The sequence below is a fragment of the Methylobacterium sp. HJ2 genome (assembly GCF_056431005.1).
This window is the reverse complement of record NZ_JBWJYM010000007.1, coordinates 227,248-282,910: the sequence shown is the minus strand read 5'-3', so window position 1 is coordinate 282,910 and position 55,663 is coordinate 227,248. Positions and strand designations below refer to the sequence as shown.

At 64.2% G+C, this 55,663-nt stretch carries 53 protein-coding genes, 1 tRNA gene and 3 pseudogenes (2 of these 57 running past the window's edge); 23 read left to right on the top strand and 34 right to left on the bottom strand.

Annotated elements, in window-relative coordinates; all coding sequences use genetic code 11:
• The 4 genes in view from ACS5RC_RS18440 to ACS5RC_RS18425 are tightly spaced (at most 38 nt apart) and all read right to left on the bottom strand, a layout consistent with a single transcriptional unit that may run on beyond the window.
• Positions 1-344: the start of an ABC transporter substrate-binding protein gene (locus ACS5RC_RS18440; protein ID WP_478345349.1), read on the bottom strand. The gene continues 772 nt to the left of window position 1, outside the view; only the first 344 of its 1,116 coding nucleotides appear in the window; it begins with the start codon at positions 342-344; its stop codon lies beyond the left edge, outside the window.
• Positions 345-382: 38 nt separating this feature from the next.
• Positions 383-1,171, bottom strand: a complete 789-nt coding sequence (locus ACS5RC_RS18435) for an ABC transporter ATP-binding protein (RefSeq protein WP_478345348.1) — start codon at positions 1,169-1,171, stop codon at positions 383-385.
• 10 nt (positions 1,172-1,181) lie between these two features.
• Positions 1,182-1,973 (bottom strand): ABC transporter permease, encoded by a 792-nt coding sequence (locus tag ACS5RC_RS18430; RefSeq protein WP_478345347.1) that lies wholly within the window; start codon positions 1,971-1,973, stop codon positions 1,182-1,184.
• Complete coding sequence (locus ACS5RC_RS18425; RefSeq protein WP_478345346.1) at positions 1,970-2,749, bottom strand: ABC transporter permease; 780 nt, start codon at positions 2,747-2,749, stop codon at positions 1,970-1,972. Before ACS5RC_RS18425 ends, ACS5RC_RS18430 begins: the two co-directional genes overlap by 4 nt.
• A 236-nt stretch (positions 2,750-2,985) precedes the next feature.
• On the opposite strand from ACS5RC_RS18425, the gene ACS5RC_RS18420 reads away from it, so the two are divergent.
• Entirely contained in the window at positions 2,986-4,032 is a 1,047-nt protein-coding gene (locus ACS5RC_RS18420) for a LacI family DNA-binding transcriptional regulator (RefSeq protein WP_478345345.1), read from the top strand.
• A gap of 259 nt (positions 4,033-4,291) precedes the next feature.
• Here ACS5RC_RS18420 and ACS5RC_RS18415 read toward each other — a convergent pair whose 3' ends face one another.
• Positions 4,292-4,546 (bottom strand): PilZ domain-containing protein, encoded by a 255-nt coding sequence (locus ACS5RC_RS18415; RefSeq protein ID WP_478345344.1) that lies wholly within the window; start codon positions 4,544-4,546, stop codon positions 4,292-4,294.
• A 454-nt stretch (positions 4,547-5,000) separates the two neighbouring features.
• Here ACS5RC_RS18415 and ACS5RC_RS18410 point away from each other — a divergent pair, with 454 nt between their 5' ends.
• From ACS5RC_RS18410 to ACS5RC_RS18400, 3 genes are all read left to right on the top strand, one after another.
• A complete protein-coding gene (locus ACS5RC_RS18410; protein WP_478345343.1) occupies positions 5,001-6,173 on the top strand; it encodes a tyrosine-type recombinase/integrase in 1,173 nt (390 codons plus the stop codon).
• Between the two features lie 513 nt (positions 6,174-6,686).
• Positions 6,687-7,802: a helix-turn-helix domain-containing protein gene (locus ACS5RC_RS18405; RefSeq protein ID WP_478345342.1), complete on the top strand. Its 1,116-nt coding sequence runs from the start codon at positions 6,687-6,689 to the stop codon at positions 7,800-7,802.
• Between the two features lie 367 nt (positions 7,803-8,169).
• Positions 8,170-8,955, top strand: a complete 786-nt coding sequence (locus ACS5RC_RS18400; protein ID WP_478345341.1) for a hypothetical protein — start codon at positions 8,170-8,172, stop codon at positions 8,953-8,955.
• Positions 8,956-9,035: 80 nt separating this feature from the next.
• Here ACS5RC_RS18400 and ACS5RC_RS18395 read toward each other — a convergent pair whose 3' ends face one another.
• The 5 genes from ACS5RC_RS18395 to ACS5RC_RS18375 form a co-directional block, all read right to left on the bottom strand.
• Positions 9,036-9,587, bottom strand: a complete 552-nt coding sequence (locus ACS5RC_RS18395; RefSeq protein ID WP_478345340.1) for a hypothetical protein — start codon at positions 9,585-9,587, stop codon at positions 9,036-9,038.
• Between the two features lie 340 nt (positions 9,588-9,927).
• Entirely contained in the window at positions 9,928-10,350 is a 423-nt protein-coding gene (locus tag ACS5RC_RS18390) for a hypothetical protein (protein WP_478345339.1), read from the bottom strand.
• A gap of 428 nt (positions 10,351-10,778) precedes the next feature.
• Positions 10,779-10,991: a hypothetical protein gene (locus tag ACS5RC_RS18385; RefSeq protein WP_478345338.1), complete on the bottom strand. Its 213-nt coding sequence runs from the start codon at positions 10,989-10,991 to the stop codon at positions 10,779-10,781.
• Between the two features lie 193 nt (positions 10,992-11,184).
• Positions 11,185-11,667 carry an Hcp family type VI secretion system effector gene (locus tag ACS5RC_RS18380; protein ID WP_478345337.1) on the bottom strand — a complete coding sequence of 161 codons (483 nt, stop codon included), beginning with the start codon at positions 11,665-11,667 and terminating at the stop codon, positions 11,185-11,187.
• A 146-nt stretch (positions 11,668-11,813) separates the two neighbouring features.
• Entirely contained in the window at positions 11,814-12,581 is a 768-nt protein-coding gene (locus tag ACS5RC_RS18375; RefSeq protein ID WP_478345336.1) for a winged helix-turn-helix transcriptional regulator, read from the bottom strand.
• A 157-nt stretch (positions 12,582-12,738) separates the two neighbouring features.
• Between ACS5RC_RS18375 and ACS5RC_RS18370 the strand changes: the two genes are divergently transcribed.
• A complete protein-coding gene (locus ACS5RC_RS18370) occupies positions 12,739-13,839 on the top strand; it encodes an OmpA family protein (RefSeq protein ID WP_478345335.1) in 1,101 nt (366 codons plus the stop codon).
• 29 nt (positions 13,840-13,868) lie between these two features.
• Here the strand turns inward: ACS5RC_RS18370 and ACS5RC_RS18365 are convergent.
• The 4 genes and pseudogenes from ACS5RC_RS18365 to ACS5RC_RS18350 form a co-directional block, all read right to left on the bottom strand.
• Positions 13,869-14,039: pseudogene (locus ACS5RC_RS18365) on the bottom strand (sigma factor-like helix-turn-helix DNA-binding protein); the annotation flags it as partial.
• Positions 14,038-14,259 (bottom strand): annotated as a pseudogene (locus ACS5RC_RS18360) (MmgE/PrpD family protein); the annotation flags it as partial. The pseudogenes ACS5RC_RS18360 and ACS5RC_RS18365, both read right to left, overlap by 2 nt.
• Positions 14,260-14,459: 200 nt before the next feature.
• On the bottom strand, positions 14,460-15,119 hold the full coding sequence (locus tag ACS5RC_RS18355; protein WP_478345334.1) for a DUF1345 domain-containing protein: 660 nt from the start codon (positions 15,117-15,119) through the stop codon (positions 14,460-14,462).
• A 137-nt stretch (positions 15,120-15,256) separates the two neighbouring features.
• The gene (locus tag ACS5RC_RS18350) at positions 15,257-16,252 is read right to left on the bottom strand and encodes a hypothetical protein (RefSeq protein ID WP_478345333.1); all 996 of its coding nucleotides are present in this window, start codon (positions 16,250-16,252) and stop codon (positions 15,257-15,259) included.
• 868 nt (positions 16,253-17,120) lie between these two features.
• Between ACS5RC_RS18350 and ACS5RC_RS18345 the strand changes: the two genes are divergently transcribed.
• Both ACS5RC_RS18345 and ACS5RC_RS18340 read left to right on the top strand, forming a co-directional pair.
• Complete coding sequence (locus tag ACS5RC_RS18345) at positions 17,121-17,483, top strand: hypothetical protein (protein WP_478345332.1); 363 nt, start codon at positions 17,121-17,123, stop codon at positions 17,481-17,483.
• 112 nt (positions 17,484-17,595) lie between these two features.
• Positions 17,596-18,567: an alpha/beta fold hydrolase gene (locus ACS5RC_RS18340; RefSeq protein WP_478345331.1), complete on the top strand. Its 972-nt coding sequence runs from the start codon at positions 17,596-17,598 to the stop codon at positions 18,565-18,567.
• A 347-nt stretch (positions 18,568-18,914) separates the two neighbouring features.
• Here the strand turns inward: ACS5RC_RS18340 and ACS5RC_RS18335 are convergent, their stop codons facing one another.
• Entirely contained in the window at positions 18,915-19,175 is a 261-nt protein-coding gene (locus ACS5RC_RS18335) for a DUF6894 family protein (RefSeq protein WP_478345330.1), read from the bottom strand.
• A gap of 229 nt (positions 19,176-19,404) precedes the next feature.
• On the opposite strand from ACS5RC_RS18335, the gene ACS5RC_RS18330 reads away from it, so the two are divergent.
• On the top strand, positions 19,405-20,232 hold the full coding sequence (locus tag ACS5RC_RS18330; RefSeq protein ID WP_478345329.1) for a Crp/Fnr family transcriptional regulator: 828 nt from the start codon (positions 19,405-19,407) through the stop codon (positions 20,230-20,232).
• 541 nt (positions 20,233-20,773) lie between these two features.
• Here the strand turns inward: ACS5RC_RS18330 and ACS5RC_RS18325 are convergent.
• Positions 20,774-21,394 carry a tyrosine-type recombinase/integrase gene (locus tag ACS5RC_RS18325; protein WP_478345328.1) on the bottom strand — a complete coding sequence of 207 codons (621 nt, stop codon included), beginning with the start codon at positions 21,392-21,394 and terminating at the stop codon, positions 20,774-20,776.
• 154 nt (positions 21,395-21,548) lie between these two features.
• Between ACS5RC_RS18325 and ACS5RC_RS18320 the strand changes: the two genes are divergently transcribed.
• The 4 genes from ACS5RC_RS18320 (at position 21,549) to ACS5RC_RS18305 (ending at position 26,215) form a co-directional block, all read left to right on the top strand.
• The gene (locus tag ACS5RC_RS18320; RefSeq protein ID WP_478345327.1) at positions 21,549-22,184 is read left to right on the top strand and encodes a DUF938 domain-containing protein; all 636 of its coding nucleotides are present in this window, start codon (positions 21,549-21,551) and stop codon (positions 22,182-22,184) included.
• Entirely contained in the window at positions 22,181-22,909 is a 729-nt protein-coding gene (locus ACS5RC_RS18315; protein ID WP_478345326.1) for an SDR family NAD(P)-dependent oxidoreductase, read from the top strand. Before ACS5RC_RS18320 ends, ACS5RC_RS18315 begins: the two co-directional genes overlap by 4 nt.
• Before the next feature lie 648 nt (positions 22,910-23,557).
• A complete protein-coding gene (locus tag ACS5RC_RS18310; protein ID WP_478345325.1) occupies positions 23,558-24,364 on the top strand; it encodes a GAF domain-containing protein in 807 nt (268 codons plus the stop codon).
• A 153-nt stretch (positions 24,365-24,517) separates the two neighbouring features.
• Complete coding sequence (locus ACS5RC_RS18305; protein ID WP_478345324.1) at positions 24,518-26,215, top strand: methyl-accepting chemotaxis protein; 1,698 nt, start codon at positions 24,518-24,520, stop codon at positions 26,213-26,215.
• 488 nt (positions 26,216-26,703) lie between these two features.
• Here ACS5RC_RS18305 and ACS5RC_RS18300 read toward each other — a convergent pair whose 3' ends face one another.
• Complete coding sequence (locus ACS5RC_RS18300; RefSeq protein WP_478345323.1) at positions 26,704-27,021, bottom strand: hypothetical protein; 318 nt, start codon at positions 27,019-27,021, stop codon at positions 26,704-26,706.
• A 185-nt stretch (positions 27,022-27,206) separates the two neighbouring features.
• On the opposite strand from ACS5RC_RS18300, the gene ACS5RC_RS18295 reads away from it, so the two are divergent.
• The gene (locus ACS5RC_RS18295) at positions 27,207-28,346 is read left to right on the top strand and encodes an HPP family protein (protein WP_478345322.1); all 1,140 of its coding nucleotides are present in this window, start codon (positions 27,207-27,209) and stop codon (positions 28,344-28,346) included.
• A 332-nt stretch (positions 28,347-28,678) separates the two neighbouring features.
• Here the strand turns inward: ACS5RC_RS18295 and ACS5RC_RS18290 are convergent.
• Positions 28,679-28,819 (bottom strand): annotated as a pseudogene (locus ACS5RC_RS18290) (IS5/IS1182 family transposase); the annotation flags it as partial.
• 88 nt (positions 28,820-28,907) lie between these two features.
• Positions 28,908-29,354 (bottom strand): MarR family winged helix-turn-helix transcriptional regulator, encoded by a 447-nt coding sequence (locus tag ACS5RC_RS18285; protein WP_478345321.1) that lies wholly within the window; start codon positions 29,352-29,354, stop codon positions 28,908-28,910.
• 77 nt (positions 29,355-29,431) lie between these two features.
• On the opposite strand from ACS5RC_RS18285, the gene ACS5RC_RS18280 reads away from it, so the two are divergent.
• Together ACS5RC_RS18280 and ACS5RC_RS18275 are read left to right on the top strand one after the other, a co-directional pair.
• A complete protein-coding gene (locus ACS5RC_RS18280) occupies positions 29,432-31,309 on the top strand; it encodes a chloride channel protein (RefSeq protein ID WP_478345320.1) in 1,878 nt (625 codons plus the stop codon).
• Between the two features lie 12 nt (positions 31,310-31,321).
• Entirely contained in the window at positions 31,322-31,603 is a 282-nt protein-coding gene (locus ACS5RC_RS18275; protein ID WP_478345319.1) for a hypothetical protein, read from the top strand.
• Between the two features lie 693 nt (positions 31,604-32,296).
• Here ACS5RC_RS18275 and ACS5RC_RS18270 read toward each other — a convergent pair.
• Positions 32,297-32,695 (bottom strand): group III truncated hemoglobin, encoded by a 399-nt coding sequence (locus ACS5RC_RS18270; RefSeq protein WP_478345318.1) that lies wholly within the window; start codon positions 32,693-32,695, stop codon positions 32,297-32,299.
• A gap of 312 nt (positions 32,696-33,007) precedes the next feature.
• Between ACS5RC_RS18270 and ACS5RC_RS18265 the strand changes: the two genes are divergently transcribed.
• A complete protein-coding gene (locus tag ACS5RC_RS18265) occupies positions 33,008-33,217 on the top strand; it encodes a hypothetical protein (RefSeq protein ID WP_478345317.1) in 210 nt (69 codons plus the stop codon).
• A gap of 294 nt (positions 33,218-33,511) precedes the next feature.
• Here the strand turns inward: ACS5RC_RS18265 and ACS5RC_RS18260 are convergent, their stop codons facing one another.
• From ACS5RC_RS18260 to ACS5RC_RS18245, 4 genes are all read right to left on the bottom strand, one after another.
• Complete coding sequence (locus ACS5RC_RS18260) at positions 33,512-34,015, bottom strand: DUF2243 domain-containing protein (RefSeq protein WP_478345316.1); 504 nt, start codon at positions 34,013-34,015, stop codon at positions 33,512-33,514.
• Positions 34,016-34,216: 201 nt separating this feature from the next.
• Positions 34,217-34,639: a DUF3618 domain-containing protein gene (locus ACS5RC_RS18255; protein WP_478345315.1), complete on the bottom strand. Its 423-nt coding sequence runs from the start codon at positions 34,637-34,639 to the stop codon at positions 34,217-34,219.
• Positions 34,636-35,031 carry a phage holin family protein gene (locus tag ACS5RC_RS18250; RefSeq protein ID WP_478345314.1) on the bottom strand — a complete coding sequence of 132 codons (396 nt, stop codon included), beginning with the start codon at positions 35,029-35,031 and terminating at the stop codon, positions 34,636-34,638. Before ACS5RC_RS18250 ends, ACS5RC_RS18255 begins: the two co-directional genes overlap by 4 nt.
• Positions 35,028-35,483, bottom strand: coding sequence for a hypothetical protein (locus tag ACS5RC_RS18245; protein ID WP_478345313.1), 456 nt, complete (start codon positions 35,481-35,483; stop codon positions 35,028-35,030). The genes ACS5RC_RS18250 and ACS5RC_RS18245 overlap by 4 nt, the downstream gene beginning before the upstream one ends.
• A 436-nt stretch (positions 35,484-35,919) precedes the next feature.
• Here ACS5RC_RS18245 and ACS5RC_RS18240 point away from each other — a divergent pair, with 436 nt between their 5' ends.
• From ACS5RC_RS18240 to ACS5RC_RS18230, 3 genes are all read left to right on the top strand, one after another.
• Entirely contained in the window at positions 35,920-36,606 is a 687-nt protein-coding gene (locus ACS5RC_RS18240) for a hypothetical protein (protein ID WP_478345312.1), read from the top strand.
• Positions 36,603-36,971: a DUF3768 domain-containing protein gene (locus ACS5RC_RS18235; protein ID WP_478345311.1), complete on the top strand. Its 369-nt coding sequence runs from the start codon at positions 36,603-36,605 to the stop codon at positions 36,969-36,971. The genes ACS5RC_RS18240 and ACS5RC_RS18235 overlap by 4 nt, the downstream gene beginning before the upstream one ends.
• A 164-nt stretch (positions 36,972-37,135) precedes the next feature.
• Positions 37,136-39,127 (top strand): hypothetical protein, encoded by a 1,992-nt coding sequence (locus ACS5RC_RS18230; protein ID WP_478345310.1) that lies wholly within the window; start codon positions 37,136-37,138, stop codon positions 39,125-39,127.
• A 131-nt stretch (positions 39,128-39,258) separates the two neighbouring features.
• Here the strand turns inward: ACS5RC_RS18230 and ACS5RC_RS18225 are convergent, their stop codons facing one another.
• From ACS5RC_RS18225 to ACS5RC_RS18205, 5 genes are all read right to left on the bottom strand, one after another.
• On the bottom strand, positions 39,259-39,519 hold the full coding sequence (locus tag ACS5RC_RS18225) for a hypothetical protein (protein ID WP_478345309.1): 261 nt from the start codon (positions 39,517-39,519) through the stop codon (positions 39,259-39,261).
• 129 nt (positions 39,520-39,648) lie between these two features.
• Positions 39,649-40,524 carry an ImmA/IrrE family metallo-endopeptidase gene (locus ACS5RC_RS18220; RefSeq protein ID WP_478345308.1) on the bottom strand — a complete coding sequence of 292 codons (876 nt, stop codon included), beginning with the start codon at positions 40,522-40,524 and terminating at the stop codon, positions 39,649-39,651.
• Positions 40,525-40,938: 414 nt separating this feature from the next.
• Positions 40,939-41,030, bottom strand: a tRNA-Ser gene (locus ACS5RC_RS18215).
• Positions 41,031-41,043: 13 nt separating this feature from the next.
• Positions 41,044-41,865: a glycosyltransferase family 2 protein gene (locus ACS5RC_RS18210; protein WP_478345405.1), complete on the bottom strand. Its 822-nt coding sequence runs from the start codon at positions 41,863-41,865 to the stop codon at positions 41,044-41,046.
• 69 nt (positions 41,866-41,934) lie between these two features.
• Positions 41,935-43,467, bottom strand: a complete 1,533-nt coding sequence (locus ACS5RC_RS18205; protein WP_478345307.1) for a class I adenylate-forming enzyme family protein — start codon at positions 43,465-43,467, stop codon at positions 41,935-41,937.
• Positions 43,468-43,759: 292 nt separating this feature from the next.
• Between ACS5RC_RS18205 and ACS5RC_RS18200 the strand changes: the two genes are divergently transcribed.
• The 3 genes from ACS5RC_RS18200 (at position 43,760) to chrA (ending at position 47,777) form a co-directional block, all read left to right on the top strand.
• Complete coding sequence (locus ACS5RC_RS18200; protein WP_478345306.1) at positions 43,760-44,917, top strand: hypothetical protein; 1,158 nt, start codon at positions 43,760-43,762, stop codon at positions 44,915-44,917.
• Positions 44,918-45,544: 627 nt separating this feature from the next.
• Positions 45,545-46,375, top strand: a complete 831-nt coding sequence (locus ACS5RC_RS18195; protein ID WP_478345305.1) for a chromate resistance protein ChrB domain-containing protein — start codon at positions 45,545-45,547, stop codon at positions 46,373-46,375.
• Between the two features lies 1 nt (position 46,376).
• Positions 46,377-47,777: a chromate efflux transporter gene (gene chrA, locus ACS5RC_RS18190; protein ID WP_478345304.1), complete on the top strand. Its 1,401-nt coding sequence runs from the start codon at positions 46,377-46,379 to the stop codon at positions 47,775-47,777.
• A 100-nt stretch (positions 47,778-47,877) separates the two neighbouring features.
• Here chrA and ACS5RC_RS18185 read toward each other — a convergent pair whose 3' ends face one another.
• The 5 genes from ACS5RC_RS18185 to ACS5RC_RS18165 all read right to left on the bottom strand — a co-directional run bounded on the left by ACS5RC_RS18185 (position 47,878) and on the right by ACS5RC_RS18165 (position 54,430).
• Positions 47,878-49,500, bottom strand: coding sequence for an ABC-F family ATP-binding cassette domain-containing protein (locus tag ACS5RC_RS18185; protein WP_478345303.1), 1,623 nt, complete (start codon positions 49,498-49,500; stop codon positions 47,878-47,880).
• Positions 49,501-49,622: 122 nt separating this feature from the next.
• On the bottom strand, positions 49,623-51,848 hold the full coding sequence (locus tag ACS5RC_RS18180; protein ID WP_478345302.1) for a molybdopterin cofactor-binding domain-containing protein: 2,226 nt from the start codon (positions 51,846-51,848) through the stop codon (positions 49,623-49,625).
• Between the two features lie 40 nt (positions 51,849-51,888).
• Positions 51,889-52,863 carry an FAD binding domain-containing protein gene (locus ACS5RC_RS18175; RefSeq protein ID WP_478345301.1) on the bottom strand — a complete coding sequence of 325 codons (975 nt, stop codon included), beginning with the start codon at positions 52,861-52,863 and terminating at the stop codon, positions 51,889-51,891.
• Between the two features lie 10 nt (positions 52,864-52,873).
• Positions 52,874-53,527, bottom strand: a complete 654-nt coding sequence (paoA, locus tag ACS5RC_RS18170; RefSeq protein WP_478345300.1) for an aldehyde dehydrogenase iron-sulfur subunit PaoA — start codon at positions 53,525-53,527, stop codon at positions 52,874-52,876.
• A 156-nt stretch (positions 53,528-53,683) separates the two neighbouring features.
• Positions 53,684-54,430 carry a sigma-70 family RNA polymerase sigma factor gene (locus tag ACS5RC_RS18165; protein ID WP_478345299.1) on the bottom strand — a complete coding sequence of 249 codons (747 nt, stop codon included), beginning with the start codon at positions 54,428-54,430 and terminating at the stop codon, positions 53,684-53,686.
• Positions 54,431-54,798: 368 nt separating this feature from the next.
• Here ACS5RC_RS18165 and nadA point away from each other — a divergent pair, with 368 nt between their 5' ends.
• Positions 54,799-55,663, top strand: partial view of a quinolinate synthase NadA gene (gene nadA, locus ACS5RC_RS18160; protein WP_478345298.1) — the 5' portion only. Its footprint extends 194 nt past the window's final position; the window shows 865 of its 1,059 coding nt (coding positions 1-865); it begins with the start codon at positions 54,799-54,801; the stop codon falls past the right edge of the window.

The following is a 55,663-nucleotide window of genomic DNA, read 5'->3' as shown; positions in this document are numbered from 1 at the left end:
AGGCCGAAGCGGGCCGCGCCGAGGATCGCCGGCACCGAGCCGGTGCCTCCGACATCCCAGGAGCCGGCCTGAGCCGCCGCGACCTGGGGCGCGCCCGCGGGGAAGACCGCGAAGCTCGGGTCGAGCCCGACCTGCTTCCACCAGCCCTTCTGACTGGCGACGTAGTAGGGCAGCGCCCAGTAGAGGGAGGGCTGGTAGGAGACGCCGATCTTCTGCGGACCGGCGGCCTCCTGCGCGGCGGCCGGCAGCGGCGCGAGCGCGAGCGCGCCGGCGAGCGCGACGCCTGCCAGCCTGTGGGCCGGGCGCCTGCGTGGCGCGGTGCCCCCGAACGGCGTTCTGGCCATGATGCATCTCCCTCTGTTTGCAGGATGCGCGGGCCGGCTCAGTGGCCGACCCCGCCCTTCTCCTCGCGCAGCGACTTCCAGATGTGCGTCCGCAGGTGGACGAAGGATTCGAGGTCCATCACGTCCTCGATCCGGGCGTGGTCCTCCCAGCGCTCCGCCTCGCGGATCGCCTTGACGTCGACGATCTCCTTGATGCGGCCCGGGCGCCGGGTCATCACGGCGACCCGGTCGGCGAGGTAGACCGCCTCCTCGACGCCGTGGGTGATGAACAGGACGGTGCGCGGGTTCTTCCGCGCGAGGCGGACGAGTTCCTCCTGCATCACCACCCGGGTCTGCGCGTCGAGGGCGCCGAAGGGCTCGTCCATCAGCAGCACCTCGGGCTCCAGCACGTAGGCGCGGGCGATCGCCACGCGCTGCTGCATGCCGCCCGACAGCTGGTGCGGGTAGGCATCGGCATAGGCCGAGAGCCCGATCATCCCGATCGCGGCCGCGACGCGCTCCGCGCGCTCGGAGGCCGGCATCCCCTGGTTGCGCAGCCCGAAGGCGATGTTCTGCGCCACGGTCTTCCAGGGGAACAGCGCGAATTGCTGGAACACCACCGCCCGGTCGGGCCCGGGCGCGGTGACAACCTTGCCCCCGACCGTGACGCGCCCACCGGTCGGCGCCTCGAAACCGGCGGCGAGCCGGAGACAGGTGGTCTTGCCGCACCCGGACGCGCCCACGATGGCGACGAACTCGCGGTCGGCCACCGTGAGGTCGATCCCGTCGAGGGCCTTCACCGCCCCGCCGAAAGTCTTGTCGACCCGCTCGAACCGGATGCAGCTCATCGCTCGTCCCTCACGCCTGTCCGAGATGCGCGCGGATGCGGGCCTCGACGAACCGCAATCCCAGATCGATGGCGAGGCCGACGAGGCCGATGGCCGCCATCCCGACCATCACCGTCGTGGTCGAGACCGCCCCTTGAGCCTGCACCATCATGTAGCCGACCCCCGTGGAGGCCACGATCAGCTCGGCGCCGACGAGGGATTGCCAGCCGAGGCCGGCGCTGATGCGAAGGCCCGCCACGATCGACGGGAGGGCGGCCGGCAGCATCACCTCGGCGATCACCCGGTGGCCCGGCGTCCCGAGCATCGCCGCGGCCTCGAGGAGCCGGCGATCGACGTAGCGGGCGCCCCGGTAGGCGTTGATCAGGCAGGGCGGGAAGGCGCCAGCGAAGATGATCAGGAGCGGGCCGCCGACGCCGGTGCCGAACCACAGGGCGGCGAAGGGCACCCAGGCGATCGGCGCGATGAAGCGGAGCGCATCGAAGATCGGCGTGACGATGTCGTCGAGCAGCCGCGACCAGCCCATCATCAGGCCGAGCGGGATGCCGACGAACGCGGCCAGCAGGAAGCCGCCGAGAAAGCGCTGCAGGCTGGAGGCCAGATGGGCGGGGAGCGTGCCGCCGGCGAACGGCGTCGTCACGAGGCGGACGAAGCGCTCGGCCACCTCGAGCGGGCCCGGCAGGAACAGGTGCGGCACGAGGCCCGAGCGCGCGAGGCCGTCCCAGAGGCCGAGGAACGCCAGGGTGCCGACCGCCCCGAGAAGCAGGGAGCGGCCGAGCGGCAGGGGCTGGCGGTAGGCGATCATGCCGTCGCGTCCCGAGCCCAAACCACCGCGCGCCGCTCGGCGAGGCCGAGGAGCGCGGTGGTCCCGGCCCCGAGCACGCCGACCGCGGCCATGCCGACGAGGATCATGCCGGGATAGAGATCCTGCTGGGCGACGTTCAGGACGTAGCCGAGCCCGGCCAGCGAGCCGACGAGCTCGGCCGCCACCAGGGTGGTCCAGCTCGCCTGCAGGGACAGGCGCAGGCCCGTGAAGATCATCGGTGCCGCCGCCGGCGCCAGCACCTCGAGGACGAAGCGCAGGCGCGGCGTACCGAGCATCTGCGCCGCCTCGACCACGGGGGGCAGCACCGCGCGCACCCCGGCATGGGTGCTGATCACCGCGGGCGGGAAGGCGGCGAGGAAGATCACCAGCACCTTCGCCTCGTCACCGAGGCCGAGCCAGAGGATCGCCAGCGGGATCCAGGCGAGCGGCGGGATCGGGCGCAGAACCAGGAAGACCGGGTTGATCAAGGCCTCGGCGATCCGGTTCCAGCCCATGAGCAGGCCGAGCGGCACGCCGAGCGCCACGGAGACGACGAAGCCGATGGCGACGAGCTTCAGCGAGTGCAGGATGTGGATGAGGAGGGTCGCGTCCGGATAGCCGCGACCGAAGGCCTGGATCGCGGCGGCCTCGACATCGCCCGGCGCGGGGAAACGGCCCGCCGAGACGAGACCGAGACCGCTCGTGGCGACGTACCAGAGAAGCGCGAGGACGAGCAGCGTCGTCGCGCCGACATAGGTTCGGCGGCTGAGCCTCACGAGGTTTCCTCTCCCGTCGGCGGCTGCTTTGGTGCGGCTCGCCATGCCTCATTGTACATGAAAGCGCTTTCATTAGAATTCCGACTTCGAGCGCTGTCAAGAGCGGCTCCGCCCGCGCCGGCCCTTGTTTGTCAGAGCGGAATTCGGCTAGATTCCCGTTGATCAGGGCGCCTCGGCATGTCGTGAATGCGCATTCGAAAATTTTTATGGATGCAGGCGACCGAGGTTCGCGGCCCGTGAAACGGATCACACGCCCGACCCTGCAGGCGGTCGCGTCGCGCGCCGGCGTCTCGCCGGCGACGGCCTCGCGCGCCATGGCCGGCTCGCGGGCGGTGCATCCCGAGACGGTGGAGCGTGTGCGTGCCGCTGCGGCGGCGCTCGGCTACCTGCCGGGGGGGCCGGCCCAGGCCCTGGCATCCGGGCGCACCCGCACGATCGGCGCGATCATCCCGACGCTCGATCACGCGATCTTCGCCCGGGCCGTCCAGGCCCTGCAGACGAACCTCGCACGGCACGGCTACCAGCTGCTGATCGCGGCCCACGAGTACAGCGCGGCGCAGGAGGCGGCCTCCGTCCGCTCGATGCTCGGGCGGGGGGTCGACGCATTGACGGTGGTGGGGGCCGATCATCTGCCCGAGACCTGGGCGCTGCTCACCGAGGCGCCGATCCCGGTGGTTCTGAGCTGGTCGTTCGACGAACGCCTCGACGCGATCGGCTTCGACAACGCCCGGGCCGGCTACCTCGCCGCGCGCCACCTCGTCGAGCTCGGGCACGGGCGCTTCGGCATGGTCTCCGGCTTCACCGAATCGAACGACCGCGCGCGCCTGCGCATCGCGGGTGCGCGGCGCGCCCTGGCGGAGGCCGGGATCGACCTGCCGAATGCCCGGATCGCGCAGGCGCCCTTCACGCTCGCCGGCGGTCGGGCCGGTCTGTCCCAGCTCCTCGGCCTCGCCGAGCCGCCGACCGCGGTGATCTGCGGCAACGACCTCCTGGCGGTCGGCGTCCTCCTGGAGGCGGAGCAGCGGGGCCTGCGCGTCCCACTGGACCTCTCCGTCGTGGGCATCGACAATCTTGAGATCGCGAGCCACATCGCGCCGCCGCTGACGACGGTTCACCTGCCGACGGCCGAACTCGGGCGGGAGATCGCGGACCATCTGCTCGCGCGGCTCCGGGGCGAGGCGCGTCCGCGTTGCATCGAGATGGCGATCGAACTGGTCGAGCGCCGCTCCTCCGGACCGCCGAAGGCCGAGGCCGACAGGCGTCTTCCGATCTCGCGGGCCTAGGGCGGATTCCCGCGACGAACCGGCGGATCTCGCATCGGACTGCTCGCCCGGTCCCCGGTCCCGGGCCGGGGTGCGACGGATCGAGCCTGACGCGCAGGGGCTCTGTCGCCCGGGATCGCCCGGGATCGGCCGTCGCGCGCATCGGGCGCACACAGGATCTTGAGACGGCTGCCGTTCGCTCCTCATCGCCGAGCGGGAAGCCGGGGCTCGCCCGTTTCGCTCTCCTCCGGTCCGACCGTCTCAGGACCGGGCCGACGACCTACCACGCCCCGAGGCGCGTCAGGCGGCAGCCGATCGACTCGTCGGTCCGCCACGCGACCTCGCAGATGCCCGAACCGTAGCCGGAGGCGTGCAGCAGGAAGGTGTTGGGCACCCGCTCGGTCGCCATCATGGTCAGGCGGACGCCGGTCTCCGACAGGTCGTGGATCACGCAGGGCATCGTGCTGTGCTCATCGATGCTGATCACCCCGGCCTCGACGACGCGGGTGCGGGCCTCACTGCGCCGCTCTTCCATGGGCCTACACTCCGGGCAACGCTTGCGACGATCAGTATGCAACCGAAGATTGGAAGGCTGGGTGTAGCCGATCACTCAAATGCAAGCGGCTTCACGAGACCGTCATGCGTGCCGACCTGCCCGCCGCCGCGGCGATCCCACTGAGCGAAGCGTCGGCGCTAGAGCGCACTAGACGCTGAGCCGCACATCCCTGCGTGGGCAACGCGGCCGAGGCGCGCTAAGTGCATGCTCCCGTTGCAAACTTTGGAGCCGAATGGCGGAGACGGAGTCCGCCCAACCCGATTGTCCAGCAAGATGCCGCGGCCGCCGAGGAAGGCCGAAACGTCAGCATCGTCAGCCTCATAGAACCTAGGTTGGGGAACGGCTGGGCTCCGAGAAGATCCATTGCAATCCGCGGGCAGCCAGCCTGTAATGTGGTAGAAAATGTGGGTGGCCGAGTTCGGTGGACCGATCGATGGGAGGCAAGGGCAAGCATCCTGAAAAGGCACTCAGCACCGTTCAAGTTCGCGCCCTCAAAGAGTCGGGTCGCTACGCGGATGGAGGCGGTCTGTACCTCGTCGTGGAGCTAACAGGCTCGAAGCGGTGGCTGCTCCGCACAGTCGTTCAGGGCCGGCGCCGAGATATCGGCCTCGGCGGGTTGAGCCTCGTCAGCCTCGCCGAAGCCCGCGAAAAAGCCCTCGCCATTCGGAAGGTTGCGAGGGAGGGCGGAGATCCCCTCGCAGATCGGCGCAAGGTCCAGGTCGCGATTCCGACTTTTGCTGACGCAGCTGAGCAGGTCCATGGCGAGCACAAAGCCTCCTGGGCCAATGCCAAGCATGGAGCGCAATGGATCAACACTCTCCGAACCTACGCCTTTCCGCATTTCGGGAGCCGTCGGGTTGACCAAGTCGGTACCCCTGACGTTCTGCGTGCGCTCGCTCCGATTTGGCTGACGAAACCCGAGACAGCGCGACGCGTACAGCAGCGGATCAGGACGGTGCTCGACTGGGCAAAAGCAGCTGGGCACCGAACCGGCGAGAACCCGGTTGCTGGCGTTGCGAAGGGTCTACCGAAGCAGAGTGAGCGGGTACAGCATCACGCTGCGCTACCCTATGCTGAAGTGCCGGCGTTCGTTGCGCGGCTCCGATCCTCTCCAAAGCGGGCAGAGTTAGGCTGCTTGGCGTTCGAGTTCCTGATCCTGACAGCGGCTCGAACGGGCGAGGTGCGGCGCGCAGAGTGGGCTGAGATCGACGAGCCTAACGCGCTCTGGATCGTGCCCGCCGGCCGCATGAAGGCAAAGCGCGAGCACCGTGTCCCGCTCAGCAAACGCGCACTTGCCATTCTGGCGCAAGCCCGAGCTCTGACGAGCGACAGCAGCCTCATTTTTCCTGGACGCTCGGGGAACAAGCCGATGTCGGACATGGCCTTCGAGATGACCCTGCGCCGCATGGGGGTGTCTGTCACCACGCACGGCTTCCGATCGTCGTTTCGCGACTGGGCTGCTGAGGCTACAAGCTTTCCGCGAGAGGTCGCCGAGATGGCACTAGCGCACGCAGTAGAGAGCAAGGTTGAGGCTGCCTACCGGCGCGGCGACCTCCTCGCAAAGCGTAGAGAGATGATGGAACAGTGGGCTGAATTTTGCGCCTAATTCGCGCGCTGTGACCGATAAGCAAGATCTAATTAGTCGTCAGACTTGAACAATTCGGGGACAGGTTCACGAGTGTACTTGACCTGCTTGGCTGCCTTTGACCCAGGGTAAATCCATGCTTCAAGGGTTTGATGAAGCCGTTCTTTCACGAGAGTGGAAGGATGCGGCTCGAGAGTAGATACAGCATGGGAGCGCCACTACGACGGTGGAAGTCCGCAGGCGGTACAGCTTAGCCAAGCGAGCCTGAGAGCAGCGGCGGCCCTTCACGGCGTCAGCTTGAAGATCGTTGCAAAGTGCAAGAAGGGGTTCTCGGTGTCTGAACGAAAGGCAGGATTAACGAAAGCCCGAGCCTTATTGCTGTAGTCCGAGGGCGGGGCGGTTCCGCCCGCATCCATTATTGGGTGACCTCCTGCACGCGCCTACCATCTGCCCGGATCCAGCCTTCCGTCTACGTCCGTTGTCGAGGAACGGACGCTGGGTTGGGTCACAAACTTATCAAATGCTCGAAGCGAAGTGGCGGGTTACAAAAAAAACCTGGATCGATTCCCGTCTCGGATCGGCAATGACTCACGCAGCGGTCTGAACGACATGGCCACAATCAAAAATCAGCCAACTCGGAAGCGCATCGTGCGCAGACGCCCCGGAATACGTCCAACCGTCGAGCAGAAGGCCGGGTACATCAATCTGATTTTACGCGACTCCCTCGCTGGCCTGAGCATGCCAGAAATTGCCGAAAAGCACGGACTTTCAACAGCGTCTGTTTACCGATGGACTCGCGGTAAGGAAGAGGAAAACGTACAGCATGCACTCAATATAAAAGCGGCGAAAAATGTGTTAGACGTTGAACAGTCTATCGCCATACTAACTGGATCTGAGTCTTCTACGGATGTTACATATCGTGATGCGCTGTTTCAATACCTCACATGGCTGCACTGGCCAGCGGAACTTGAATATCATATCGCGGCGATGATCCAATGTACAACATCATATTTGATGCAAACGCATAAGATCAATAATATTGGCTTATTAAGCCAGGAGGAGAGTTCTAGTCTTTTTAGATACCTAACCCTCGATGTGGCCCATAGATTCAGCTCAATACACGCAGCGTTCAACCCGGACTTCGAAATTGTTACAAATGGGACGAACAGATATGATGACCGCCAATTTTATGCGCAAATTACAAATTACTTGCTAAGCGAGGGTATCGAAGTTTCGAACAAGATACATAAGCCGAACCTCGCCAGCTTACATTTATTGATTGAGGCCGGAGTTTTCAATCCGAATTGGGCAATGTCCGAACGCACATTCGAGAAATATTGGAGAGCGAGAGCCGCCTCACTTCCTTTCATATACGTTGAGCATTATCATTCGGCTTTGGATTGGTCGCTAAATCCGCAGGATACTGAATTTGCAAAAGCGGTTGACGAATGCATGTATAATAGAAGTACCCTCCGACGTTATTTTGGTGAGGTGAAATGGGTTATGCAAAAGCTCAATGACATCCTCGACTCACGGGCGAGGGCGCGCATAAAGTTTCCTCGAATGCCGAAGGACATTAAAGCCATTGCAGTCGAAATTCCGGTCCTGCCCGAGGCATTGCAAGCGAAAATGGTAGAGGTGATCAGATGAGTTAACTCACTGATTTGTATGGATTTTTGTGGCGCAGCAATCAACCAGCCTGTTTAGGAGGCTTCTCGCGGATCATTATTTACCTGTCAACCAAAGCAATCCAGCTAAGAGTTGATAGGAGAAAATCAGTGCATACAGCAAAAACTACCGTTCAAGCCGAGCCATTTGTGCTCCGGGAAGGCGGATATCTTCGTCTGAGCCAGATCCTATACCCTGGTGGACCTCTACCAATCAGCCGATCGTCTTGGTGGGAGGGCGTTCGCATCCGTCGCTATCCGCAACCAGTGAAGTTAGGTCCGCGGATGACTGCATGGCGCTGTGAGGACATCGCCGCCCTCGTTCGTGCGATCAACGACGGGAGGGCACAATGATGAGCAAGGGAGAGAGAACCTCAAAAGATTCACGATCGAATCGTCAGTCGCTTAAAGCGACTGACCTCCAGCCTCAGCTCACTGTGGTGGAAGCAGTCGGAAGTGTTCGTGAATATCTGAAGACGTTGTCTTCCAATTACCGGAAAGGGTTGAACTGGGCACTCGTCGATGCAGCTCGTATTGCTCTCCGCCTCCAGCAGAATCGACAAGAATGGGAGAAGTTCACCACTAATTCTGAGTTGGCGAAGCGGCTGCGGGGCACAAAACCTGACCCTAAAGCCCCCCTCCGCAGCGTCCTGCATTGCGTCGTCGGGGGAAAGCGAAAGGCTCGAACTAAGACCGTGAGTAAGTACAATCGGGCGATCGGTCCGCTTCTGGCGGAGGGTATATCGATTAATAGACTGGCCAACGAAATCAAGGACCGCGGCGGCATTGAAGCTCTTTGCAGAGCCCACGCTAAGCCGTCGGCGAGGGCTGCAAGACGCGATGAACAGCCATCCAAGATGAGCTCGGAAGCGTTCCCGACTGACGATCTGATGGGCGAAAATCGAGAGGAGCAAGACGTTGATCTTGAGGGCTGCTCGCCTGCGGAAAAAAGTCCAGCCGTTTCGAAGCCTCAAGCGGACGTTGCAAAGAAGCCGAGGACGGTTACCGTCGAGGTCACAGAGAAGCAGTTCCCTAAACTGATGGGCCTCAAGGTCGGTGAAAGCGCGAAACTACGGATAGAGCGTATTGAGGGTCCTGGAGCCTGGAAGCGCTTCAAGCTCAAACCGATCCGCTGAAAGTAAGGGCAGGCACCCCCAGAACCAAGGTTAGATTGAGGGGCCCGAATGAAACTCGGGCCCCTTCGTTTTGTCGGGCCTTACGAAGTCAATTCGGTCCGAGAGCGCGGGAGAACATGCAATTTGTCCGAGCCAAGCTGTAGCCGCCTGAGGCCCTTCAAGGCGTAATCGACAACTGCATCGATGTGATCATTGATCGGCTCGACGTGAATCCGAAATAACGGTCGATCTCGATCGGTATATAGTCTCTGTCTTTCATGAAAATGCTGATCAATTGATGTCGTCAATCTCGTCTTATGACGATAGAGGCCGACTGCATGGAGGTGCAAACCGTGATTTACGTTGCTAGTTGAGCTGCCGTCTTTTTCGCGTTTTAGGACCGGCAGGTCCGGGCTGACGATCCAGATAGGCAATCTGCGGTGATCGTGCTCGCCGCGGGGGTTGCGCACCACGCGAGTAGCATGGAGAGCATAAACCCGATCTACTTCCCTGAACATGATCGCAAGCGTGGCGGCAGGGCTCTTGCCGAGTTCACTGAAAATGAAAGTCATCAGGTATGGGGTCATTCCGTTGGTAACTTGATTGGCTACCCATTGTTGCCAGGCAGCGATGAGTGATATATTCTTAATCATTGACTAGTACCTCAGTAATGGTCTAGCAGCACATGACTGTCCATATACACCCCGCGTTTTTCCAGCAGGGCGCATTGAAGCGTCTGACGGCAACCTACGACGCGCTGGCAAGTCCAGTCGCCTCGATGTGGTCGCGTTTGTAATTGGCTTTTACGCGGTGCAAGTGATCGCCGTGGTGGCGTTATTTCTGATCCACGATTTACGTTTGCGCGATCTTCGCCGATACTCTCAAGTTTCCGTGTCTCTAGAGGGCTAGAACAGCCTGTTGGCTGGATACCTATCAAAAACACCGTCGTTCGACGGGTTTCCGGTGTGATGACGTAGGCGACAGACGCCGGCTTTAGTCGTATCCGTTCACTACATCGTCAACGACATTCAATACAGTTTCGCGGAGTTGGCTTGCCCCATATCGCGAGATCTGCTTTGCGAGCAAGCGCAATACTTTCGCCGTGCGAATGTCATGGATTTCCTCGACTAGCTTTGCGATGGCACAGAGGAGGAGCATGCCCATGGCGTCGGCCTCGTAGACACAAGTCCCATCGCTAGAGCTGGCGAGGATCCGCTCGATCGTAGCTCGATCGAAAGCTTTGCCGACCTCGCACTCAAACTGCAGTCCACGGAGGTCGCGAACAACGTCTTGGTCCATGTTGCGAATGTACCGTCCCTCTGCCGATTTCGAAGAAAATGGAGCGCCGGTTTCATTCACGGTCGCGATGAGGCGCAGTAGGCGGCGCTCGTCCGTTCTGGAGGGTACGATTGTCATAGGGGGCTCCATAAGCTCTATTAGCATCAGCAGCGATGCCGATAGCTTTTACGGAGCAGGCCATTTTGACTGCGGTGTTCGTGCGCGTCGTCGGCAGGCGTGCGGCATAGTGCGGACAGCAATACGACAGAGCGGACGTCGCCGCCGCGCCCGCTCTCGACCCTTCTCGAGCGTTCGGAAGGTCTGCTTACCCGCCGTCTGATCGGTCCTGAACGACCGGGGCTGGCCGATAGCGGCTCGTCCGCTTCGGAGAAGGAGCATAGGAAAAGCGGACGGGCTCGTAGCGACCCAACGCCGTCGTTCATGCTCGGTCGTGCGGCGCCCGAAAGCGGACGTATGTTGCGCCGCTATTGTCGAACACATCTGGCAGCAATCAGGGCTGCGGGTCTGCACAGCAGCCCATTCGAGACCGAAAATGGTAACGGCGTTCAGGGACCGACAAGCTTCCTCAGCCGGTCGAGGTTGGCGAGTTGCTGTAGGGCGTTGTCGCGATCGGCGGCGAGACCGAGGGTCACCGCTTCCAGAGCGATCAGCGTAGTGGCGTGTAGCGCGACTTGGTTGGCGCGTCCGCGCCGAGCTAGCAATACGACCGCGGCTTGTCGGGCGATGGCGCTGTCCTGCGTGTCGGTCCCCAAGACCACCCGCTGCTCGGAAACGGACATTCCAGAGGTTTGCATTGGGTGGCAACCGGACCCTGGCTCTTTATCCCGAAGCGGACGTTCCGCCTCCGACCCAAAATCTTCGTGGATGTCAGCCGGCGCTGGCGAACCTGCGCCGCCTGTCCGCTACGGCATGCCCCAGCGGACAGGCGACTCCGGACAGGATCTGACCTGCTCACCCGGCGATGTTCTTGGCAATGTGCCACTTGTGCTCGGTCTCGGCGCCCTTGCTGCCATCGGCGTTCTGCACGGCGTATTTCACGTGGAAGGTGCCAAAGTTTAGTGTGACCTGCTCCGTGAGCTTGTCCTCGCCGTGCGAGCCGCCCACCGAGACGTGCGCGACGATGATGTCCTCGAGATCGACGGTGAGGTACTCGAGCGGCTTGTCGCCGGCCTTGCGGATGATGAGCTTGCCCTTCTTGATATGCTTGCCGCTGCAGCAATGCTGGAACAGCGTCGGACTTGACTTGTCGATGTACTTCGTAAGACTCAAGTCCTGAACACTGACTTTGCCCGCGCCGCCGCCGCCACCCGTATGCGCGTTGCCGGATTGCGAGGCGCCCCACGACCAGGAGAGCACGTCGATCTCGTCCTTGTACTTGTGGTCCTGCACTTCGCCCTTGATCCCATCGAGCTTCAGAAAAATATCAACGGCCATGCGCTCCTCCTCAAAGTTGTTTGCCGAAATTTACGCTAAGCAATAGCGCAATATATGAAGGTGCGGGGACGCACCGCTCATAATTAGAGAACTGAAGCAGAATATAAGTAGCGATTTTTAATGCACATCGCCGGTGGGGATGTACGTTAGGTCCGGTTTGATGCGAACACTCCATAGCCTGCTTGGACACCAGCATTCTGGCCCGAGGCGGGGAGCGGAACCGGAGGAAAGTCGTGGCCCACAACTTGATCAAGCCGGATCCAAGCAGGAACTTCCCTAGCCAATGCTGGATCTCCGTCTATCGCAATAACGCCGTTCTCGAGGTCTTTCCAGCGAACGTGTCCGAGGTAGATACTGACGAAATCGGCGACATTCCCGCGGATGACCAGATCGGTCTCGAAGCCCGGGTCCTTGGCGCAAACCTCAGCCCCAGAACGCTGTAAGACAAGCCAAAGAATACGATAACGGGTACGTGAGGCCGGTACGCCGGAAAACTCGAATCGGATAAGTACGCGGCGATCGGGGAGGCAGTCGAGACGTGCACGCTTGCGAAAGCCCCAAAGTAAGAGCGTGGGATCGAGGTCAGCCGGTTTGATGCGGTCGCGCGCATAGACGAGCCCCCAGTGGCCCAACTCGCAAACAACTTCGCGCAGGGCTTCGCCTGCCGGTGTTAGCCAATATTCCTGCGTGGTCCCGTCGGGCCGTGGCCGACGTTCGATGATGTCCTCGGTCTCCAGCTCACGTAGGCGAGCGACGAGCATCGCTCGGGAGATAAGCGGGATGCCGCGCTGAATATCTCCGAAAGTGTGAACGCCGGTCATCAACTCGCGCAGAATCAAGGGCGTCCAGCGTGTTGCCACGACCTCCGAAGCTTTTGCAATCGCACAGAACTGATTGTAGCCGCTCGCGCTCATGTCCAGAGCAAATCACATCCTTGTCGGACGGGCCAGTTCAAAAAACAGACTAGCTCGCAGAGGCATCTTGGGAGCAGCCTTCGAGAGGCTCGTGGGCTGTGAAAGCAATCCAAAACACTAGCCAGATCTCCGTCGCGTTCTGCAAGGGGAAGCCAGTATGTACAGAGCTAGATTATCTAAATGGAAGATCAACGCCATCAACGGCACAGGTGCAGGCTATGGCATTGGCTCGGGAGAGGGCGGGGTAATGCTGTTAGCCTCTCCGGAGAAAGCCGAATTTCGCTTCAACTACGCACAAATCGGAGCTGGAGCGAGCCTTGGTGCCAAATTCAATGTGACCTGGCCCCAAGACAACCTTCCGGTCGAGGATGGAGTGAAGAAGGTTTACATGCTCGATACATTTTTAAATGGCGAACTGAGTGTGCAGGATTTTGAAGGCGGGTTTATTTTCGGCAATGCGGGAGCAGGCGCTGGGTTTGGCGCTTCTGCCACTGCTATCTACTTCGGGATACCTACCCATCTGCTCAAGAAGGAGGTGGCAATCTTCCTTGTAGCGCATGGAATGGCCCAGGGCGCCGGGAGTTGGGCATCCGATCTAGCAATGAATGAGGGGAAGGTCAGCCTGGTCGAGGGCTTGGGCGTGTTGATCGGCGGAGCTGGCGGCGATGAGGTGCGCAGGAACAAAGTGGGGTTGGCTAGTCTGTTTCAGAGCCATGCGAAGGGCGTATTGGCCGTCGCCGGCATGAACTTCGGGATGCAGCTGACGGCTGGCGTTACGGGTGGGATCGGGCTGATTTGGAAAGGCGAGGTGCCTTCTGTCGACGCTCCGCTCATGCCGGATGTAGCCCCCCAGCAAGCTAATGAATTGATCAGGGTGACTGCACATGATAGCTCGAACGTCCTCGTGCTGCCGAGCGATGTATTGTTTGGATTCGATCGGTTCGACCTGAGCCCCAAGGCCGACGGTATCCTTCAGCAGGCCGCAATGACCATCAAGGCAAGAAGACCGCGCCGCGCGATTGTGAGGGGCTACACGGACTCGAGTGGGACGGCGCGCTATAATCTCGGTCTCTCAAAGCGGCGAGCGGATTCCGTCGCGTCCTGGTTGATACAAAGAGGGGGAGTCGAGCGCCGCATCGTCGAGGCCCTCGGCATGGGGGAGACCGACCCAGTCGTGCCCAACCAGTTCCCGAGCGGATCTGACAACCCCGCGGGACGCGCGCGAAACCGGCGTGTTGAAATCGTGCTCGTCTCTTAGGTAGGGGTCCCGGAGCGAAGCTGCACCGGTCACGAGGCGACAACCTCGGGCGCAATCGGCGTGGAGAAGACCGTCAGCTTGGAAAGACGTGCCACGGCTACGTCGAGCGAACTCGCCAGGAGGTTGCGCGCGCGGCTGGCCCGGCTCTTCACGGTTCCGACCTGGCAGCCGAGAAGCTCGGCGGCGTCCTCGTAGGTCAGTCTGGTGCTTGCGGAGCGTCAGCACGGCGTCGAGCGGCGACTGGATCGGGTAGCCGACCGAGAAGCTCTTGATCGCGGTCTCGGTGACGAAGAAGCGGCTTCCGAGGCCATCTACCATTGCCTCGGGCTTCGGATCGGTCGAGAGCGCGATGAACATGTTGTGCGTGCCGTCGAGGACGCCGGCGACGCCGGCCTGGACCATGGAGACAGCGGTGACCCCGCGACTGAGCGCCCGGGATGAGCGCGCCGACGCCTATCTAATTCAAAGCTTCTCGACGGCGAAGCCGAAAGGCCGAACGCGCGGATCTCAGTACCCTCTAGCAGCACGAGTACACCCTCGATAGCACCGCCAAATGACGAACCGTACTCCCAATCTTGGTATGGTCTAACAATACATCTAAAGAACAAGGATTGCTGGCTTCAATGCTGAGCAAGGCCAGCCGCCATGTTCACTGCTAACGCAAGGAGGCTCGTGTTGAAGAAGTAAGCGTACAGCGTCTGCAAAGTTGCGATCCTGCGCATATGCTTTGCAGCAATGTCAGTGTCAGATGTCTGCGACGTTGCCCCGATCGTTACGGAGAAGTAGAAGAAGTCCCAAAAATCGGGGCTATCGTCGCCGTTAAAATCCAGACCACAACGAGACTTGCCACCTTCTTCGCCATAGTAGATGTGCGCATAGTGGGTGGTAAAGACCACCTGCACGAAGACCCATGCGCAGATCAGCGTAAGGGCAGCGAGGGTGATATGAGGGATCCGATATGCATCCTGCTCTTGCTGGCCGAACAGCAACATCGCCACAGCCCCACAGCTCGCAGCAGCGGCAAGAACTGCAAACAAGGAGATCATGAACGCACTATCGTCGAGACGGGAAGCCTCGCGGCGAAGTGCTTCACTCGAGCCGCGCGTCAGCTGAAAGATGACTAGCGCTACATAGGTAATGACGCCTGCGCACCAGCCGATAAGGAGCCTCGTCCACACAGACGGTATGGGCAGGACCAGGCTTAGCGCCAAGCAAAGCGCCGCCGAGCCGAGAAGCCGCGGCCTGAGCCAAAATGCTTGAGCCGTTCTGCGGAGATGCATTTCTCGAACTCGACCCTGAAGAGTGCGCTGCCAGTCAGGCGCGACCGATCTGGATCTTACAGCGTTTGTCCTTCACAGTGGTGCCAGCTGTGGCAACCGTTCACAGCGGTTCGGCTGTTCGAGGCGACTTGTTTTGCTCAGAATTCCATGCCGAGCTTCACACGCAGATTGTGGCGCTCGAACTGGTTCAAGCCTAGCCCGCGCCGAGCATAAGATGGATCGGTGTCGCGCCCCCAGATTTGGCCTGCGTAGGCCACCGTCAGCCAGATCTTCTCGGTGAAGCGTCGATGCAGGACTGGCCCGACGAGCACCGCCTCGCTCTCCAGCCGATTGAGAAAGACCCCGTCATAGCCGCGCAGGTAGCGCACCTCCGAACCTATGAAGGTACCATCCGCAATCTGCCCGACCACGGCGTTTGACCAGAGAAAGGTCGAGGAGCGGTAACCCTGGCCGGCAAAGCCCCGTTGGCGCCCAGCCGCTGGCTCGAAGCTGATGTTGCTGCCGTACCAGATCTTGCCGGGCACGAGTTGCACGTCGAGCTGGATGAGGCTCTCCATGTCGAACACGTTGGCCCCGTTGCCCTCGATAGGCAGAACCCGGGTGAAGCGGGGGCGCAGCTCGACGGCGATCCCCAATGGTTGCTCGGCTGATCCTTTCAGAAACTGATACTTCAATTCCACCGAGGCGCCATCGAAGGTACCGAAGGATTTATCGTCGAGGTCTGCGATGTTGCGCTGTCGACGCAAGTTGCCGAAGGCGCTGAGCTCAATGCTGAACCGATCGGCCGGGTTGAACTGGTAGGAGAGCCGTGTGTCGAGCACGCGGTAGGTGGAGGGGCCGGGGCCGTCACGGCGCTTGCTGAAGCGAGAGATCGTGTCGACGAGCACTTCCTGCTCGCCCTTCTCACCGGCGTCAGACCCTTCGGTGAAGCCGAATAGGTGCTCGGTATCGACCTCCTTCTGCTTGTCTGACTTGTCGCTCTTACCCTCAGAGCCACCGCTGCCCGACGAGGATTTCGCCTTGTCGTTCGCCTGTTCCTCGGCAAACCCAGGGACGACGGCGAGACCCAAGGTCAGCAATAGGGCCAAGGCGAGTTGCGAGATGGGTCTCGCCAACGAAGCTTGCCCGATCATGATCCTGTGCCGTCCCCTGTGCGATGCGCACAACCGTGAGTAGACGCATGACGAGTGCGTGCCTGTTGCGCGGGTGCAACGCTGCATCTGAACTTGGCGCTAGTGGGATGATAGAACCGGTTGCGGCGTACGTTCGCATAGCGCTGGAAGCGAGTATGCACAGCACCAAGACTGGGCGCAGCCCTCTGACGAGCTGTAACGAGGTCACCGAGCCCCGCTGAGGAGCACTGAGAACCGGCTCCTAACTTATCTGGGGTCAGTCACCCGGTGTGAGGCGACGACTGCTTTGGAGGTGTTGGCGAAGGCTACGAACGGCCGAAATGGGCGCCAAGCCGAACGTCGGCTTTCGGGCGACAACTCAATGACAGCTCACCACCCCGAGCCAAAGTCGGCTAACGGCCGACGACTGGCCTCTTTCGGGCAGCGCCAGAATTCGTCCGCGCGGCTGCTATGGGCGGTTCAGTGACATTCCGCTTTCAGGTCATCTGCTGGTTGTAGTGGACATCGTGGCCCGACCAGTGATGACCTTATCAAGCTGGGTTGCCCTCTATGTGCTTCAGCGATGCTCCTCGCTGTCGTTCGTAGCAACCCAGGAAAAACTCAGGACGCGTTCATAGCTGCAGTCCAGCCTGACGGCAGACCCGCGACGCAGACTTCGCTGCCCCGGACGCCGGGTGCAGACGCCCTAATCCGGATCTTTCCTCGACCGCTAGGGATCGTTCGCGACATCCGAGGGTTCTCTTGTTGCACCGCAACCAACCCCGCGATCATCCGTCGGCCGCGCGAGTATCCCGCTGCCGCTCGGATCGTGCGGCCTGCCGCTCTGGGAAAGCCTGGATCAACGGCTCGCGGTACAAAGGACCCCTTCATGCGTCTCGAACTCTCTCTGGCGGCTTCAGCCCTTCTGCTCGGTCTCACGCAGCTCCCGGCTCGGGCCAGCTCCTGCGCCGAGCAGATCGGCACGATCGAACGTCGTCTCGACAGCGCCGGCGCTGTTCACGTGGTCGGTCTCCAGGACGGCCATGCGATCCGCAGCAGCCATTCGCCGAAAGCTCTCGCAGCGGCTCCGACTGGCGAACCCAGCGACGCCACGATGATCCCCACGTCGGCGCACGTCGCTGACGCGCGTCGGCTTCTGAGCCGAGCCGTCGAAGAGGATCGCCAGGGTCATCAGCGGGCGTGCGAGGACACGATGACCCAAGCCAAGGGCATGATCGGCGCGCTGCCGTAGAGCGGCGCAGGAACTCCCGGCTCGGCGTTCAATCCGCGCCGACTGTACCGCATGCCTTCAGAGCGATCCGATTGATCGAGGAGCATGTCCCGCAATCTACCAGGATCACCTCATGACACGCCATTCCTCTACCGGCCGTTGGCTTGGACCGACGCTACTCGGATCCGCCGCAGCGCTCGCCGCATCGGCGCTCTACGCTGCCTCGAAGACGCGGGATGCCGAGCGCCAAACACCACCTATCGGCCAGTTCCTAACCGTCGACGGGGTGCGACTGCACTATGTCGAGCGGGGCCGCGGCGAGCCGCTGGTGCTAATCCACGGCAATGGCATGATGATCCAGGATTTTCTGGTCAGCGGCATCGTCGACGATCTGGCCAAGCGCTACCGCGTCATCATCATCGATCGGCCCGGTTACGGCTACAGCGATCGCCCGCGCGGCCTCTGGACGCCACGCGCCCACGCCACGCTGTTCCAGAAGGCGCTTCAGCGGCTCGGCGTCACGCAAGCCGTCGTGCTCGGGCACTCCTGGGGGGCACTGGTCGCGGTCGCCCTCGGGCTTCAGGCTCCGCAACTCGTCCGTAGCCTCGTCCTAGCCTCCGGGTACTACTATCCGACCTTGCGGGCCGATGTGGTTCTGTTCTCCCCGCCTGCCATCCCGGTGCTCGGGGATGTGATGCGCTACACGATCTCGCCCGTGCTCGGGCGTATTCTGCAGCCTGCCCTGATCAAGTCCATGTTCGCGCCGGCCGCCGTCACAGAGCGGTTCGACCGCCAGTTTCCGAAAGCCATGATGCTGCGGCCGTTACAGCTACGGGCATCGGCGGAGGACGCCGCGCTCATGACGCCGGTGACGATCGAGCTTCAAAAGCACTACCGCGACCTGAAGCTCCCGGTGGTAATCATCGTAGGCGGGGACGATCAGATCGCCGACGTCGACCGGCAGTCGAAGCGCCTGCACAGTGAGCTACCCAACAGTGACCTCATCGTCGTCCCCGGCATGGGCCACATGATCCAGCATCTGGCACCGAGAGAGGTCATCGCGGCGATCGACCAAGCATCAGAGCTAGTTCGCGAAGCTGCCTGACGAGCAGACGGTGCGGATCCCCGTGGCGCAATCGTGCGGTCCGAGTATGAGGACGCGCCTGTTCGTCGACGAGGTCGCGTCAGCGATCAAGGCGGGGTGGGCATAGTTGGGTGCTTACGACTGCTGCACCCCGAACGTCTGCTTCTGGGAAAGGCGCCAACAGATTTCTACGATGCAATTGGGTCGGGGGTGGAACGTTCGCGTCGAGGCGGAAGGACAAGGCCCGGTTGCCACCCATTGTAGAAGCTGGGAAAGTCAGCGCTTGAGCCTGGCGCTGGCGAGGATGAAGCCGACTTTGATGCCGCGTTGAAGCGGATCGCGAAGCCCAACAATCCTGTTGCCTGATCCTAGCTATCTGCAGGCTTCAGAAAAGAAGTGCTTAGAGATGGGGTAACGAAGAAGTCCAGTCTAAACAGGATTGCTCCTGTATCATCTGTGACTTCCATTCGCCATTCTGAGCCAAGGCTTTCTAGCCTAGCCCCTTCTTCAAGTAGCACACCCGCATAGCGGATAGCTTCTCGCCTCGCGAACATGATCTCAGGCAGCTCGACGCCCTTTTTGTCTAGCAGCACGACGCCGTCATAGACGTTGAAGTGATAACGCGGCATGCGTTCCCCGGCCGTTGTAAGGCGGGAGCGCGCGCATCTCTCAGTCACCGGCGCCTTGATAGCGTGGCCGGTGATCAGCGATCGTACCAGACAGGGGGGTTCGGCACAAACGACGGCTTATGCCGTCGTATGTGCGAAGGGTATAATCGCCTTTTCACTACAATTGCAGGTCAATCCCTGTGCGATCTTGATCCATGACATTTGTTGAGGTCAGCAGTTGATGTAGGTTGTGAAAATCGTCAGCCGTTCCGACACAGGTGCTGATGCCTGGGAGAGCCGTGCGCTTCCGCCTGCAATGGAAGGCGAAGCCACCATGGCCTCGATGACAGCCCACCTCTTACAACCGATGATCGTCAAGCTGGAGAGCGTCTCTACCCTCACGGATGAGGAGCGCTATGCCGTCGAAAGCCTGCCCGCCAGAGTGCAGACCCTTCGTGCCCGCCAAGACATCGTGCGCGATGGAGATCGAGCCACGCAGTGCTGCCTCATCCTCGAAGGCTGGGCCTATCGCTACAAGATGATGGGCGAAGGCAAGCGTCAGATCTTCTCGTTCCACATCGCTGGTGACATCCCGGATCTCCAGAGCCTGCACATACCGCTGATGGATCACACCCTCGCGACCATGACCTCTGCCACCGTGGCCTTCATTCCCCACGAAGCGATGCGGGATCTCACTTATCGGTTCCCACGCCTCGGCGCCGTGCTCTGGCGCGACACGCTGGTGGATGCAGGGATCTTCCGCGAGTGGATGATGTGCATGGGCCAGCGCTCGGCCTACGACCACCTCGCCCACCTCTTCTGCGAGTTGTACCTCAAGCAGGAGGCCGTGGACCTAGCGGGCGAGCACCGTTGTCCCTTGCCGATGACGCAAGTTGATCTGGCGGATGCCACGGGCATGTCGAACGTGCACGTCAATCGCACTCTACGAGAGATGCGTGGCAACAGCCTCATCACCTTGCTTGGCAATACCTTGGTCATCGAAGCCTGGGATGAACTTATCCGCGCAGCTGAGTTTGACGATACGTACCTCCACTTACGAAAGCGCCCCATTGGATGAGCTTGCACCTCCAGCCGGTCCAGGTTGCCACCGGCAGCGCTGACAGCGACAGCCAGCTTGTCTTCTCTGAAGGCTTCCTCGTGGCGGTCTTGGTTCACCTCTCAGATCAGCACGAGGAGGAAGCTGGGATGTGGTACTTGGAGGCTGGGTTCGGACCAATCGCTAGCCCTGAGGAGCCGCCCTTCGTGAATTTGGATGCGGCACAAGCCTGGATCTCCTCACGTCTCGCCACGAGGCCGCCGCGCGCACTGGGTAGGACGAAAACCATCTGCCGGTCAGGTCTGTCTTCCATCCACCGCTGAAGCGCCTCTGAGGAACCTCTGCTTCCGGATAGAGCGCCAAAGCCTGCTCTCCACCCCGACCCGAAATTGTCGGCGGTCCGACGAACGACCGCTTTGGAGGAACGCAAACGGCACTGCCGGCGACTGGGTTGGGCGCAAGGCGGAATGTCCGCTTCTGGGCGTCGGGCCAACTTCCGCTCCCCACCCTTGTCGGACGAAGAGGATAGGAGCGACGGCCCCTGGGACCGCCGCGGTGAATGTCAGATGTCGGTCTGCTCCGACATTACCAGCGCGTCGTCTGCTTCGATGCCGAGGTAGCGTACGGTGCTCTCAAGCTTGGTATGGCCGAGCAGTAGCTGGCAGGCTCGTAGGTTGCCGGTCCGCCGGTATATCAGCGCGACTTTCGTCCGGCGCAGGCTGTGCGTGCCGTACCCTGCAGGGTCGAGACCAATCAGTGCCACCCACTCATCGACGAGCCGGCCATATTGGCGCGTCGTGAGGTGCTCGCCCGGGCTGCTTCGGCTTGGGAACAGCCAGTCACCGGCCCGCAGCCCTCGTAGCTGCAGCCAGGCCGCGAGCGTCTCGCGGGTGGTCTCGGTCAGCTCGAAGGGTACGGGTCGGCCGGTCTTCTGCTGGACGATGGTAGTGCGCAGGCGGACGCCGTCGCCAAGGTGGACGTCGGCCACGCGCAGGCGGACGAGGTCACAGCCACGCAGTTTGCTGTCGATGGCGGTGTTGAACAGGGCGAGGTCGCGAGTGCGGCCCTCGTGCTGCAGGCGGGTGCGGATCGCCCAGATGTGCTTCGGCTTAAACGGCGGCTTGGGGCCGATGATGCGGCCGAGGTTCCACGGTCGGCGGGTGGCGTCGTTGGTCAAAGGCATGATGAAACACCGTTTCGGAAGCCATCAGCATCTCACCGCGATCCACCCGCCCCGTGGCTGCGCGCCGTGAACTGAAACCGCGTCATTGCCTCGGAGCAGGCGTTCGGCCACGAAAAGGCATGCACATGGCATCGGCTGCCCTTAGTAGTGCCCTATGCCCGACGCCCTGTTCTCGCCGGCCGCGGCCCGCAACGCTGCTCCGATCGCCGAAGTCCTCAAGCGCGTTCTCCCGTCCAGCGGCCTCGTCCTCGAGATCGCGAGCGGGTCGGGCGAGCACGCCACACACTTCGCGCGTGCGCTACCCGCACTCATTTGGCAGCCGAGCGATCCTGATGACGCGGCCCGTCGCAGCATCGTCGCCCATGCCCGCGCCGCCGGACTGGCCAACATCCGCTCGCCACTGATGATCGACGCGACCCGTCAGCCGTGGCCGGTGACGCGGGTGGACGCGGTTGTCGCGATCAACATGATCCACATCGCACCCTGGGAGGCGACCGTCGGGTTGATGGCTGGCGCGGAAGCGACGCTGGCTGAGGGTGGTGTGCTCTACCTCTACGGTCCTTTCCGGGAGGATGGTACGCACACCGCACCGAGCAACGCCGCGTTCGACGACAGCCTGCGCGCTAGGAATGCCGCCTGGGGGATCCGCGACATCGAGGCGGTCACGGCAACCGGCCGATCGCACGATCTTCATCTGGCCGAGCGCGTCGCGATGCCGGCCAACAACCTCAGTCTGATCTTTCACCGAGGGCGCCGAGGCTCCGCCGTTGATCGGATGTCCACGCCTTGAGCGCCTCGCGCCCGACCAGCGCGGTCATCGTCGGTGCGTCCGGCGGCATAGGCGGGGCCTTGATCCGCGCGCTTGCCGAGGCTGCGGCCTACGCGCCAATCTTCGCGCTCTCCCGATCGGAAACGTCAGTCCCGCAGGGCATCCGACCCCTCACGATCGACCTCAACGACGAGGCGACGATTGCGGCGGCGGCGGCCAGGGTCGGCGAAGCCGGACCGGTCGGCCTGGTCATCGTCGCCACCGGCCTTCTTCACCAGACAGGCGTCTTACCCGAGAAGACGGTCAGGGCGCTCGAGCCCACCGCGATGGCCACCGTCTTCGCAATCAACACGATCGGCCCTGCGCTCGTCGCCAAGCATTTCGTGCCCCTGCTGGTGCGACAGGAGCGATGTGTGTTCGCGGCCTTGTCGGCGCGGGTCGGATCGATCGGCGACAACCGACTTGGCGGCTGGTACGCCTACCGCGCTTCGAAGTCGGCGCTGAACCAGATCCTGCGAACGCTCGCGATCGAGGTCGCCCGCAGCCGACCGGAGGCGATCGTCGTGGGTCTGCATCCCGGCACGGTCGCCTCCGGCCTGTCGCGGCCCTTTCGGCCGGACCCGACGGCCGACGGCGTCTTCTCGCCCGAGGAGAGCGCGGCGCATCTGCTGCGCGTGCTGAATGGCCTCAGCGCGGACGACACCGGCGGCGTTTTCGCCTGGGACGGCTCGCTGATCACCGCCTAAGCGCTGTCTCGGCTCATGCAGATGCCCTGGTGCGACGCCATGCGATCATTCGGAGCTGGGATGGCTTACGACATGCGCCATAAGCGGACATCAGCTGACCGCCCGGTAGCGGACATTCAGTTTCAGGCGACCGTCCGTCCGGTGTCGACCCTTTGCAGATGCTGGGAACGTCCGCTTGCGGGCTGCGCCGTGAGGCAGAGCTCGACGACTAGGTTCGGTGGCTTCCTGCCGGTCTGCTTCCGGGCTGCAGATGCAGTGAAGCAGACATAGCCGCAGGTGTCCGCTTCCGGATAAGGGCCTGTCTCGGGCACGTACCGCAACGTTCAGGCTTGTATCACCTGAGCCGATGATCGGAACGTAGGGCCGTTGAGCCCTGCGTTCGGACAGGCCCTATCACGCGTCGCATGGGACCCGTGGCTTGGCATAGAGGCGGTAATCGAGTCGACCCGGCCGCGGCCTGACCCTGCATCCCTGCCATGCAGCCGTAGCCTTCCCTTGCCCAAGCTGGTAAACCTAGAATGGATGAACGGCACATCGTGTGGCAGAGGGCAGATGCTCAATGGCCTGGGCGCCGCATCCCTTTTTCGCGCTTGATCGGTGGCTTATAGCACGGAGCCCTCGCTAAGGGCGGAGCGGTCGATCCGGATCATGACATCAGCCCGATTTGCCTCTCTTCCGCCGCAGCGAAACGAGTGCCACCGAGCAGCGGCGCTCGACCGGCTGCAGATCATGGACACGCCGTCTGAGCCTATCTTTGACCGCGTCGTGCAAGCGGCTCAGAAGCTCTTCAAGGCTCCAATCGCCTTGATCTCCCTGCTCGATGATGAGCGGCAATGGTTTAAGGCGAGGTGCGGCTTGGATGCACAAAGCACGCCGCGTCGACAGGCGTTTTGCAACTATACGGTTTTGCACGACAGCGTGTTCGTCGTGCCCGACGCACGCGCCGATGCGGCGTTCGCATCCAATCCCCTCGTCACAGGTCAGCCCTTCATCCGCTTCTATGCGGGGGCACCGCTCACGGTCTCACCAGGAGTGAGGCTGGGCTCTCTGTGCATCATCGACACAAAGCCACGCACGTTCAGTGCGGAAGAGGGACAACTTCTCACGCAGTTGGCGCAGGTTGTCGTCAACGAGTTCTGGCTGCGCGAACTCATCGGCACGCCGCAGCGCTCCTCGACGGGCGCAATCAGTTCGGAGCGCGTCACCGCTCCACAGTCCCTGATCACGGGGGTACAGGTTCGCGCCGCGCGAGCCTTATTGGGTTGGTCGGTCGGCAAGCTTGCCGCCGAAGCGGGCCTGTCTCCGAATACGATCAAACGGTTCGAGGCAGAAGCTCAACGCCTTCCGAGCAGGGAAGCTACCGTATCGACCCTGAAATCTGCTCTTGAGGCGCATAATGTAATCTTCGTCGGCCAGGATGTTGCTGCTCCCGGGGTCCAATTGCTAAGAAGATAAAGCAACCTACATTAGCAATTTGCATGTTATAAGATTTTTAAGAGCTGATTGGCCATTATGCGCAACAGCGGACCGCCAGGCGGCAGTGCGGCGCTCCGGTCCCGACGCTTCGGGGACACGGTTTCAAGGGCAACGCCGTCCTCGGGAAGATCCATGTCGCTGTTCTCTCGCGAAGATCGCGCCGTGCGCGATGCCATGAAGCGCGTTCAAGCCTTTGCTGAACTCGGACCCGCGGGCAACTTTCTAAACGCCAACACTCGCTACCTCGACCTGCTTGGCTATACGATGGACGAGCTGCAACGCCTTCCAGCTTGTGGCGCTCTGCTCCCTGAGGATCGTGCCAGTCAGGAGCATCATGAACTCTGGGCAGCCGTGATGCGCGGCGAGGATCGGGAGGTCTGTGCCCGACACCTCACCAAGCAGGGCACCCCGGTGTGGTTGCAAGTCAGCTATTGTCCTGTTCTTGACCGTACTGGGCAGGTCACCAAAGTCATCCAGCTTGCTGCTGATGTGACCGCGCAGCAGCAACGGAGTGCCGAACAGGACGCCGTGCTCAGTGCCATCGGTCGCTCGCGTGCCGCCATCGAATTTACCATCGATGGGACCATCCTGACCGCGAACACCAATTTCCTCGGCGTCATTGGCTACACCCTAGAGGAGATCCGTGGCCGCCATCACAGCCTGTTTGTTCATCCCGCAGAGCGCGAGAGCCAAGCCTACCGCGACTTTTGGGCTGGCCTTGCGCGTGGCGAGTTCCAAGGTGCCGAGTACAAGCGCATTGCCAAGGGCGGCCGGGAGATCTGGCTGCAGGCCATCTACAACCCGATCTGCGACGGCCAGGGCAAGACCTTCAAGGTTGTGAAGTTTGCCACTGATATCACGCAAGAGAAGCTGCGCCGCGCTGATGTGGCTGGGCAGATCGCGGCGATCAACCGCTCGCAGGGTGTGATCCACTTCGATCTGGATGGCAACGTGCTGGATGCCAACGAAAACTTCCTGGGCGCGGTCGGATACCGTCTCGACGAGATCCGCGGCAGGCATCACCGCACCTTTGTCGAGCCTGATCACGCGGCCTCTTCCGAATATCAGCAGCTCTGGGGGGCGCTGCGACGCGGTGAGTACCAGGCAGGCGTGTTCAAGCGGGTCGGCAAGGATGGCCGAGCAATCTGGATCCAAGCCAGTTACAACCCGATCTTCGACGCCGATGGCAAACCCTTCAAGGTCGTAAAGTATGCCACCGACATCTCCGTCAAGACAGCTGCACAGCAGGCCGCGGCGGATGCCTCAGGGCGCACGCTGATGAACGTGCAGACCGTGGCCTCTGCTGCCGAAGAGTTGAGCGCGTCGATCGGAGAGATCGCGCAGAGCTTGGCTCGCTCCCGATCGGACGCTGATGCGGTTCACGATCAGGCGGCTCACGCTGACAGCTTGACCGCAAAGCTTCGCGGCGCTGCCGGTTCGATGAGTGGGGTCGTGCAGCTGATCCAGAGCGTGGGTCAGCAGATCAACCTGCTTGCCCTCAACGCGACGATCGAGGCAGCCCGAGCGGGCGAAGCCGGACGCGGCTTTGCCGTAGTGGCTGGCGAGGTAAAAAACCTGTCCACTCAGGTGACGCAAGCGACAGCACGGATCGCGCAGGACATTCAGGCGATGCAGGGGATCTCGGACGAGGTGGTTGATGCCCTCACCTCGATCGTCCAGGCGATCGGCTCGGTTCGTGAAATGGTCACAGTGGCTGCCTCGGCTGTCGAAGAGCAAAGCGCCGTCACACGGGAGATCTCGTCCAGCATGATCATCGCTGCGCAGGGGGTTGGCGAGATCGACACAAGCCTGCAAGCGCTCACCGGCTAAGCGGAGGCGGAGCGGTCAATCAGCTCGGGAGGCGGCCCAGGCGATACCTGTAGCGACAGCGTCGCTGTGAAGGCCAGGCCACTGGCAGTCCTTTCTGCCCCAAACACTTCTGGACCATCCGGATCCAACCTCCTGGCGAGGTCGCTCTGGCAACGCGGAAGAGCGGCCATTCCAACGCCTTCAGCGAGCGGGCGGTCCTGACCCCCTGAAGGTCACCGCTGAGCAGGTGCCTTCCCCTCCGAGCGGGAGTTGCCGGACGGCTGACGAACGAGCGCTTTGGAGAAGCGCCGTCAGCGGTCCGGACGGCCGGGTTGGGTCGTATGCGGAACGTCCGCTTGCGAGCGGTCGGTCAACTTCCGCATCCCACCCATTCTGGTCATTCAGATGGCATTGACGACCTTCCGTGAACGGACGCTACGCATTAATTACATCTGTTATCACGCTAAACGCTCCCACCTATTTTCGTGAGAAGTGGCCGTCCGAGTTAATCAATTTCGTACATAATCGATATAAAAAAACAATAATGCTAGACTAATCCATGCCCAGATCGCAGACGAAGAACCGGATATACTCCGTCGTTCAATTGTGTCGTGGCCAAGCCATGTAAGCAGGAGCAGGAGCGCGGCGGCAAGGCTGCTACGTTCAAGCATGAAGCCAACAGCCGACAGGAAGGCTGTTACCCCTACGGTTGTCGTCACCTGTTCCCACGTGCCCGCATTCCGCTGACCTGAAAGTAGGCCGCCGAAGCGTAAGCAGCCGAGCACGGCGGTGGTCGTGAGCAACGCAACGGCAGCAATGTCCTGCATGGGCCTCCGGGCATGTGCCCAACCCCGAAATGCCTAGTTGGAAGGCAATTTGCTCATGCATGTTGCAATTTCGAGCCCGGTCCGTAAACCTGCATCTGGTATACCAGCGCCAAAAGCGCACTCGGAGCGGCCGCCGCAGGGCGCAACCGCTTAGATAGTCGCTTGAGCGAACAGAGGACGCGAGGATGTCCAACACCGTTGGCCCGGTAGGGCAAACTAGCAAGTCATCCGGTTTTCGCTTGTTCAGACCAATATTGGCAGGTGCAACTCTGCGAGAGCGCCTGATCGGGTGTTTGGGAGCTTTGGTTGGCATCACGCTCACGGGCCTGATTTGTGGCTGGTTCTTTGGTCAGGGCCCACACATCCCCTTGATTGTCGCGCCGATGGGCGCCTCCGCAGTTCTGTTATTCGCCGTGCCCGCGAGCCCGCTCGCCCAGCCCTGGTCTATCATCGGGGGCAACACGATCTCGGCCTTCATGGGTGTGCTCGCCGCCCACTTCATTCCAAACCCGGTCATGGCCATCGGCGTTGGCGTGTCGCTGGCCATCGCCGCCATGTCGCTCACGCGCTCTCTTCACCCGCCCGGTGGCGCGGCAGCCCTAACAGCTTTGATCGGGGGCCCGGCTGTAACCTCCGCGGGCTTCCTGTTTCCGCTGTTTCCGGTCTGCGTGAACTCGGTCATCCTCGTCACGCTCGGCGTCGTCTTTCACAAGATCTCACGCCGCAACTACCCGCATGTCCCGGTCGTGGCGCCAGTGAACACACATGGAACCGTAGATCTGCCCGCGCCGCTGCGTGTTGGCTTCAGACCTGAAGACGTAGACGCCGCCCTAGTCGAGCTGCACGAGACGTTAGACATCGACCGCGGCGATCTCGACAGGCTCCTCCGTCAGGTGGAGCACCACGCGTTGGTGCGAACGCAAGGCGACCTCAACTGCGGTGAGATCATGTCGCGCGACGTGATCACGGTGGGGCTGGAGGGAAGCGCCGAGCGGGCGCGAGAGCTGTTGATCAATCACAACATCCGGACGCTGCCCGTCGTGAACGGAGCCGGTCGGCTCGTAGGTACGCTCGGTCTGCGCGAGTTGATGCTGCACGGGGAGGTAGAGATCGCGCAGGTGATGTCCGAGGCCCAGACTGCCGCAGCGGATGAGCCGGTCGTTTCGCTTGCGTCCTCGCTGACCGACGGCCGCACACATGCGGTAGTCGTTGTGGACGAGAACCGGCGCGTCATCGGGATCATCACCCAAACCGACCTGCTCGCGACCCTAACGCGCTTACTCTCGTCCAAGGCATTCCGGAGTCCTGAACTGGCGCCAGCGTAGGCAATCGCTCCAGCTCGATCTTGGCGGCTCACTTTGCGGCTCTCACGCCGAGCCGCGCTTGCTCGGTGCAGGAAGGAGGTTCAGGCGGAGCACGAACTCGGAGTTGGCCCGATTGTTGCCGGGGCTGTTGCTTTCCTGGCGATGCCACGTCCGCAGGTTCGAGCCGATGCAAGATGGACCGCTTCTCCTTCACCTGCTGCATGCAGCCTTGATGGCGGCCAGCATGATGCTGACGTGGCAGGTCTACCGCCTTAGTCGGCCGTAACGTTCAGCCGTGGAAAACATGGCCGAAGCGGGCCGGGTCGACTGCAACGAGGATCGGCGCGATGGGCGTTGAAGGTCGCCTCGATGCGCCAACGTGCACGATAGCGCCGATTGCCGTGACGGATCTTTCTCTTGCGGCCGCGCTTGCCCGGGATAATCGGCGTGATGCCATTCTTGCGTAGGTCAGTGCGCCGCCAATCGGCGTCGTACGGAGTGATGGTAGCAATTAAGCCTACATTTAGGTGCCCGAAATTCACATAGCAGCACGTAATCCTTCCTCCGGTGCGCCACCGCTGCTCAAACCGTGGAATGGGTTGTGCGGGTGAGACGCCCGAGAGCTCGGATGAGCGCAGGCTCCATGGTCCGCAACTCCTTAAGGTGAGCGGCCGTAAGCTCGCCGAGTAGCACTTCGGACTTCGGTGTCAGGGCGAGTTCCATGCGCCGCCGGTCTTGCGTGCCACGCGTCTTGGTCAACAGACCGGCCTCGACCATGCGCATGACCAGTTCGGCGGCCGTGTGAGGCGCCACCAGCAACTGCTCTGCCACCATGCCAACCGTTGGCGGCTCCGGACCCAGGTGACCCGCGATCGAAAGCAAGGCTTGGTGCTGCTGTGGAGGCACGCCAGCGGCGTCGGCTGCAGCCTCACTGAAGGCGAGGAACTGGCGGAGCTGGAAGCGGAAGGCGGCGATAGCGGCGTACTGCTCGCGCGATAAGCTCTCGCACTCCGGATGGTTCGCGCTCAAATCGGCACCTCCATGAAAAGGGTACTGGACTATATCGTATCACGATGCATATAAGTCGCACGTCAAGTGGAATGGCTATGCAGCAGGACCTATCGAACACCCGACCGTCCGGCCACGCGGTGGCCACCGGGGGCAACTTAAAGCGCCCATTGGGCGACTTCACGACGGACCGGCGCGTCCTGGTACTTCTCGCGATGGCCCTTCTTGTTGGAACGGGCGGCACCGCTGCGGCCTGGGTTCTCATCCAACTAATTACCCTGGTCACGAACCTGGCTTGGTTCGGTCGCCTCGACACGACTCCTTCTTCTCTGGCCGACGCGGCGCGCACGCCATGGATGGTACTGGTGCCAGCCATAGGTGGTCTCGTTATCGGGTTGATGGCTCGCTTCGGCTCGGAAAAGATCCGCGGTCACGGCATCCCCGAGGCCATCGAAGCCATTCTGATTGGCGGTAGCCGGATGTCGGCCAAAGTCGCCGTACTCAAGCCGATCTCCTCTGCCATCTCGATCGGCACCGGCGGCCCGTTCGGCGCGGAAGGCCCGATCATCATGACGGGCGGCGCCATCGGATCACTGTTTGCTCAGTTCTTCCATCTGAGCGCGGCGGAGCGGAAGACGCTTCTCGTTGCGGGTGCCGCTGCTGGCATGACCGCGATTTTCGGCACCCCTGTCGCCGCGGTGCTCCTGGCGGTCGAGTTGCTCCTGTTCGAGTGGCGGCCCCGCAGCTTCATCCCGGTGGCGGCGGCAGCTGTCGTAGCCACCTGCTGGCGTCCTCTGTTCTTCGGCGCTGGCCCGCTCTTCCCCTTCTCCAACGATCCTGTCCTGCCCTGGTGGGGACTCATCGCCTGTGCCGGGCTCGGCATCTTGGCCGGTCTGCAATCGGGCCTGCTGACCAAGCTCCTCTACATGCTGGAGGATGCGTTCGAGCGTCTGCCCATCCATTGGATGTGGTGGCCAGCCATTGGCGGCCTCTTCGTCGGTTTGGGTGGTCTGATCGAACCGCGCGCGCTTGGCGTCGGCTATGACGTGATCGCAGACCTCCTGAACGGTCACTTGCTAGCCCGTGCCGTTCTCGCGATCCTGCTGGTCAAAGCGGCGATCTGGCTCGTGGCTTTGTCGTCCGGAACATCGGGCGGTGTATTAGCACCCCTGCTCATCCTGGGTGGCGCCATGGGATGGCTAGTGGGTCTTGCGCTCCCCGGCGCACCTGGGTTCTGGGCTCTTCTCGGCATGGCCGCGATGTTGGGCGGCACCATGCGCGCGCCCCTGACCGGTGCACTCTTCGCGGTGGAGCTTACGGGGGACGTCCACATTCTGGCGCCGCTGATCGCCGCCACAGTAGCGGCCTACGCGGTGACCGTGCTGCTTCTGAAGCGCTCGATTCTTACGGAAAAAATCGCGCGGCGTGGACAGCACATTACGCGCGAGTACGGGGTGGATCCCTACGAGCTGACGCGTGTCGGAGAAGTCATGGCGAGGGAGGTGGATGTGCTGGATGCAGGCCTCTTCCTTCCCGAGGCGGTCAAGGTCATCGAGACGGGGCGCCACCACGCCTATCCGGTTGTTGATGCGGTCCACCGGCCGGTTGGCATGGTCAGCCGCGGGGATGCACTCCGGTGGAAGACGGAAGGCGGCCATGCGGAGGAATGCCTGGAGGAGCGGATCTCTGATGCTGGGCTCGTCGTCGTGCATCCGGATGACGTTGTCGCCCGCGCTCTCGACGTCATGATGGCCACGGGTCAGGGCCGCATTCCCGTCACAGACTCGGCAACCGGCACCCTCGTCGGCCTGCTCACGCGCAAGGACCTCCTGCAGGTTCGAGCCACGGTCGTACAATCTGAGCGTGAACGTCGGGCCTACCTGAGCCATCGCACCATACGGGGTGCGAGTAGACGGTACAGAGGGGCAGCCGCGCAAAATGCCGCCCAGCTGGGCAGCAAGGCGTCTCGTCCTTGATCGGAGTTTGCGATGCTCTGGGTCGTGCGCCACTTCGAGGACACGAACTGGGCGGACATCCGTGCCACGTTCGAGGACCAGTTCGTGATGCTGGGGAGCCCCCGCGACATGATGATGGTGGAAGCCCCACTCGGTGATGGACGTCACCGACTCTGCATCGGCGTACCTGAGCCTGCTTTCCTGGCTGCATACTACGGCTTCGAGCCCGTGCTGCGCGTGAGCCTACCTCGTGCGCCCACGCTCTTGGTCGGACATCGGGATGTCTTCCAAGCCATGTTTCAATCCGGCGGCTGAGCGCCCGGAGGCTGCTGCCCCGGGCCCTAAAAGCGTCCAATCCGAGCAGAAGTCGTCTGCCGCTTGAATGGCCGAGATGGGCGCACAGCCGAACGTCCGGTCTTGCGCGTCATCGCGATTTGGCGTGGCGCAGTTTGGCCGAAAGCGGAATGGCCGCTTCGGAGAAGCGGCGCCGAGAAAGCAGACGGCCTCCTATCGACCGATTTTGTTGAAAAACTCGGAAGCGGGTCGAAGCAGCGCCACGGAGGGCACTGACTGGAGAAAGTCCTACTATTAACGAGGCCGGAATGCGCTCTGGGCGGAGAATTGCCCTGACGCGAAAGACCGATTTTCTCCCTGGAACCGTCTGTGGCGACTCCTGAAGCGCTGCCGCCGAGTTTTTCAACAAAATACACCCAATGCAGTCGTCCAGGAGTGCTTATGAGTTTACTCAAAGCAGACGTGCGCGCTGGTCATAATCATGAGGGCAGAGGGATAAAGACGTCTATGCCGCGTATCCGCCTGCACCGGAAGCACGACCGGTGCCCTCCGGCACGGGGCCGCGGCGAGCGTAGGAGAAGCCCTCCTCCGTTCCGATGCCCGAAAAGTGTCCGTAGAACGTTTCTCCCGGCAGACCATCCGAGAGAATTCGACGAGCCTCGACCTGTAAGATACACGCTTATATTCGAATACATGCTCGCCGGCACTTTTTGGTCAAAGATCGGAGGCTCCTGCCGATCTGTCGAGCCGAAAGAACAAGCCTGCCTTTAAGCTGTCTCCGATCCGGTGCGCTCGCTCCGTCAAGATCTCGGCGATCTGAGGATCGAACCGTGCGGTAGCCGTGTCCTCAAACAAGCGGAGCCAGCGGGCGAAATGCTCCGGCTGCAACACACCAAGCGCTTGATGCTTCCCGAACGGGTTCCCCTTGTAAAGGCCCGTCTTAAGAAGAACCGAGGACCAAAAGGCTTGTATCATTGCCATGTGGGCGGGCCACTGCAGGTCCGAGATGGCTACAGCGAAAATAGGGCCGATCAAGGGGTCACGACGCACGCTGGCGTAGAAGGCATCGAGGAAGCGGGAGAGGCTGGCCTCATCGAGAGTTTGCTCACGCATCAAGCTTCCTCTCAGGCGGTTCGCGCGTGGCAAACATCAGCCGCCCAGATTTCCAGGCGACCGACTGCGACGGCGCTGGCTAAGGGTTCATGTGCGGATATCTCGTGCGACGCGGCCTGTCACCAGGTAAGCTGCGCCGCCCAACACGGCAGCGATCAGGGCCGTGCGGCCCGTGTCGTCCGACAGGATGGTGCTCACCGTGCCGCTCCGCCGCCGCGCTTGGAACGTCCTGGTCTTCGCCCGGATGAGAGCCCGTATGGCGTTCTCGGCCTCTCGCGGCGAGAACAGCGAGCGGTCTGCCGGGATCACCTCGTGGGCAAGGCGGTGCAGGATTGCCGCGCTCACCTTCAGAAACGTGGCCTGACCGATATGCGCTTCCTCAACGGAGGGATGGAGGCTCGCATCATCGGAGCGCTCAGCGGCGGCAGTTTCAGGCCGCAGGCAATAGTCGGACGACGTGCGATGGGCGAAACGGCAGCCGGGCGTGACGAAGGCACGGGCACAGTGGCAAGCGCCGATTGAGAAGCTTATGCATGGTGGAAGCGAAGAGCGTCGCTGAAGCCTCATTCGCCTCGCGATGTTCCAGACGCATACCAATAATATGTCGGAAAACAACGGCTTACTTGGTGCTTGTAGGCGATGGCTCACCCAGGTAGGCAGCGTATGTTGAGCAAGTTGTCGAGGGACAACGTAGTCCCAAAAATCAGAGGCCGCCATGCCGGCATTGTTGCGAGGATCAGAGCCCCGAATAGGATGAACCACGGCAATACCTTGCTGACACCGATCCTGACGTTGAGGTGACCGACCTTCACCGTTTTAGATCCTGGCCCGAGCTGAGGTCTGTTCGGAGCGCCCCGATTTCACCAATAGCCAACCGCTGAGGATCATGGCCAAACCCCATACTAGGAAGCCGATATCCCAGTAGATCCACTGCTCACGCGGCACGAGTTCATTGACATGGTGTACGCCCAGAAGTTCATGATCGGCTACGCCCTCCACGAGGTTGAACAGCCCAAAGCCAACGAGAAGTGTCCCGACCAGCCCCCTATTGGACCAGTAGATGTGCTGCCGGTGTGCGGCACGCCAGAGAATGAAAAGACCGATCACAACAAAGACGTAGGTCGTGCTGTGAAAGATGCCATCCCATAAGGTATTGAGTTCCAAGTTTGGGATGGAGGTGATGGGATACCAACTGCTGAGCATGTGATGCCATTGCAGCACTTGATGTAGCACGATCCCGTCGAAGAAGCCGCCCAACCCAACCCCAAACAGTATTCCCGCGCTTAGAGGGAAGGAGCTATCCTGGGCCGCAACAGCCATTTGGTTCTCCCTGTGAGGAAGTGCTTCTAACGCCTGGATTGCGGTTGCATGTGCGTGACGCTTGCGGTTTGCCGCCGCGCTTCCCTGCTGCCATCGTGGTCGTGCTGCAGGCACATCGGACTTCCCCAATGCTGCTGCCCTACATCCTGGGGCGGTGCCGCCAAAGCAGCCGGGCGTCGCGTTCCTCCGCCTGGGCTTACCCTACTTCGTGATCTTCACCGAGATGGGATCGCTGCCGGGGAAGGTCTCCTCTAGGGCATCGTCGAGCTTGTCCTCAAGGCGGTCCGGATGGTTGCCGGGTAAGGTGCGGTCGGCGGTCCCGTGCTGCACAGCCTCCTCGGACAAGAAGCGCAGCCGGCGCCGCTCCGCACCCTGCCGCATCGTCTCGTAGACGAGAAAGGCGAAGCCCGCCCCGATGAGGAGCACGGGAAGCGGGTTCGCTCGCACGGCACCCACGACGCGCTCGGCCGTCAGGCTCACGGCGCCGCCCGGATCGCGCGTCCCTGCCAGCTCCTCGACCAGACTCGACGGGTGCAGGCGGGATGTCAGGTCGGCCAGCGTGGTCTCCAGCCTGCCGCGTATCGCCTCAACCTCCCGCTCCAGCTCATCGGCCGACTTGCTCATCCCTCTACGCGCTCCGTGAAGATGGCGGCGTCTTGCTTGAGTTGCCGCTCAGTTCGGGTCGGCTCCAGTCCGGACAGCGACGTCTTGCTTTGCCCGAATAGTGCCAAGCCGATGGCGATGACGGCGAACACGCCGCCCACAATCAATGCTGCCAGCGCATCGGACTGGAGGATCACTGCCAAGCCCTTCACCAAGGCGAAGATCCATACCAGCAGTGCCGTCAGGACGAACACAGCGGCAGCTATGAACAGGCCCAGCGCGACGGCGAGGTGAGCCAAGCTCTCAGCCATCTCGGTGCGCAGGAGCGCGATCTCCGCTGAGACGAGCTCCCGGGTCTCGCGAACGGCGTCACCGGCTAGCTCCGGGATGGTTCGCGGCTGTGGCTCGGTCACGGGCGGCGGCCCAGGTCCGGAACGGGCAGGACGTCGACGGGCACGACCGAGCGGGACCGCGGGATCGGCCCGACTGTGGAAGCTTGGAAGAAGCGATAGAGCGCGAAGCCGGCCACTGCCGCGGCCGCCAGGGCGACGCCCGGCCTGCGCCGGGCCACGGCCTCGACCTCGTCGTAGAGCTCGCCCACAGTACGGCGCCCGATGTCCCCGGAGAGTTCCTCGATGCCGGCGGCGGCACTGTCGAAAAACGCCTTCACGTGAGGCGCCTCCTCGAAGCCGGAGCCGCTCTCCCGAATAGCCGCCGCGACGTCCGAGACCGCCCGGACCGCGTCCTGCTTTCGGTTGGCGGCGTAGCTCTGCACCTGCTCGCGGATGGCCCCTGCGAGGCCGACGCCATGCCAGGGGTCGTGATCAACGGAGGCTTCGGACGAGCCCCGAGAAGGGTCAGGCATCGTAGGGTCTCCTGCGCGCGAGCAGGGCTGCGGCTCGTCTGCAACGGTAGGCGGCCGAGGGCGGTTCCGACCTCGCCGCTCAGTTTCTGTCCTCGCTTCATCCCCAACTCCTCTGGTCCAGGCTGATCCTCTCGATCAGTCCGGCCCAAAGCTAGCCAGTCAGGTCAGCCTTCCGGCTGCCATGGCCGGACCATGCAGTAGCCTCGCAACTGGCCCGGTCCAGATTACCAGTCAGATCAAACAACTGCCCACTTGACATCAGGATTAAAATCCTATACACAGGGCTTCGCTGCATCGATGCAGCTGACGCGAGGTGGGTTATGCGCTCGACCATAATCAAGGCCCCGTGCCTCCGCCGAGCGCAATACAAAGCACCCTCAGCATCGATCCACCTCAAGGGGCCTGCGGGCCCCTTCTTCATGTTCGGAGATCTCGCATGATCAAGACATTCCCGGCCACATCAGCTTCGCCTGCCGAAACGAGGCTCCCACCGATCCCTAAGCTGATCGTCTTCGGTGAGGACGAAGCCGGCAAAGCCCACGCCGCCTGGTTTGCCGAGGCCGATCTGGCGCTCGCTCAGCACGCCGCGCGTCTCATGCGCATGCACGCCTTGTTGATCGAAACCGACGAGCACCGTGCTACGGCCGCCACGCTGGCCCAGGGCCGGGTGTTCGCCAGCGGGCGGGCTTTCATGCCTTTCGTCAAAGCCGCCGTGTACGCTCGCCTGACAGCCTTGCAGGGCCAGGCCGCCGCGACCGAACCGGCACCCACACAGGCGGCCGAAAGCATCGAAGCCGCCTCGTCAACCAGATCGGCGGCTCAACCGGAACCGGCTCCTAAAAGCGTGGCCCTGCCGCGGCCGCTAAACGTGCTGCCAGGCCCGTCGTCCAAGCATCGGCCCTGGACCTGGGGCGAGATCCGCGTCGGCAGCGTGGTGCTCGCCCCTGAGCATGACGAGGAAAGCTGGTGGCCCGCCATCGTGCTGAACCTGCCAACCCCGGACAGGCTCGTCCTGAAGTGGCGCGACACCTTCGAGGAGCCGGCCTTCTCCCGCCAGCGCAGCCAGATCGGCTTGCTCAACCCTGCGGCCACTGAGGCGCAGCTCGACGGGGACGAGCCATGAGCGGCCAAGCACATCCCTCCAACCAAGGTCGCATCGCTGACAACAAAAAGGCCAAGGTTCGCGCCCTGAACGATCGCTTCCGCCGTTCCTTTGTCGGCGGGCAGGTCGTTGAAACGGCCGGCGTGGTGAGCCTGCCTGAGGCTGAACGCATCGCCCTGCTACTGGCTGTGCGCCGCTTCGATCGCTTCGATGCCCACAACGATCCCTGCGGCGAGCATGACTTTGGTGCGCTCGAGGTCGGCGGACAAAGCTTCTACTGGAAGATCGACACCTACGACCAGGCTATGCTCGGCCACTCACCAGATCCCGCCGATCCAGCGGTTACGGTGCGTGTCCTGACTATCATGTGCGCCGATGAGTACTAAAGCAGTTCCTCGACCAGCGGGCGATCTCGCGTATCACAGATCAACCAGCCTTCAGAGGGGGGCCGCAGAAAGCCTTCGGATCAGTCGTTACAGTGACAAATTATCTGATGCCTTTTTGATGGGGCGCTCGTAGGATGCCCACTAAAGGATCAGTGGGGGGAGCTGTGAAGTTCAGCATCGAAGGCCGGATGCGCAACATGCGCCTGCCGGATGGCAAAACTGCGTTGCTCTATTCGATGTACGAAGCTGTCAGTAACGGCCTCCACGCAATTGGGGAACGCTTCGATCCAACTGTAGCCGTAAAGCAGGGCCGAATTGGAATCGAAATTTCGTTGAGCGCCAACAAGAAAACAACCAATTGTATCTCGATTAGAGATAACGGCGTCGGCCTCAATCATAAGCATCTTCAATCATTTGAGACCTGCGATACGGTGCAGAAGTCTGACATCGGCGGGCGCGGCGTTGGGCGACTTGTGTGGCTGAAGGCTTTTAACACAGTTTCCGTCCAAAGCGTATTTGAGAGGACACCAAGTGACTACGAGCGAGTGAGCTTCCTTTTCGAACCTGAGCAAGATGACTCATTGGTTGAGCTTAAGCGTTCCCCCGCTGAAGCTTCTGAGATTGGAACGGTGATTGAGCTAGGACAGCCTAAGCCTGGGCACAATGAAAAGCTATCGATGGCATATCTGGCTCGCAACCTATGCCATCATTTTTTCCCGTATTTCATCACAAACAGCATGCCTAGCCTAACGATTGCTATAGGGAAACGTGCTGTCGATCTCGGCCAATACCTTGCGAGCCGAATGGACGTCGAGGATGAGGAGGACGTAGATCTCTCAGCATCGGGAATCGGGGCTTTGCACTTAACCCATGTCTATGTGGATCCTAAAATTGCTCGCGGCCTATCCAATTCAATTCTGCTCACCGCTCAGGGTCGAGTCGTTGAGAGCATCGAGATTGAAAAGAAATTTGCTCTTAAGGATCTCGACAACAAGCTCGCCTACGTTTGCGTTGTCCGCGGGCAATTTCTAGATGACAAAGTTGATCAAGAGCGCACGAGTTTTAAGGCGCGAGACACGGATATGGATCTTATCAAAGACTCAGCGTTGAACGCCGCTGAAAAATTTTTACAAGTTCATATCGAAAAAATTCGCGTGACGCAAAAACGGATCGTTGTGGACCTTTTAGAGGAACATCCTCAACTCGCTGTGTCTGTGCCAAACGTCCAAGCCTATGTAGAAAAGTTATCTCCGAGCATGTCCGACGAGGACATCGGCAAGACGCTCTTCACCCTCCTCTATCGTCACGAGAAGCGTGTGCGTGCTCAGGTGCAAAGCCTGACTTTAGCCGAAGGTAGCGATTTAGAGCAGTCTCAACCGGATCCCGATGCTATTCAGGCCCTCGTTCACAAGCTGGGCGACGACGCAAAAAGGCGTTTAGCTGAGTACACTGTCAAGCGCCATCAGATCATCCAAGTCGCCCGGGCGATGCTTCGCCACACCGACGACGAGAGCCGACGCTATGAGCTGGAAAAAACTGTTCATAGCTTAATTTGCCCAATGGGGAGGATGCTGTCTGCAAAGGATTACGACGATCATAACCTCTGGCTAATTGATGACCTCTTGTCATTTTATCACTTCTTCGCTTCAGATAAGGCTATGACTGCGTTTGGTGTTGACGGAGTGAGAAAAGAGCCCGACCTTATATTTTTCAATCCGTTCGGGTTTCGCCGGGCTGGCACCACGGATCCCGTGGTCATCGTTGAGTTCAAGAGGCCGGGTGACGAGAGCCTGACCAGCGACCCTGTTGATCAAGTTCTTGGTTACATCGAGAAGCTTCATCAAAGGACTGTTAGGGATCCAGAAGGCGAAGTGATCAGCGATATCACTCCAAACACTCCCTTCGAGTGCATCATAATTTGCGATCTCACAGCTACAGTGAGAAAGAAATTTGAGAGGAGCCTGGCTCAGAATCCGACGCCGGATGGGCTTGGATATTATGGGTTCTCACCCAAGCACAGGGCGTCGATTAGGGTCATAAGCTACGCAAAGCTCTTCCGTGATGCGGAAATGCGCAATCGAAGCTTCTTCGATAAGCTCGGCCTATTGCCGCAGGAGGTGACAAACGCAATTACCTCGTTGATGCCAGCCGCCTAGTCGGCCGAATTTTGCAAGTTATATAGAACCAAAGATGCAAAGACAGTCAAATTGTCTTCTGAGCGCCAATCTTATAACAGGCCCTTCTGCTATTAAGGATGATGAGGAATTCTGCAATGTTCGAGTGACAGCTAAAAGTCGTTCTGACGTTGTGATCGAAAGATTCGATTGCCTTTGGCTGACAGGAGACTATCGCGGAAATGACTCCGAAGCAGCCGGCGGGCTTTGACGAAGTGCCTACCGGAGAAGCGGACCGGGTCGCGGTAAATGTCTTTGGCCGCAGCTGTCTCATCCGGCAGGGCGTCCTCGACGCGGCTGACACGGTCGAGGAACGCTTCTTCTGCCGCAGCCTGATTGAGAAGCATCCGCAGATACTCGTCCGGATCTGCCATCTGCGGCCCTCCTTGTCATCTACCGGCCTCAGCGATGCGCCGAACCAGCCACACGCAGGCGATGCAGCCCGCTTGGACGATGGGTTAGGCTATGGCCCTCAGGGCTGTTCCGTCAGAGCTGAGGCTCGCCTACCGTCGCCCTGAGTGGAAGCGGTAACGCCAGCCTTCATCCAGCCTGCGCTCCTCAGCGCTCTCCTCCGGGATGGGGTCCAGACGCAGCAGGATCATCGCGAAACCGTTCTGCTGGAGGTACACCTGCTCGTAGAGGGCCGGCGCGCGGAGGTCGCGCTTCACATCGATCCAGAGATCGGGACTGCACGCGGCGGTGTCGCTCGCGATGTTCGGCCGATGGGGAGGGCTGTGATAGAGCGACCCTGCCGGGACCGGGCTGCCGACAGCGCAAGTGATGTCCGGGAAGGAGAGGCTCCGGTAGCACCGCTGCACCCGACCGTTGCCCGCCACGACGACGGCGATCCGCTCGGGGTGGTACTGCACGTAGGCCCGAGCCGCCACCTCCTTGCCCACCGCAAAGTCGCGCGCGAGCAGGAGAACGTGCTGCAGATCGGGCTCGCGAAAGGCCGCCATGGCCTCTCGCAGCAGGTGCGGGGGCATCAGCATGAGGGCGGCGAAGCGGTTGGCCTCGACCTCCCTGCGCTGCCGCTGGTCGCCTGCCTTCGCTGTGAGGCGCAGTAGATCAGAACTCTTGCACAGGAACCGGCCGGGCTGATCCGGGACGTGGTGCGCCATCAGGCAATGGCCGAGTTCGTGCGCGATGGTGGAGCGGCGACGCGATTCGCCCCCGCGCTTGACGAGGATGGTGCCTGCGGACCGCTTCGCGTCGGTCACGAGGCCGCCCTCGAACTCGGCGGTGTCGAGATCCTCGATCCTGAGGATGCCGAGGCGCGCGCACAGCTCCTGGATCGGCACGGGCACGGAAAGCTCCGGCTCGGCCCGAAGGATGCGCTTGACGAGCGCCTCCGGTGAGCTCGCATCCGCGAGGTCCATCCTGCTGATCGGCATCCGCGCAGCCCCTTCCCGTCCCTGAACCGATACATCAGGCGGCCACCCACCCGCGATTCCAAGATCGGACTGAGGAGAGTTCGTGCGGGCGGTAACGCAACTGCGCCATCGCGAGCAAAGGTCATGCTGACGCGGCTCGGCCGCTCCTACGATCCCGACGACAACGGTGAGCCCGAATCATGGGAGCGATCAGCTAGCTGGCCCGCCGGCGGACGCTCGGAAGTGCGGCCCATATCAAGAGCGTAGGGCGGCATCACTGAGGCTGGCGGAAAGGTCGCGCGTCCGAAAAGATCCGACGGTGTGCGCTACAAGCCAATTCGAAATGTGGGCTATGTTGTGGGGCTCGAAGCCCGGTTGTGGTCAAAAACCCTGCCTGCGCAAATACTTAACGAAGGCAAATGGCGGAGACGGAGGGATTCGAACCCTCGATACCCATTTCTGGGTATGCTCATTTAGCAAACGAGTGCCTTCAGCCGCTCGGCCACGTCTCCCGCGAGATCGGCTCTAGAAGTTCGCCTTCGGCCGGTCAACCCGGTTCTGCACGGCCGCGCCCGGCGCGTCCGTCCGGCGGCGGCGCTCGTAGTGCTTGGCGATGCGCAGGTGGCGGGAGATGGCGTAGTTCATCGCCGTGAGGAAGCCGTAGACGCCGCGCACGAAATGGCGGCGGCCGAGATAGGCCTTGAGGAAGTTGCCCGGCAGCTCGACGAAGACGCGCCAGCTCGGGATCACCACGCCGCGGGCCTCGAGGTCGTCGGCCTGCTGGTCCGAGTAGCGGTTGAGCTTGTCGAGCTGATCGCCGAGGGAGCGCACGGAGAAATGGTGGATCACGCCGCGCAGGCGGCCGGGCGTCACGCCGGGCGCCAGATCGACGCGGTCGTGAACGGGCGAGGGCGCGTAGCGTCCGCGATCGAGGCGGTAGAGCCGGACCGGGGTCAGCTTGTAGGCCCAGGGATGGGGGCGGCTCTCGCCCGGGAAGATCTCCGCGATGGCGATGCGCCACGCGGGCGCCGCGGGCTCGCCGGCCGCGAACAGGGCGCGGATCTCCTCCGCCAGATCGGCCGGCACCACCTCGTCGGCGTCGAGGTTCAGCACCCAGGGGTGGCGGCACTGCTCCTCGGCGAAGCGCTTCTGCGGGCCGTAGCCCGGCCACGCCCTCTGGATCACCCGGGCGCCCAAACTCTCGGCAAGCGCCTGGGTCCCGTCCGTCGAGCCGGAGTCGACCACGACGAGATCGTCCGTCAGCGCCCGCACCGCCGCGATGGTCGCTCCGATCCGGTCGGCCTCGTTCTGGGCGATGATGAAGACGGAGAGCGGTAGCGGCGGCATCTTTCGGGTCTCGAGGGTGAGCGAGCCGTAGCCGCCGGACCGTGGCCGCACAAGCGGCGGGCTCCGGCGTCAGAGGTCTGCGGCCTCGGAGAGGCGCTTGCGTTGGACCTTGCCGTTGGGCGTGCGCGGCAGCGTTGCGAGGAAGCGGATTTCGCGCGGGCACTTATAGGCCGCGAGTCGGCCCCGACACCACGCGAGCAGCGCGTCGGCATCGGGCACGGCGCCGGGCTGGAGCACCACGAAGCCGCAGATCACCCGAACGTCCGCCCGGACGGCGAGCTCCGCCACGCCGACCTCGGCGACCGCCGGATGCTCGGCCAGCACGCCCTCGACCTCGTTGGGGGAGACGCGGTAGCCCATCGCGTTCATCAGGTCGTCGTTGCGGCCCTCGAACCAGAGATAGCCGTCCGCGTCGAGCCGGGCGAGGTCGCCGCCGGCGAACCACGCGCCGCGGAAGACCTGCGCCTCCTCGTCCGGCCGGTTCCAGTAGCCGAGCATCAGGCCGGGCTCCGAGCGGTGCACCGCCAGCAGGCCCGTCTCGCCGGGCGGCAGCGGCTCCGGCGCCCCGTCGCGGGGCAGGATGGCGACGCGGCGCCCGGGCTGCGGGCGCCCGGGGGAGCCGGGGCGGACCGGGACGGTCGGGCCGCTCGAGACGTAGGTCGAGATCTCGCTCATGCCGAGCGCCTCGTAGAGGGGCTTGCCGGTCGCCCGCGTCCAGGCGTCGAGGAGATCGACCGGCAGCGCCTCACCCGCCGTGCAGCCGTGGCGCAGGCTGGAGAGATCGTGGCCCGCGAGATCGCCGTATTTGAGGATCTGCCGGTAGAGGCTCGGCACCGCGGCGAAGATCGTCGCCCCGTGCTCGGCGACGAGGCGCGGCCAGACGGCCGGGTCGCGCGGGCCGTTGTAGAGCACCGCGGTGGCGCCCACCGCCCAGGGGTCGGTGATGCCGACCCCGAGGGTGTAGGTCCAGTTCATGGTGCCGGCATGCAGCATCACGTCGGATTCCGAGAGCCCGAGCCAGTGCGCCAGCATCGGGCGCCGGCCCCAGATGGTGCGGTGGGCGTGCAGCACGCCCTTCGGCCGGCTCGTGGTGCCCGAGGTGTAGACCAGGGTGGCGGGATCGTCCGCGGCGGTGTCGGCGTAATCGGCCAGCGGCGGCCCCGCCTTCATCGCGGCGATGTCGGCGGGCTCGAGCAGGAGGCGCGTCCCGAGATCGGCGGGCTCGACGCGGCAGCCCCCCGCGACGGCGACCGCCGCGGCCCCGGAATTCTCCATCAGGAAGGCCGCCTCGGCCGGGGTGAGCTGGGGCGAGGAGGGCAGGGCGACGAGGCCCGCCGCCAGCGCGCCGAAATAGACCAGCACGTAGTCGGCCTCGTTGCCCATGCGGATCATCACGCGGTCGCCCGGCCGCAGGCCGCGGGCCAGCAGGCCCGCCGCGATGCCCCGCACCGCGCGGTCGGCCGCGCCGAAGCTCAGGCGCGCCACGTGGCCGGCCTCGCCGACCATGACGAGGGCCGTCTTGTCCGGGCGCAGGCGCGCGTTCTCGCCGAGCCCGTAGCGGGCGGCGTTGAAGCGGGCGGGCGGATGGCGGTCGTCGGACACGAGGGCGCTCCCGGGCTGATCTTCGGCCTGCCGTGTCGGGCATCGGCGGCGGCGCCGTCAACACGGGCACGCCGCCAGGGCGGCGGGAGGCCCGGCCCGGGGCCAGGACGACCGAGAGGACCGAGACGACGGCTGACACGGCACTTGGCACGGTGGCCGGCGAGGAGGCCGGCGCGAAGTCCGGCACGCAGGGGCCGAACTTTGGGACGCTCAGACATGGCACCCGGATCGAGCCTGCGGCAGGCTCCCGCGCGCTCGGATCCGCGAGCGGCTCGTCCTCGGTTGCGCTGCCATGTCACGTTCCACCCGTCGCCCCCGGACGGCCTCGCGCCGTCTCCGCGGTCTGTTCCCCGGGCTCGTCTCCGGCCTCGTCTCCGGCCTTCTGGCGCTTCCGGCCTGGGCGGCCGAATTCAGCGTTCCGGCCAAGAACCCGGCGATCACCCTGACCGTGCCCGATACCTGGGACGCCAAGAGCAACGACGACGGCATGCAGGCGCAATCGCCCGACCACGTCTTCAACTTCTACTTGGAATACGGCCCCCGCAGCGAGCTCGACGCCCTGCTGAAGAACAACCGCGACTGGATGAAGCGCAACAAGATCAACGCCGGCGTCAAGCCGACGGAGCGGACGATGGACTTCTCCGGCGTTCCGGGCCGGGTGATCCGCTACGACACCAAGGACAAGGACGGCAAAACTCTGGTCGATTTCGTGATCCTGGAGGCGAGCGGCAACCGCGTGGTGATGCTGACCCTCTGGGGATCGGAGGAGCAGCGCGCGGACAACGAGGCCGACATCGCGGCGATCATGAAGAGCGTGCGGGTGACGCCCAGCACCACGAGCTTCTGGGCGGGCGGCAGCGGGGCCAAGCCCGACGCTGCCGCCCCGGAGGCGCCCAAGGCCGCTGCCCCGGAGGCGCCGAAAGCCGCCGCGCCCGAAGCGCCGAAGCTCGCGACCGCGGCGCCGCCCGAGGTGCCGAAGGCGTCCGCGCCCGCTGCCTCCGCGCCGGTCGCGCCCGCGCAGGGCCTCGACACGCGGCGGCTGGTCTTCGTCAAGCGCAAGGCCGACCGATACGGGGACGTCGATGCCCGCAGCTCCGATGCGTTCGACCGTACCGACACGGTGATCGCCTATCTCGAGCCGGTGGGCGAGACGGTGGTGCCGGTGTCCAAGACCCAGAGCCGGTTCGGTCTCGTGATCGATTGCGAGATCCGCAAGCCCGACACCACGATCGTCCTGGGAGAGAAGGCCGTGATCGACCGGGAGTTCACGCTGGAGACCGAGGATCTCGCGGGCGCGGCCCCGAACTTCTTCGTCAACCTGTCGATCGGCCTCGCCGCCCTGGATCCGGGCCCCTACGTCGTGGAATTCACCCTGCGCGACAAGTTCTCGGACCGGGTGGCGCTCATCCGCAAGCCGTTCAGCGTCACCGCCGCCGAGGCCGGGCGCTGAGGCGCGCCCGCCCCCTCGGGGCCGGTTCCGCTCGCGCCGCGGAGCGATCCGCGGGCCCGCCCGCCGGGATGTCGACGCCCCACCCGGGTCGTCGCGCCGCCCAGGGTCTTCGGCGGTCGATCGCTCTGCGGAACTCCGCTTTTCGCACAGCCTCGACCCGTCGCAGAGGCTCGGCACAAGGCCGGGACGGCCCCGCGCGGGGGCGGACGATGTCGACCTGAGAAATCCATGCCCGTGAGCCGCAGCGCGCCGCTCTGGTCCATCCCTCGTCTCGGGATGCCGACGCTCGGCGCGCGTGCGATCCGGGCTTCACGGCGGGTTGCCGCGAAGGCCGGCTTCGACGAACCCCTCTTTGCTACGGGTGCCGGGGGCAACCATCTCAAGGCGCACGGCCGATCTCCGAAGCGTCTCTCAGCCGTCGTGTCGAGCCGGATTGTCGGTCCGCCGAGACCAATCATCCGGGGCGCGGTCTCCGCCTGCGACGACCGAGACGGAACGCCTCGGGTGATCGACCTCGCTTGACACGCGGCTCATCCGGGGCTGAATGGACGCGATCGGGATGCGATCTCCCGACGAGGCTCCGGCTGAAGCATCGCGTCCACCCTGCAGCTTCTGCAAGGACGCGCCATGGCCCCGCCCAACACCATTCCGTCCGAGAAACTCGCCCGCCTGATCGGCACCGCCTCGTGCCCGGTCCTCGTCGATGTTCGCCCCCAAGCGGACCTCCGGGCAGATCCGCGCCTCGTCCCCGCCTCCGCCCCGCGGCCCTGGGACACCGTCTCCGAGTGGGCCGGCGCGCTCCGCGGTCGATCCGTCGTCGCGATCTGCCGGGACGGCCAGCAGCACAGCCATGGCGTCGCCGCCTGGCTGCGGTCCGCCGGCGTGGATGCCGAGGTCCTGGAGGGCGGCACCGCGGATTGGGCGGCTGCCGAACGTCCCATGCTTCCGGTCGACAAGCTCCGGAACCGCGACCCGCGGGGCCGCACGGTCTGGGTCACCCGGTCGCGTCCCAAGGTCGACCGCATCGCCTGCCCCTGGCTGATCCGCCGGTTCGTCGACCCGGACGCGGTCTTCCTGTTCGTGCCGCCCTCCGAGGTCACGGGCGTGGCGGCCCGCTTCCACGCCGAGGCCTTCGACGTCGAGGGGCCCGGCATCGTCTGGAGCCACCGGGGCGAACTCTGCACCTTCGACGTCATGGTCGAGGAGCTTGGCTTGGCCACCGAACCGCTCCTGCGCCTCGCGACGCTGGTGCGCGGCGCCGATACCGGCCGTCCCGACCTCGCCCCCGAGGCCGCTGGACTCCTCGCCGCCTCGCTCGGCCTGTCGCGGATCTACGCGGACGACCTGGAGCAGCTCGACGCCGGCATGCTCCTGTACGACGCGTTCTATCGCTGGTGCAGGGACGCGTCCGACGAGACCCATAACTGGCCCGCCAACAAGCCGAAGGGAAAGGCCTGACATGGCCCGCACTGCCACCGTCGCGCAAAGGGCCGCCATCCGAGCCGCCCCGGTGCCGGTCACTCTGCGCGAGGCCGTGCCCGTCTGGGCACGCATCGCCGCGCTCTCGTTCGGGGGGCCGGCCGGGCAGATCGCCGTGATGCACCGCATCCTCGTCGAGGAGCGGCGCTGGATCTCCGAGAACCGCTTCCTCCACGCCCTGAACTTCTGCACCCTCCTGCCGGGACCCGAGGCGCAGCAGCTCGCGACCTATGTCGGCTGGCTCATGCACGGCACCCGCGGCGGGCTCGTCGCCGGCGGGCTGTTCGTCGTGCCGGGCGTCCTCGCGATCATGGCCCTGAGCTGGGTCTACGCCCTCTACGGCAATGTCGGCCTCGTCGCGGGCCTGTTCTTCGGGCTCAAGGCCGCGGTGCTGGCGATCGTCGCCCAGGCTGTCCTGCGGATCGGGCGACGGGCGCTGAAGAGCCACGCCATGATCGCGCTGGCGGCGGCCTCCTTCGTGGCGATCTTTCTGCTCGACGTGCCGTTCCCCGTCATCGTGCTGACCGCGGGGGCCATCGGCTATGCCGGAGGCAGGGCGGGATTGCCGCAATTCCGCATCGGCGGCGGCCACGGCGCCTCGGGCAAGGCCGATGCCGGACCCTACCTGCTCGGCGACGACGAGCTGCCGCAAGAGCGTGCCGCCGTCGGCCGGACCCTGCGCATCCTCGCCCTGTGGGCCGCGCTCTGGTGGGTGCCTGTCCTGGCCGTCCTCGCCCTCGTCGGCCCCGCTGACGTGTTCGCCCAGGTGGCGGTGTTCTTCTCCAAGATGGCCATGGTCACCTTCGGCGGCGCCTACGCGGTCCTGGCTTACGTCGCCCAGCAGGCGGTCGAGCATTACGGCTGGCTCCGTCCCGGCGAGATGCTGGACGGCCTCGGAATGGCCGAGACGACGCCGGGCCCGCTGATCATGGTCACCCAGTTCGTGGGCTTCATGGCCGCGTTCCGGAACCCGGGCACGCTGCCGCCGCTGCTCGCCGGAACCCTGGGCGGGCTCCTCACCACCTGGGTGACCTTCGCGCCCTGCTTTCTCTGGATCTTCGTCGGCGCGCCCTACGTCGAGCGGCTGCGCGGCAACCGGGCGCTGGCCGGCGCCCTCTCGGCCATCACCGCCGCGGTGGTCGGCGTCATCCTGAACTTGGCGGTCTGGTTCGCGCTGCACACGGTCTTCGCCGAGGTGCATCCGGTCACGGCCGGCCCGTTCCGGTTCGACCTGCCCGTGCCGGCGAGCCTGAACCCCTGGGCCCTCGCCCTGTCGCTCGCCGCGCTCGTCGCGGTGTTCCGGTTCGGGATCGGGCTGATCCCGACGCTCGTCGCCTGCTCGGGCGCCGGCATCCTGCTGCATCTCGCGGGCGCCGTGTGAGGACCCGCGCGATCGGGGCGGCCGGCCTCCGGCTGCTCGTCTCGGCGCTTGCCGCCGGGGCTCGGATCATTCCCCCGGGCGGGTCGGCGGAGCTGTCAGCCTAGCTCCGCAGGCCGGGAGCCTCCTGGCCGGTGCGGGCGACGTACTCGGTGTAGCCGCCGCCGTACTGATGGATGCCGTCGGGGGTGAGTTCGAGCACGCGGTTCGACAGGGCGGCCAGGAAATGGCGGTCGTGGCTGACGAACAGCATGGTGCCCTCGTAGCGCGCCAGCGCGGCGATCAGCATCTCCTTGGTGCCCATGTCGAGGTGGTTGGTCGGCTCGTCGAGCACGAGGAAGTTCGGCGGATCGTAGAGCATCCGGGCCATCACCAGCCGGGCCTTCTCGCCGCCCGACAGCACGCGGCAGCGCTTCTCCACATCGTCGCCCGAGAAGCCGAAGCAGCCCGCCAGCGCCCGCAGCGAGCCCTGGCCGGCCTGCGGGAAGCAATCCTCCAGGAACTCGAACACCGTCGCCTCGCCGTCGAGCACGTCCATCGCGTGCTGGGCGAAGTAGCCGAGCTTCACGCTCGATCCGATCGCCACCGCGCCGTCGTCGGGCTCGGTGCTGCCGGTGACGAGCTTGAGCAGCGTCGACTTGCCGGCGCCGTTGATGCCCATCACGCACCAGCGCTCGCGCCGCCGCACGGCGAAGTCGAGCCCCTCGTAGATGCTGCGGCTGCCGTAGCGCTTGTGCACCTTCTTGAGCGTGACGACCTCCTCGCCGGAGCGCGGGGCGGGCTGGAAGTCGAAGGCCACGCTCTGGCGGCGCTTGGGCGGCTCGACGCGCTCGATCTTGTCGAGCTTCTTTACCCGGCTCTGCACCTGCGCGGCGTGGGAGGCGCGCGCCTTGAAGCGCTCGATGAACTTGATCTCCTTGGCGAGCATCGCCTGCTGGCGCTCGAACTGGGCCTGCTGCTGGGTCTCGTTGAGCGCCCGCTGCTGCTCGTAGAAGCCGTAATCGCCCGAGTAGGTGGTGAGCGCGCCGCCGTCGATCTCGATCACCTTGGAGACGATGCGGTTCATGAACTCGCGGTCGTGCGAGGTCATCAGGAGGGCGCCCTCGAAGCCCTTGAGGAAGCCCTCGAGCCAGATCAGGCTCTCGATGTCGAGGTGGTTGCTCGGCTCGTCGAGCAGCATCACGTCGGGGCGCATCAGCAGGATGCGGGCGAGCGCCACGCGCATCTTCCAGCCGCCCGACAGCCGGCCGACATCGCCCTCGATCATCTCCGGGCTGAAGCTCAGGCCCGCCAGAACCTCGTGCGCGCGGCCTTCCAGCGCGTAGCCGTCGAGCTCCTCGAAGCGCGCCTGCACCTCGCCGTACTGCTCGACGAGCGCCTCCATCTCGTCCATGCGGTCCGGGTCGGCCAGGGCCGATTCCAGCGCCTTCAGCTCGGCCGCCACGGCGCTGACCGGCCCCGCGCCGTCCATGGTCTCGGCCAGCACGCTGCGGCCGGCCATCTCGCCGACATCCTGGCTGAAATACCCGATGGTGATGCCGCGGTCGGCCGCGACCTGGCCCTCGTCGGGCTGCTCGCTGCCCGTGATCATGCGGAACAGGGTGGTCTTGCCGGCGCCGTTGGGCCCGACGAGACCGACCTTCTCCCCTTTCTGCAGGGCGGCGGACGCCTCGATGAAGACGATCTGGCGGCCGTTCTGCTTGCCGATTTTCTCGAGGCGGATCATGCGTGCGCGGGACCTTCGACGGATCCCGCGCACTTACGGCATGGTGCGCCGCAGCGATAGGGTGCCGGTGCCGGGCGTGCCGCCTCAGCCCCGCCGCGGCGCTTCAGCTTCGCCGCGGCTTTTCAGCTTCGCCGCGGCGCTTGCCCGTCCCGCTCGTCCAGGCCCTTCAGCACCTTGTCGAGCGTCAGCGGGTAGTCGCGGATGCGGATGCCGGTGGCGTTGTGGACCGCGTTGGCGAGCGCGGCGCCGGCCCCGCAGATGCCGAGCTCGCCCAGGCCCTTGCTCTTGAGCGGATTGGCCTTGTCGTCGAGCTCGGGCAGGAACACCGCCTCGATCGCCGGGACGTCGGCGTGGACCGGCACGTGGTACTCGGCGAGGTCGTGGTTCACGAAGGTGCCGAAGCGGGCATCCATCACCGCCTCCTCCATCAGCGCGGCGCCGATGCCGAAGGTCATGCCGCCGATCGCCTGCGAGCGGGCGGTCTTGGCGTTGAGGATGCGCCCGCCCGTGAACACGCCGAGCATGCGCCGCAGGCGGATCTCGCCGGTATCCTGGTCGACGCCGACCTCGGCGAAATGCGCCCCGAAGGAATAGTGCGAGAACCGGTCCTTCAGCGTGCCGGGCTTGATCTCGCCCTCGGCCTCGAGCCCGGCCCCGCCCGCGAGGTCGGCGATCGCCTCGGAGCGGTTGCCCGAGGCGACGCGCCCGTTCTCGAAGACCGCGCCCTCGGCCTGGAGGTCGCCGGCCCGGAGCAGCGCCTGCCGGAGATTGTCGCAGGCGACGTAGAGGGCCGAGCCGGCCGAGCCCGCGCCGAACGAGCCGCCCGAGCCCGCCGCCATCGGGAAGGCGGTGTCGCCGATCTCGACGCGGATGCGGTCGATCGGCAGACCCATCATCTCGCCCGCGATCTGGGCCAGGATCGTGTAGGTGCCGGTGCCGATGTCGGTCATCGCCATCCGCACGGTGAGGATCCCGTCCGGCCCGAGCCGCACCTTGGCGGCGGAGGGCATCAGCGGGTTGAGGCGGGCCGCCGCCGACATGCCGAGGCCCACCATCCAGCGCCCGTCCCGCATCGTGCCCGCGGCCTGGCGCTTCTCCCAGCCGAACAGCCGCGCGCCCTCGCGCAGGCAGGGCACGAGCTGGCGCACCGTGAAGGGGACCTGCTTCTCGGGATCCTCGCTCGGCTCGTTGCGGATGCGCAGCTCGACCGGGTCGATCCCGAGCTGCTCGGCCAGCTCGTCCATCGCGCATTCGAAGGCGAGCTGGCCCACCGCCTCGCCCGGCGCGCGCATGGCCGAGGTGATCGGCACGTTGAGGTTCGCGATGCGGTGCCGGGTGATCCGGTTCGGCGCGGCGTAGAGCGAGCGCGTGACGTTGGCCGCCGTCTCGAAGAACACGTCGCCCTCGGCCGCGTTCGACCAGGATTCGTGGGCGATCGCGGTGAGCCGCCCGTCGCGGTCGGCGCCGAGCCGGATGCGCTGGATCGTGTCGGTGCGATGGGTGGCGACGTGGAATTCCTGCTGCCGGGTGAGCGCCACCTTCACGGGCCGCTTCACCACCTTGGCGGCGAGGGCGGCCAGGATCGCCTCGGGCAGGACCTGGAGTTTCGAGCCGAAGCCGCCGCCGATGTAGCGGCTGACGAGGCGCACCTTCTCGGGCGGCAGCTTGAGGACCGAGGCGAGGGATTTCTGCCCGCGGTTCAGCATCTGGTTGGCGGTGTGGAGCACCACGGCGTCGCCGTCCCAGGCCGCGATCGTGGCGTGCGGCTCCATCTGGGCGTGGATCTGGGGCGGCGTGGTGTAGGTCGTGTCGAGCTTCACCGGCGCCGAGGCGAACGCGCCCTCGAAATCGCCGAGCTGGGAATCCGGCTCGGTCTGCGCCTTGGCGGGCTTGTAGGTCTCGCCCATCGCCGCCGCGAGCGAGGCCTTCGGGGGCTTCGTGTCGTAGCGGACCTTCACCAGCGCCGCGGCGGCGCGGGCCTGCTCGAAGGTCTCGGCCACCACGAAGGCCACCGCCTGATCGAAATGCGTCACCTCCGTCCCGGTGAGCTGCGGCCAGACCTGCTCGCGCTTCTCGCCCTGGGGCGGCACGTTCTCGTGCGTCATCACCAGGATGACGCCGGGAGCCCGCCGCGCCCGGTCGGCGTCGATCGACCGGATCGTGCCGCGCGCCACCGCTGAGCCGACGACGAAGCCGTAGGCCGGGTTGTCGAGTTCGCGCACCTCGTAGGCGTAGGGCGCGCGGCCCGTCACCTTGAGGCGCCCGTCGATGCGGTCCACCGGCTTGCCGACGAGGCCGTTCGGCCGTCCGTCGAGGGGCGTCGCGCCGATCGGCTGGTTCATGTCCATGGGGGAATCCTCGGAGGCATCCTGGATCGGGCGGGGCCGCTCAGGCGCGGGAGATCTCGGTCATCACCGCGCGCAGGGTCCGCCGGGTCAGCGGGATCTTGAAGTCGTTGGCGCCGTAGCCCCTGGCGCCCGCGAGCACCCGGTCGGCCGCCGCATCCGCGGAGCCGCTCTCGACCAGGGCGGCCTCGGCTGCCTCGACCCGCCACGGCTTGTGGGCGAGGCCCCCGAAGGCCAGACGGGCGAGCGTCGGCTTGCCGGATTCGCCCCGGGCGACGATCGCCGCCACCGAGACGGTGGCGAAGGCGTAGGAGGCCCGGTCGCGCACCTTGCGGTAGACATGCGTGCCGGGCACGGGCTTGGGCAGCGTCACCGCCGTGATGATCTCGCCGGGCTTCAGGGCCGTCTCCACCTGCGGCGTGTCGCCGGGCAGGCGGTGGAACTCCGCGATGGGGATGGCGCGCGCCTCGCCCCGGCCGTTCACGGTCTCGACGCGGGCGTCGAGGGCGCGCATCGCCACGTTCATGTCGGAGGGGTTGGTCGCGATGCAGGCCTCGCTCGTGCCGAGCACCGCCATGATCCGGGTGAAGCCGCCGATCGCTGAGCAGCCGGAGCCGGGCTCGCGCTTGTTGCAGGGCTTCGTCGTATCGTAGAAATAGTAGCAGCGCGTGCGCTGGAGCAGGTTTCCGGCCGTCGTCGCCTTGTTGCGCAGCTGGCCCGACGCGCCCGCGAGCAGCGCCTTGGCCAGCACCGCGTAATCGGTGCGGATCCGCGGATGGGCGGCGAGATCCGCGTTACGCACCAGCGCGCCGACGCGCAGGCCGCCGTCGGGCGTGTCCGAGACCTGATCGAGCGGCAGCCGGTTCACGTCGATCACGGTGCGGGGCGTCTCGATCTGCAGCTTCATCAGGTCGAGGAGGTTGGTGCCGCCGGCGATGAAGCGGGCGTCCGGCCGCTCCCCGGCCATCCGCGCGGCCTCGGCGACGCTCGTCGGGCGCTCGTAGGTGAAGGCCTTCATGGCGCGCTCCTCAGAGATCGGTGCCGGCGGCGTCGCGGATCGCCGCGACGATGTTCGGGTAGGCGCTGCAGCGGCAGATGTTGCCGCTCATCCGCTCGCGGATCTCCGCGTCGGTCAGGCTCGGGCGGGCGGCGACGTCCGCGCTGACATGGCTCGGCCAGCCGGCCTTGACCTCCGCGAGCATGCCGACGCCCGAGCAGATCTGGCCCGGCGTGCAATAGCCGCACTGGAAGCCGTCGTGCTGGATGAAGGCCGCCTGGAGCGGGTGCAGCGTCTCGCCGGTCGCCAGGCCCTCGATCGTGGTGACGGCCTCGCCGTCATGCATCATCGCCAGGGTCAGGCAGGAATTGATGCGCCGCCCCTCGACGAGGACGGTGCAGGCGCCGCACTGGCCATGGTCGCAGCCCTTCTTCGTGCCGGTCAGGCCGACATGCTCGCGCAGGGTGTCGAGGAGCGTGGTGCGGGTGTCGAGGACGAGGTCGTGCGCCTGCCCGTTGATCGTGAGGCGGACGGGCAGGGTCTGGGGCGCCGGATCGCCGGGCGCCGGGGCCGCCACCGCACGGCCGGGCCAGCCGAAGCTCACCGCGCCGGCCGCCGCGGCACAACCCTCCATCACGGCCCGACGCGTCAGCGTGGGGCCCGTCCCGTCCGTTCTGTCGGTCATGCGCGCCATCCCGTGCCGGCAACCGGGGCCGGCCTGGCGCGGACGGGTGGCGTCCGCGCATCTCAATCTGTGCGCGAGGCCAACGCGAGGATTGCAGCTTGGATCCGGTCCAGACTGCGCCGTATGGGCGCGGGGGGGCTCCCGGTCGCGGCGGGCTCAGATCTCGGCCGCGAGCCCGTCGTGCCCGAGCGCGGACAGGGTGAGGTGGTCGGCCCCGACCTCGGCGCCGGTATAGCCCAGCATGTGCGCGAGCTGGTCCCGGGCGCGCCAGACCCGGCTCTTCACCGTGCCGATCCGGCACTTCAGGATCTCGGCCGCCTCCTCGTAGGAGGCGTTCTCGACGGCCACGAGGATGAGGGCCTCCCGCATCACCGCCGGCAGGCGGTCGAGGGCGGCCTGGACGTCTTGGAGATCGAGATGCCCGCCCTGGGCCGGGACGGTGGCGAGGCGGGCGGCGTGGTCGCCGTCGGTGTCAGACACCTCCCGCGACTGCTTGCGATGCACGCTGTAGAACGCGTTGCGCATGATGGTGAACAGCCAGGCGCCGAGATTGGTGCCGGCCTTGAAGCTCGCCCGGCTGCGCCACGCGCGCAGCAGCGTGTCCTGGACGAGATCGTCGGCCGCGGTCGGGTTCCGCGTCAGCGAGACCGCGAAATTGTGCAGGCTCGGCACCGCTTCGAGCAGGCCGGCCCGGAACGCGCCCTCGTCGCGGTCCTGGGCCTTGGCCAGGGCGGCGTCGAGCTTGGCCACGAGCTCGGCGATGTTCTGCGAAGGCGGCACCGGCCGGAGCGCCGCGTAGGTTGCCTGGAGGTGGTTGCCGAGATGGCTGCGGATCGCCTCGGTCAGGGCCGGGGCGACCGCGGGATGCGCTGAGGCGCTGGGCAGGGCGTGCTTGCCGGACATCGGACCTCGTTCGCCTAGAAGTTGTTCGAGCTGGCTCGATTTCGCGTCACCTTGTTCTCGCGCAGGGGCCCGCCGGGTGCAGCAACATAGGTTACCGGTCCTGTCGCAAGACTTCGGGCGGACTTGGCGCGGCGATCGGAAGCACTGGACCGAGACGGTCGCTGCACCAGTGCGTCGGGAGCACCGGTGGAAGTCCGGGCGCCGGATCAGCCGCGGCGGGGCGCGCGCGGCAGGCGATCCGCGCTGCGCCGCAGCATAACACCGCGTCGCAAAACCTTTATGCTCAGTCTCAGCATATCTGGACAGGGACGCCCGGGCCACCTAAGTTAGGCGGCACAATGCTCAAACTGAGCATAATGGAGGACGCCATGGCGGCGACCAGTCGACCGATCCCGAGCGCACCCGTTCCCGGCCTCGCCGGCGCGATGCCCCTGCCCGACATCTACGCCCGGGTGAGCCGGCACGTTCCGGCCATCGAGTGGCCGGCGCTGGCACCCGACATCGAGGCGATCCTGCGCCTGAAGCGGGAGCGCAATGCGGTGATCCTCGCCCACAATTACCAGGCGCCGGAGATCTTCCACACGGTCGCCGACATCGTGGGCGACAGTCTCGCGCTCGCCCGTGAGGCCGTGACGGTCGATGCCGACGTGATCGTGCTGGCGGGCGTCCACTTCATGGCCGAGACGGCCAAGCTCCTGAACCCGAGCAAGACGGTTCTGATCCCCGACATGGGGGCCGGCTGCTCGCTCGCCGATTCGATCACCGCCGAGGACGTGCGGGGCCTGCGCGCCCGCTATCCGGGCGTGCCGATCGTGACCTACGTCAACACCTCCGCGGCGGTGAAGGCCGAGTCCGACCTCTGCTGCACCTCGGGCAACGCCGTGGCGGTCGTGCGCTCGCTCGGCGTGCCGCGCGTCCTGATGATCCCCGACGAGTTCCTGGCCCAGAACGTCCAGGCCGAGGTGCCGGAGGTCGAGATCCTGACCTGGGCCGGGCATTGCGAGGTGCACGAGCGCTTCACGCCGGCCGACATCCGCGACGTGCGCGAGAGCTACCCGGGCGTCACCGTCATCGCCCACCCCGAATGCCCGCCCGAGGTGGTGGCCGAATCCGACTTCTCGGGCTCGACCGCGATGATGATGAACTTCGTCACCGAGAAGCGGCCGGCGCAGGTGGTGCTCGTCACCGAGTGCTCGATGGCCGACAACATCGCGGCGCAGAACCCCGACATCG

Bases quoted from the DNA above. Each gene is read 5' to 3' on its own strand.
- ACS5RC_RS18435 (WP_478345348.1), bottom strand. From the start codon at position 1,171: ATGAGCTGCATCCGGTTCGAGCGGGTCGACAAGACTTTCGGCGGGGCG.
- ACS5RC_RS18430 (WP_478345347.1), bottom strand. From the start codon at position 1,973: ATGATCGCCTACCGCCAGCCCCTGCCGCTCGGCCGCTCCCTGCTTCTC.
- ACS5RC_RS18415 (WP_478345344.1), bottom strand. From the start codon at position 4,546: ATGGAAGAGCGGCGCAGTGAGGCCCGCACCCGCGTCGTCGAGGCCGGG.
- ACS5RC_RS18410 (WP_478345343.1), top strand. From the start codon at position 5,001: ATGGGAGGCAAGGGCAAGCATCCTGAAAAGGCACTCAGCACCGTTCAA.
- ACS5RC_RS18400 (WP_478345341.1), top strand. From the start codon at position 8,170: ATGATGAGCAAGGGAGAGAGAACCTCAAAAGATTCACGATCGAATCGT.
- ACS5RC_RS18395 (WP_478345340.1), bottom strand. From the start codon at position 9,587: ATGATTAAGAATATATCACTCATCGCTGCCTGGCAACAATGGGTAGCC.
- ACS5RC_RS18390 (WP_478345339.1), bottom strand. From the start codon at position 10,350: ATGACAATCGTACCCTCCAGAACGGACGAGCGCCGCCTACTGCGCCTC.
- ACS5RC_RS18380 (WP_478345337.1), bottom strand. From the start codon at position 11,667: ATGGCCGTTGATATTTTTCTGAAGCTCGATGGGATCAAGGGCGAAGTG.
- ACS5RC_RS18375 (WP_478345336.1), bottom strand. From the start codon at position 12,581: ATGAGCGCGAGCGGCTACAATCAGTTCTGTGCGATTGCAAAAGCTTCG.
- ACS5RC_RS18370 (WP_478345335.1), top strand. From the start codon at position 12,739: ATGTACAGAGCTAGATTATCTAAATGGAAGATCAACGCCATCAACGGC.
- ACS5RC_RS18355 (WP_478345334.1), bottom strand. From the start codon at position 15,119: ATGCATCTCCGCAGAACGGCTCAAGCATTTTGGCTCAGGCCGCGGCTT.
- ACS5RC_RS18350 (WP_478345333.1), bottom strand. From the start codon at position 16,252: ATGATCGGGCAAGCTTCGTTGGCGAGACCCATCTCGCAACTCGCCTTG.
- ACS5RC_RS18345 (WP_478345332.1), top strand. From the start codon at position 17,121: ATGCGTCTCGAACTCTCTCTGGCGGCTTCAGCCCTTCTGCTCGGTCTC.
- ACS5RC_RS18340 (WP_478345331.1), top strand. From the start codon at position 17,596: ATGACACGCCATTCCTCTACCGGCCGTTGGCTTGGACCGACGCTACTC.
- ACS5RC_RS18335 (WP_478345330.1), bottom strand. From the start codon at position 19,175: ATGCCGCGTTATCACTTCAACGTCTATGACGGCGTCGTGCTGCTAGAC.
- ACS5RC_RS18325 (WP_478345328.1), bottom strand. From the start codon at position 21,394: ATGCCTTTGACCAACGACGCCACCCGCCGACCGTGGAACCTCGGCCGC.
- ACS5RC_RS18320 (WP_478345327.1), top strand. From the start codon at position 21,549: ATGCCCGACGCCCTGTTCTCGCCGGCCGCGGCCCGCAACGCTGCTCCG.
- ACS5RC_RS18310 (WP_478345325.1), top strand. From the start codon at position 23,558: ATGACATCAGCCCGATTTGCCTCTCTTCCGCCGCAGCGAAACGAGTGC.
- ACS5RC_RS18305 (WP_478345324.1), top strand. From the start codon at position 24,518: ATGTCGCTGTTCTCTCGCGAAGATCGCGCCGTGCGCGATGCCATGAAG.
- ACS5RC_RS18300 (WP_478345323.1), bottom strand. From the start codon at position 27,021: ATGCAGGACATTGCTGCCGTTGCGTTGCTCACGACCACCGCCGTGCTC.
- ACS5RC_RS18295 (WP_478345322.1), top strand. From the start codon at position 27,207: ATGTCCAACACCGTTGGCCCGGTAGGGCAAACTAGCAAGTCATCCGGT.
- ACS5RC_RS18280 (WP_478345320.1), top strand. From the start codon at position 29,432: ATGCAGCAGGACCTATCGAACACCCGACCGTCCGGCCACGCGGTGGCC.
- ACS5RC_RS18275 (WP_478345319.1), top strand. From the start codon at position 31,322: ATGCTCTGGGTCGTGCGCCACTTCGAGGACACGAACTGGGCGGACATC.
- ACS5RC_RS18270 (WP_478345318.1), bottom strand. From the start codon at position 32,695: ATGCGTGAGCAAACTCTCGATGAGGCCAGCCTCTCCCGCTTCCTCGAT.
- ACS5RC_RS18260 (WP_478345316.1), bottom strand. From the start codon at position 34,015: ATGGCTGTTGCGGCCCAGGATAGCTCCTTCCCTCTAAGCGCGGGAATA.
- ACS5RC_RS18255 (WP_478345315.1), bottom strand. From the start codon at position 34,639: ATGAGCAAGTCGGCCGATGAGCTGGAGCGGGAGGTTGAGGCGATACGC.
- ACS5RC_RS18245 (WP_478345313.1), bottom strand. From the start codon at position 35,483: ATGCCTGACCCTTCTCGGGGCTCGTCCGAAGCCTCCGTTGATCACGAC.
- ACS5RC_RS18240 (WP_478345312.1), top strand. From the start codon at position 35,920: ATGATCAAGACATTCCCGGCCACATCAGCTTCGCCTGCCGAAACGAGG.
- ACS5RC_RS18235 (WP_478345311.1), top strand. From the start codon at position 36,603: ATGAGCGGCCAAGCACATCCCTCCAACCAAGGTCGCATCGCTGACAAC.
- ACS5RC_RS18225 (WP_478345309.1), bottom strand. From the start codon at position 39,519: ATGGCAGATCCGGACGAGTATCTGCGGATGCTTCTCAATCAGGCTGCG.
- ACS5RC_RS18220 (WP_478345308.1), bottom strand. From the start codon at position 40,524: ATGGACCTCGCGGATGCGAGCTCACCGGAGGCGCTCGTCAAGCGCATC.
- ACS5RC_RS18210 (WP_478345405.1), bottom strand. From the start codon at position 41,865: ATGCCGCCGCTACCGCTCTCCGTCTTCATCATCGCCCAGAACGAGGCC.
- ACS5RC_RS18200 (WP_478345306.1), top strand. From the start codon at position 43,760: ATGTCACGTTCCACCCGTCGCCCCCGGACGGCCTCGCGCCGTCTCCGC.
- ACS5RC_RS18195 (WP_478345305.1), top strand. From the start codon at position 45,545: ATGGCCCCGCCCAACACCATTCCGTCCGAGAAACTCGCCCGCCTGATC.
- chrA (WP_478345304.1), top strand. From the start codon at position 46,377: ATGGCCCGCACTGCCACCGTCGCGCAAAGGGCCGCCATCCGAGCCGCC.
- ACS5RC_RS18185 (WP_478345303.1), bottom strand. From the start codon at position 49,500: ATGATCCGCCTCGAGAAAATCGGCAAGCAGAACGGCCGCCAGATCGTC.
- ACS5RC_RS18180 (WP_478345302.1), bottom strand. From the start codon at position 51,848: ATGGACATGAACCAGCCGATCGGCGCGACGCCCCTCGACGGACGGCCG.
- ACS5RC_RS18175 (WP_478345301.1), bottom strand. From the start codon at position 52,863: ATGAAGGCCTTCACCTACGAGCGCCCGACGAGCGTCGCCGAGGCCGCG.
- paoA (WP_478345300.1), bottom strand. From the start codon at position 53,527: ATGACCGACAGAACGGACGGGACGGGCCCCACGCTGACGCGTCGGGCC.
- ACS5RC_RS18165 (WP_478345299.1), bottom strand. From the start codon at position 54,430: ATGTCCGGCAAGCACGCCCTGCCCAGCGCCTCAGCGCATCCCGCGGTC.